50 protein-coding genes and 2 pseudogenes (2 of these 52 only partly in view) are annotated in these 57,671 nt (G+C 64.3%); 30 read left to right on the forward strand and 22 right to left on the reverse strand.

Translation table 11 applies throughout. The features are described 5' to 3' along the window. The 6 genes from VSR82_RS29320 to garD form a co-directional block, all read right to left on the reverse strand. Positions 1-133 carry the 5' portion of a TRAP transporter large permease gene (locus tag VSR82_RS29320; protein WP_368585324.1) on the reverse strand. The gene continues 1,220 nt to the left of window position 1, outside the view, so only the first 133 of its 1,353 coding nucleotides appear in the window; the start codon lies at positions 131-133; the stop codon falls past the left edge of the window. A 13-nt stretch (positions 134-146) separates the two neighbouring features. Continuing rightward, complete coding sequence (locus VSR82_RS29325; protein ID WP_368585323.1) at positions 147-656, reverse strand: TRAP transporter small permease; 510 nt, start codon at positions 654-656, stop codon at positions 147-149. Positions 657-828: 172 nt separating this feature from the next. Next, on the reverse strand, positions 829-1,821 hold the full coding sequence (locus VSR82_RS29330; protein ID WP_176105711.1) for a TRAP transporter substrate-binding protein: 993 nt from the start codon (positions 1,819-1,821) through the stop codon (positions 829-831). A gap of 611 nt (positions 1,822-2,432) precedes the next feature. After that, positions 2,433-3,362 carry an SMP-30/gluconolactonase/LRE family protein gene (locus VSR82_RS29335; protein WP_498858286.1) on the reverse strand — a complete coding sequence of 310 codons (930 nt, stop codon included), beginning with the start codon at positions 3,360-3,362 and terminating at the stop codon, positions 2,433-2,435. Further along, positions 3,362-4,213, reverse strand: coding sequence for an NAD-dependent epimerase/dehydratase family protein (locus VSR82_RS29340; protein ID WP_429457546.1), 852 nt, complete (start codon positions 4,211-4,213; stop codon positions 3,362-3,364). The genes VSR82_RS29335 and VSR82_RS29340 overlap by 1 nt, the downstream gene beginning before the upstream one ends. 99 nt (positions 4,214-4,312) lie before the next feature. Beyond that, positions 4,313-5,902: a galactarate dehydratase gene (gene garD, locus VSR82_RS29345; RefSeq protein ID WP_429457544.1), complete on the reverse strand. Its 1,590-nt coding sequence runs from the start codon at positions 5,900-5,902 to the stop codon at positions 4,313-4,315. A gap of 254 nt (positions 5,903-6,156) precedes the next feature. Here garD and kdgD point away from each other — a divergent pair, with 254 nt between their 5' ends. From kdgD to VSR82_RS29360, 3 genes are all read left to right on the forward strand, one after another. After that, positions 6,157-7,074: a 5-dehydro-4-deoxyglucarate dehydratase gene (gene kdgD, locus VSR82_RS29350; RefSeq protein ID WP_368585319.1), complete on the forward strand. Its 918-nt coding sequence runs from the start codon at positions 6,157-6,159 to the stop codon at positions 7,072-7,074. A 190-nt stretch (positions 7,075-7,264) separates the two neighbouring features. Continuing rightward, positions 7,265-8,623 (forward strand): MFS transporter, encoded by a 1,359-nt coding sequence (locus VSR82_RS29355; RefSeq protein ID WP_429457542.1) that lies wholly within the window; start codon positions 7,265-7,267, stop codon positions 8,621-8,623. Between the two features lie 224 nt (positions 8,624-8,847). Further along, positions 8,848-9,591, forward strand: a complete 744-nt coding sequence (locus VSR82_RS29360) for a FadR/GntR family transcriptional regulator (protein WP_368585317.1) — start codon at positions 8,848-8,850, stop codon at positions 9,589-9,591. A gap of 145 nt (positions 9,592-9,736) precedes the next feature. Here VSR82_RS29360 and VSR82_RS29365 read toward each other — a convergent pair whose 3' ends face one another. Then, the gene (locus VSR82_RS29365; protein WP_410849938.1) at positions 9,737-11,320 is read right to left on the reverse strand and encodes an aldehyde dehydrogenase (NADP(+)); all 1,584 of its coding nucleotides are present in this window, start codon (positions 11,318-11,320) and stop codon (positions 9,737-9,739) included. A 241-nt stretch (positions 11,321-11,561) separates the two neighbouring features. Between VSR82_RS29365 and garL the strand changes: the two genes are divergently transcribed. The 4 genes from garL to VSR82_RS29385 all read left to right on the forward strand — a co-directional run bounded on the left by garL (position 11,562) and on the right by VSR82_RS29385 (position 14,809). Then, positions 11,562-12,362 carry a 2-dehydro-3-deoxyglucarate aldolase gene (garL, locus tag VSR82_RS29370; protein ID WP_429457540.1) on the forward strand — a complete coding sequence of 267 codons (801 nt, stop codon included), beginning with the start codon at positions 11,562-11,564 and terminating at the stop codon, positions 12,360-12,362. Next, a complete protein-coding gene (locus VSR82_RS29375) occupies positions 12,359-13,288 on the forward strand; it encodes a 2-hydroxy-3-oxopropionate reductase (RefSeq protein ID WP_410849939.1) in 930 nt (309 codons plus the stop codon). Before garL ends, VSR82_RS29375 begins: the two co-directional genes overlap by 4 nt. A 387-nt stretch (positions 13,289-13,675) precedes the next feature. Further along, a complete protein-coding gene (locus VSR82_RS29380) occupies positions 13,676-14,509 on the forward strand; it encodes an RNase A-like domain-containing protein (protein WP_368585313.1) in 834 nt (277 codons plus the stop codon). 9 nt (positions 14,510-14,518) lie between these two features. Then, entirely contained in the window at positions 14,519-14,809 is a 291-nt protein-coding gene (locus VSR82_RS29385; RefSeq protein ID WP_368585312.1) for a contact-dependent growth inhibition system immunity protein, read from the forward strand. Between the two features lie 379 nt (positions 14,810-15,188). Here VSR82_RS29385 and VSR82_RS29390 read toward each other — a convergent pair. The 3 genes and pseudogenes from VSR82_RS29390 to VSR82_RS29400 form a co-directional block, all read right to left on the reverse strand. After that, positions 15,189-16,164, reverse strand: a pseudogene (locus VSR82_RS29390) (MFS transporter). Positions 16,165-16,236: 72 nt separating this feature from the next. After that, entirely contained in the window at positions 16,237-17,034 is a 798-nt protein-coding gene (locus VSR82_RS29395) for an NAD-dependent epimerase/dehydratase family protein (RefSeq protein ID WP_498858287.1), read from the reverse strand. Positions 17,035-17,399: 365 nt separating this feature from the next. Beyond that, positions 17,400-18,220, reverse strand: a pseudogene (locus VSR82_RS29400) (alpha/beta fold hydrolase). 529 nt (positions 18,221-18,749) lie between these two features. On the opposite strand from VSR82_RS29400, the gene VSR82_RS29405 reads away from it, so the two are divergent. From VSR82_RS29405 to VSR82_RS29420, 4 genes are all read left to right on the forward strand, one after another. Next, positions 18,750-20,174 carry a cytochrome ubiquinol oxidase subunit I gene (locus tag VSR82_RS29405; protein WP_429457533.1) on the forward strand — a complete coding sequence of 475 codons (1,425 nt, stop codon included), beginning with the start codon at positions 18,750-18,752 and terminating at the stop codon, positions 20,172-20,174. Between the two features lie 22 nt (positions 20,175-20,196). Beyond that, positions 20,197-21,201, forward strand: coding sequence for a cytochrome d ubiquinol oxidase subunit II (cydB, locus tag VSR82_RS29410; protein ID WP_498858288.1), 1,005 nt, complete (start codon positions 20,197-20,199; stop codon positions 21,199-21,201). Further along, positions 21,176-21,379, forward strand: coding sequence for a hypothetical protein (locus VSR82_RS29415; protein ID WP_368585307.1), 204 nt, complete (start codon positions 21,176-21,178; stop codon positions 21,377-21,379). The genes cydB and VSR82_RS29415 overlap by 26 nt, the downstream gene beginning before the upstream one ends. A 389-nt stretch (positions 21,380-21,768) precedes the next feature. Then, positions 21,769-22,512 (forward strand): response regulator transcription factor, encoded by a 744-nt coding sequence (locus VSR82_RS29420; RefSeq protein ID WP_498858289.1) that lies wholly within the window; start codon positions 21,769-21,771, stop codon positions 22,510-22,512. A 38-nt stretch (positions 22,513-22,550) separates the two neighbouring features. Here VSR82_RS29420 and VSR82_RS29425 read toward each other — a convergent pair whose 3' ends face one another. Both VSR82_RS29425 and VSR82_RS29430 read right to left on the reverse strand, forming a co-directional pair. After that, the gene (locus VSR82_RS29425; protein ID WP_429457526.1) at positions 22,551-24,446 is read right to left on the reverse strand and encodes a hybrid sensor histidine kinase/response regulator; all 1,896 of its coding nucleotides are present in this window, start codon (positions 24,444-24,446) and stop codon (positions 22,551-22,553) included. 236 nt (positions 24,447-24,682) lie between these two features. Next, positions 24,683-24,841 carry a hypothetical protein gene (locus VSR82_RS29430; RefSeq protein WP_410849947.1) on the reverse strand — a complete coding sequence of 53 codons (159 nt, stop codon included), beginning with the start codon at positions 24,839-24,841 and terminating at the stop codon, positions 24,683-24,685. Between VSR82_RS29430 and VSR82_RS29435 the strand changes: the two genes are divergently transcribed. Both VSR82_RS29435 and VSR82_RS29440 read left to right on the forward strand, forming a co-directional pair. Next, positions 24,840-25,631, forward strand: a complete 792-nt coding sequence (locus VSR82_RS29435) for a hypothetical protein (RefSeq protein WP_498858290.1) — start codon at positions 24,840-24,842, stop codon at positions 25,629-25,631. The genes VSR82_RS29430 and VSR82_RS29435 overlap by 2 nt on opposite strands. 266 nt (positions 25,632-25,897) lie before the next feature. Beyond that, a complete protein-coding gene (locus VSR82_RS29440; RefSeq protein ID WP_429457522.1) occupies positions 25,898-29,314 on the forward strand; it encodes an alpha/beta fold hydrolase in 3,417 nt (1,138 codons plus the stop codon). A 129-nt stretch (positions 29,315-29,443) separates the two neighbouring features. Here the strand turns inward: VSR82_RS29440 and VSR82_RS29445 are convergent, their stop codons facing one another. Next, entirely contained in the window at positions 29,444-30,880 is a 1,437-nt protein-coding gene (locus VSR82_RS29445; RefSeq protein WP_498858291.1) for an FAD-binding oxidoreductase, read from the reverse strand. An 11-nt stretch (positions 30,881-30,891) separates the two neighbouring features. Further along, positions 30,892-31,866 (reverse strand): isopenicillin N synthase family dioxygenase, encoded by a 975-nt coding sequence (locus VSR82_RS29450; protein WP_429457518.1) that lies wholly within the window; start codon positions 31,864-31,866, stop codon positions 30,892-30,894. Between the two features lie 239 nt (positions 31,867-32,105). Between VSR82_RS29450 and VSR82_RS29455 the strand changes: the two genes are divergently transcribed. From VSR82_RS29455 to hutC (VSR82_RS29475), 5 genes are read left to right on the forward strand one after another with little or no spacing between them, the layout of a single operon-like run. Then, entirely contained in the window at positions 32,106-32,933 is an 828-nt protein-coding gene (locus tag VSR82_RS29455; RefSeq protein ID WP_176105688.1) for a transporter substrate-binding domain-containing protein, read from the forward strand. A gap of 55 nt (positions 32,934-32,988) precedes the next feature. Then, positions 32,989-33,639 carry an amino acid ABC transporter permease gene (locus VSR82_RS29460; RefSeq protein WP_498858292.1) on the forward strand — a complete coding sequence of 217 codons (651 nt, stop codon included), beginning with the start codon at positions 32,989-32,991 and terminating at the stop codon, positions 33,637-33,639. 28 nt (positions 33,640-33,667) lie between these two features. Beyond that, positions 33,668-34,330 carry an amino acid ABC transporter permease gene (locus tag VSR82_RS29465; RefSeq protein WP_368585298.1) on the forward strand — a complete coding sequence of 221 codons (663 nt, stop codon included), beginning with the start codon at positions 33,668-33,670 and terminating at the stop codon, positions 34,328-34,330. 13 nt (positions 34,331-34,343) lie between these two features. Further along, positions 34,344-35,231, forward strand: coding sequence for an amino acid ABC transporter ATP-binding protein (locus VSR82_RS29470; protein WP_429457516.1), 888 nt, complete (start codon positions 34,344-34,346; stop codon positions 35,229-35,231). After that, entirely contained in the window at positions 35,228-36,040 is an 813-nt protein-coding gene (gene hutC, locus VSR82_RS29475; RefSeq protein WP_368585296.1) for a histidine utilization transcriptional repressor HutC, read from the forward strand. The genes VSR82_RS29470 and hutC (VSR82_RS29475) overlap by 4 nt, the downstream gene beginning before the upstream one ends. A gap of 20 nt (positions 36,041-36,060) precedes the next feature. On the opposite strand, the gene hutC (VSR82_RS29480) is transcribed toward hutC (VSR82_RS29475), so the two are convergent. The 4 genes from hutC (VSR82_RS29480) to VSR82_RS29495 form a co-directional block, all read right to left on the reverse strand. Continuing rightward, positions 36,061-36,840, reverse strand: a complete 780-nt coding sequence (gene hutC, locus VSR82_RS29480; protein ID WP_368585295.1) for a histidine utilization transcriptional repressor HutC — start codon at positions 36,838-36,840, stop codon at positions 36,061-36,063. A 112-nt stretch (positions 36,841-36,952) separates the two neighbouring features. Continuing rightward, the gene (locus VSR82_RS29485; protein ID WP_429457513.1) at positions 36,953-37,633 is read right to left on the reverse strand and encodes a methyltransferase family protein; all 681 of its coding nucleotides are present in this window, start codon (positions 37,631-37,633) and stop codon (positions 36,953-36,955) included. 23 nt (positions 37,634-37,656) lie between these two features. Continuing rightward, positions 37,657-38,493 carry an arylamine N-acetyltransferase family protein gene (locus tag VSR82_RS29490; RefSeq protein ID WP_429457511.1) on the reverse strand — a complete coding sequence of 279 codons (837 nt, stop codon included), beginning with the start codon at positions 38,491-38,493 and terminating at the stop codon, positions 37,657-37,659. An 88-nt stretch (positions 38,494-38,581) separates the two neighbouring features. Beyond that, positions 38,582-39,259 (reverse strand): hypothetical protein, encoded by a 678-nt coding sequence (locus tag VSR82_RS29495; RefSeq protein ID WP_429457509.1) that lies wholly within the window; start codon positions 39,257-39,259, stop codon positions 38,582-38,584. A 236-nt stretch (positions 39,260-39,495) separates the two neighbouring features. Here VSR82_RS29495 and VSR82_RS29500 point away from each other — a divergent pair, with 236 nt between their 5' ends. After that, positions 39,496-41,019, forward strand: coding sequence for a carbohydrate porin (locus VSR82_RS29500; protein ID WP_429457507.1), 1,524 nt, complete (start codon positions 39,496-39,498; stop codon positions 41,017-41,019). Between the two features lie 68 nt (positions 41,020-41,087). On the opposite strand, the gene VSR82_RS29505 is transcribed toward VSR82_RS29500, so the two are convergent. Next, positions 41,088-41,945 carry a LysR family transcriptional regulator gene (locus VSR82_RS29505; RefSeq protein ID WP_176368242.1) on the reverse strand — a complete coding sequence of 286 codons (858 nt, stop codon included), beginning with the start codon at positions 41,943-41,945 and terminating at the stop codon, positions 41,088-41,090. 102 nt (positions 41,946-42,047) lie between these two features. Between VSR82_RS29505 and VSR82_RS29510 the strand changes: the two genes are divergently transcribed. Beyond that, positions 42,048-42,980, forward strand: coding sequence for a DMT family transporter (locus VSR82_RS29510; RefSeq protein ID WP_368585290.1), 933 nt, complete (start codon positions 42,048-42,050; stop codon positions 42,978-42,980). 21 nt (positions 42,981-43,001) lie between these two features. On the opposite strand, the gene VSR82_RS29515 is transcribed toward VSR82_RS29510, so the two are convergent. Continuing rightward, positions 43,002-44,300, reverse strand: a complete 1,299-nt coding sequence (locus VSR82_RS29515) for an MFS transporter (RefSeq protein ID WP_410849957.1) — start codon at positions 44,298-44,300, stop codon at positions 43,002-43,004. A 205-nt stretch (positions 44,301-44,505) separates the two neighbouring features. Here VSR82_RS29515 and VSR82_RS29520 point away from each other — a divergent pair, with 205 nt between their 5' ends. From VSR82_RS29520 to VSR82_RS29560, 9 genes are all read left to right on the forward strand, one after another. Further along, on the forward strand, positions 44,506-45,276 hold the full coding sequence (locus tag VSR82_RS29520) for a GntR family transcriptional regulator (protein ID WP_498858293.1): 771 nt from the start codon (positions 44,506-44,508) through the stop codon (positions 45,274-45,276). 20 nt (positions 45,277-45,296) lie between these two features. Further along, a complete protein-coding gene (mdcA, locus tag VSR82_RS29525; RefSeq protein ID WP_498858294.1) occupies positions 45,297-46,967 on the forward strand; it encodes a malonate decarboxylase subunit alpha in 1,671 nt (556 codons plus the stop codon). Positions 46,968-46,969: 2 nt separating this feature from the next. Continuing rightward, positions 46,970-47,938 carry a triphosphoribosyl-dephospho-CoA synthase gene (locus VSR82_RS29530; RefSeq protein WP_429457504.1) on the forward strand — a complete coding sequence of 323 codons (969 nt, stop codon included), beginning with the start codon at positions 46,970-46,972 and terminating at the stop codon, positions 47,936-47,938. 5 nt (positions 47,939-47,943) lie between these two features. After that, positions 47,944-48,264 (forward strand): malonate decarboxylase subunit delta, encoded by a 321-nt coding sequence (locus VSR82_RS29535; protein WP_176123180.1) that lies wholly within the window; start codon positions 47,944-47,946, stop codon positions 48,262-48,264. Next, a complete protein-coding gene (locus VSR82_RS29540) occupies positions 48,261-49,145 on the forward strand; it encodes a biotin-independent malonate decarboxylase subunit beta (RefSeq protein ID WP_410849958.1) in 885 nt (294 codons plus the stop codon). The genes VSR82_RS29535 and VSR82_RS29540 overlap by 4 nt, the downstream gene beginning before the upstream one ends. After that, positions 49,142-49,957: a biotin-independent malonate decarboxylase subunit gamma gene (gene mdcE, locus VSR82_RS29545; RefSeq protein ID WP_429457502.1), complete on the forward strand. Its 816-nt coding sequence runs from the start codon at positions 49,142-49,144 to the stop codon at positions 49,955-49,957. Before VSR82_RS29540 ends, mdcE begins: the two co-directional genes overlap by 4 nt. Next, positions 49,957-50,655 carry a malonate decarboxylase holo-ACP synthase gene (locus tag VSR82_RS29550; protein ID WP_429457500.1) on the forward strand — a complete coding sequence of 233 codons (699 nt, stop codon included), beginning with the start codon at positions 49,957-49,959 and terminating at the stop codon, positions 50,653-50,655. Before mdcE ends, VSR82_RS29550 begins: the two co-directional genes overlap by 1 nt. Then, complete coding sequence (gene mdcH, locus VSR82_RS29555) at positions 50,655-51,587, forward strand: malonate decarboxylase subunit epsilon (protein WP_429457498.1); 933 nt, start codon at positions 50,655-50,657, stop codon at positions 51,585-51,587. The genes VSR82_RS29550 and mdcH overlap by 1 nt, the downstream gene beginning before the upstream one ends. 634 nt (positions 51,588-52,221) lie before the next feature. After that, positions 52,222-53,031: a class I SAM-dependent methyltransferase gene (locus VSR82_RS29560; protein ID WP_429457496.1), complete on the forward strand. Its 810-nt coding sequence runs from the start codon at positions 52,222-52,224 to the stop codon at positions 53,029-53,031. Between the two features lie 20 nt (positions 53,032-53,051). On the opposite strand, the gene VSR82_RS29565 is transcribed toward VSR82_RS29560, so the two are convergent. After that, positions 53,052-55,808, reverse strand: a complete 2,757-nt coding sequence (locus VSR82_RS29565; protein WP_498858295.1) for an HAD-IC family P-type ATPase — start codon at positions 55,806-55,808, stop codon at positions 53,052-53,054. Positions 55,809-55,853: 45 nt separating this feature from the next. Further along, complete coding sequence (locus tag VSR82_RS29570; RefSeq protein ID WP_429457782.1) at positions 55,854-56,801, reverse strand: polyphosphate kinase 2 family protein; 948 nt, start codon at positions 56,799-56,801, stop codon at positions 55,854-55,856. A 296-nt stretch (positions 56,802-57,097) separates the two neighbouring features. On the opposite strand from VSR82_RS29570, the gene VSR82_RS29575 reads away from it, so the two are divergent. Continuing rightward, positions 57,098-57,671 carry the 5' portion of a phosphatase PAP2 family protein gene (locus VSR82_RS29575; protein ID WP_429457493.1) on the forward strand. Its footprint extends 443 nt past the window's final position, so 574 of the gene's 1,017 nt are visible here — the first part of the coding sequence; it begins with the start codon at positions 57,098-57,100; its stop codon lies off the right edge, out of view.

The following is a 57,671-nucleotide window of genomic DNA, read 5'->3' on the forward strand; positions in this document are numbered from 1 at the left end:
CCTGCATCGCGGTCGCGGTCGGCAGACCTTCGAACAGATAGGTCAGGACGCAGGACAGCCCCAGCGCGAATGAAACCGGAACACCTAAAAAAAGGAAAACTAGAAAACTGACGGTGAGGAGGGCAAGTTCCATGATGGCTCTACTTTTATTCCGTGACGGAGAGTTCGAGCGCTGGCTCTTCCCGCTTGCCGGCGAAGAGCTCGAGCAGATGCTCGATCGAGAACAACGCGATGCACACGCTCGCGAAGATCGGAATGCAGTAGCGCACGCCTTCCGGCACGCCGATGATCGGAATGCGGTCGCCCATCGTGGTTTCCGCCATCTCGAAGCAACCGACGAAAACGGCCACCGCGAAAGCAAACAGGCAGAGGTGCTGAATCCCTTTCGCGATCACCTGGCCCTTCTCGGGCAATTTCTTGACGAGCGAGTCGAGTCCGATGTGACCGCCCTCGCGAACCTTCAATGCGGCGCCGAACATCGCGATCAGGATCACCAGCAACAATGCGATGGGCTCCACGTAATCGGGTGCATCGCTAAACACGTAGCGCATCACCACGCTATAAATCACGAGCAGGCAAAGTGCGGCGAGGCTAACCGACGCCACGACCAGCAGCACGCGAAAAAGAAAATCATTTGGGCGTTTCAGGAAACTCATGACCCTGTCCTTGCTTACGTCCGACCTGTGCTTGAAATTCAGCCGTCCCGAAGCGACGCGATCCGCGCGCGCGAAACTGCGCGGCGGAAGGTCTCGCGAGTTTCCTCGCGGACCATTCACGCCGCTGCTGCGACAAACGTTGCTATTGCTGATTGCGTCCGGGACGCGAGACTTACTTGATTGCCTGGATCTCGTCGACGATCTGCTTCATCTGCGGGGTCTTTTCGTACTTCGTCCACACAGGCTGCATCACCTTCACGAAAGCCGCACGGTCGATCTGCGAAGCCGCGACCACCGTTGCGCCGCCCTTCGTGACGGTCTTCTGCGCGTCGGCTTCACGCGCGGTCCACAGCTTCTGGTAGTACGGCACCGAGTCAGCCGCGGCCTTCTTGATGATCTGCTGCTCTTGCGGCGACAGCGTGTCCCACACCTTCTTCGAGAACACCAGCACTTCGGGGGTCATCGAATGCTGGGTTTCCGAGTAGACCTGAGCGACTTCGAAGTGCTTGGTTTCTTCGTACGACGGGATGTTGTTTTCGGCGCCGTCGACGAGGCCGGTCTTCAGGCCCGTATAGACTTCCGAGAACGGCATCGGGGTCGGCGTGCCGCCCATTGCCTTGATTTCGTCGACCATCAGGTCGGACGGCTGCACGCGAACCTTCAGGCCCTTCATGTCAGCCGGCGACTTGATCGCCTTCTTCGCGTACATCGAGCGTGCGCCGCTCTCGTAGAACGTCAGCGCGATCATGCCCTTCGCGGTGAACGCGTCGAGGATCTTCTGGCCTTCCGGACCGTACATGACCTTGCGGAAATGGTCGACGTCGCGGAACAGGAACGGCAGCGACGGGATCATCGATTCCGGCACGATTTCGTTGAACGCAGCACCGTTGGCGCGCGTCATGTCGAGCGCACCGATACGAACCTGGTCGATCGTGTCGTTTTCCGAGCCGAGCGCGCTGTTGCCGAACACCTTCACGGAGTCCTTGCCGTCGGTCGCCTTGCTGATCTGCTCGCCCATGTACTTCACGGCCATGTTGGTCGGGAAGGTGTCGCCGTGCACATCGGCAACGCGGAACACGCGCGCTTCAGCCGACATCGTGCTGAACGCCAGCGCCGCGGCTGCGACGATCATCGAAACACGGGAAGAGGCAAACTTCTTGTTCATCGTGACATTCCTTGAAAAATAGACCATCCCAGCAACAGCGGATGTGACATGGTTTTGACGCGTCTCCGGCTTCGCGCCCGCTACCTTCTCAGGCGCGGGCGCTGGCCGTACTGGCTGTGCAATTTCCCCGGCACAGTTGCCCCAGCACTCCAGTCGACAACTCGACTACTTACTTCAATCACGGCGGCCGGCTTCGGACATGCATGCGGCATCGACCACAGCCGCACCACTCGCCCGAAACCTACCGAATTGCGCTTGTCACACATACATAGAAAGCCGTTTGTTTGGACTTATATGTTGTACGACGACATACGAAGTCTATAAAAGGGGTTTTAACTTGTACAGACGGTATTTACCCGCATCAAGAAAAGCTCCAGCAGCTATCGGCGAAATGGCACGCCACCAAGCCCCACGCCGTCTGGCGCTGAATGAGCGGAAATCGGCCTAGTCTGCGGAACTGTTGTATTTTTGCCGAACAAAGATGCGGGAACGTGGTCTTTACGTCAAATGTTGTATGACGAGTGACGAATAAAGGGCCACACGAATGACCCTGACAAATGAAAACGCCGGGCGAAAAACTTCGTCCCGGCGCATGCCTCATGTAAGCAAGATTACAGTTGTCCTGCAAATTCGGGCTCAGGCAGCCCGCGCACGCCTGGCCGCAGCGCGAACACATGGCCGTCGTGCTCGCTCGCGCCGTTGGCCGGGCGAATCGACGTGACGAACAGCGTATCCAGGTCGCGGCCGCCGAATGCGCACATCGCAGGCTTGATGGCCGGCACTGGAATCTGCCGGTCGAGCTTGCCTTGCGGCGTGAAACGCAGCAGCAGACCGGCGTCGTTCGCGCAAATCCAGTAGCAGCCGTCGGCATCGACCGCCGCGCCGTCCGGACGGCCCGAATAGTGATGCAGATCGGCGAACACGCGACGGTTGCGCGGCTCGCCGGTTTCGACGTCGTAGTCGAACGCCCAGATCAGCCGGCGCAGCGGATGCGAGTCCGACAGATACATCGTCGTCCCGTCCGGCGACCAGCCGAGGCCGTTCTGCGTGATCAGCGAATCGACGACCGGTGCCGACAGCACGCCCTTCTCATCGAAGCGGTACAGCGCGCCGCCCGGGATCGCCGCCGCCATGTCCATCACCATGGTGCCGGCCCAGAAGCGCCCTTGCCTATCGCAACGGCCGTCGTTGAAACGCATGCCGCCGTGCGGGAATTCTGGCGCCGCGAGCTTGCGCAGCGACGCTGTCAGCGGCTCGCCGCCCGGCGCATTCGACGCGTCGGCGAGCGTGACCGCGAAAAAGCCGGTCTCGCAGCCGGCGAGCACGGTGCCGGCGTGATCGAACGCGATGCAGGCAACCTGCTCCGGCAGCAGCCATTCGGTGCGCTTGCCGGTTTCGAGCGAGCCGCGCACGATCTTCTTCGCCGGAATGTCGACCCAGTACAACGCCTGCCCGGCCGCGCGCCAGACCGGGCTTTCACCGGTGGCTGCGGGCAACGGACCGGCCGCTTCGAAGCGTTCCACTTGCGGATTCGCACTCATTATTTAGGCTCCCGCTTCGGCTCCATCGGACCGGCGAGCACGAACGGGCCGCCCTGGTACAGCTGGGTCGGGTCGTCGAAGCGCGTGTCGGGAGCGCTCGGCGGAAACAGGTGCTCGAACTGCGCCGAGCTGTCTTGCGGACGGTAGCCGAGGAACGCGGCGTTGGTGTTGTCGACCCACGAGGTGCGGTTGTTCGACACGCCGTAGACGATCGCGTGGCCGACGCGGTTCGTGAACAGCGAGCAGCGCACGAGCTCGATGAAGTCGCGGTAGCTCAGATACGTGACGAGCATGCGCGCGGTCTTCGGCTGCTCGAACGACGAGCCGATCCGCAGACACACGGTTTCGAGGCCGAAGCGGTCGAAGTAGTAGCGCGACAGCGATTCGCCGAAGCACTTCGACACGCCATACATGCCGTCCGGACGCAGCGGCGCGTCGGTGCCGAGCACCGACGTCACCGGATGGAAACCCACCGCGTGATTCGAGCTCGCGTAGACGATGCGCTTCACGCCGTGCTTCTGCGCCGACGAGTACACGTTGTACAGGCCGCGGATATTCGCTTCGAGGATGTCTTCGAACGGCGCTTCGACGGAAATGCCGCCGAGATGCACCACCGCGTCCACGCCTTCGAGCAGCGCGTGCACGGCCGCTCCATCGGCGAGATCGACGACGGCGGCTTCCTCGTGCGCGGCGACTTCGCCGAGCGGCGCGATATCGGATACGCGCACGATGTCGGCCCATTGCGCGAGCGCGGGACGCAGTTGCTTGCCGAGGTTGCCCGCGGCGCCGGTGAGCAGCAGACGGCGGAAGGGTTTCTTTGCCGCGGAGCGGTCAACGTTCAAATCGGTCATGTCTCTTTGCTGTTGTGATGCGATCGGGTCTTCTGAACGGAAAAGCGAGCGCCGGTTGGACCGGCGCTCGCCTGAGATTGGATGGTGCGGGTTGCCTGATCAGGTCACCGGCGCCGGGTTGAAGAGGGTCAACGCATTGTGCAGCCCGAGCTTCTCCGCGCAGGTTTCCTTGCGGCCGCTCGCGACATCGAGCATCAGGCGGAACAGTTCCCAGCCCACCTCCTCGATGCTGGACTGGCCAGTCGCGATCGTGCCGGCGTTGATGTCCATCAGATCATGCCAGCGACGCGCGAGGTCCGAACGCGTCGCCACCTTGATGACCGGCACTTCGGCGAGGCTGTACGGCGTGCCGCGGCCGGTCGTGAACACGTGCAGCGTGATGCCCGAAGCAACCTGCAGCGTGCCGCAGATGAAGTCGCTGGCCGGCGTCGCCGCGTAGATCAGGCCCTTCTGATTGATCTTCTCGCCGGGCGACAGCACACCGGAGATCGCCGAGTTGCCCGACTTGATGATCGAGCCCATCGCCTTTTCGACGATGTTCGACAGGCCGCCCTTCTTGTTGCCGGGCGTCGTGTTCGCGCTACGGTCCGCGCCGCCGCGCTTCAGATAATCGTCGTACCACTGCATCTCGCGGATGATCGCCGCCGCGACGTCCGCGTTGGCCGCGCGCGCGGTCAGCTGATCGACGCCGTCGCGCACTTCGGTGACTTCCGAGAACATCACGGTCGCGCCGGCGCGCACCAGCAGGTCGGTCGCGAAGCCGACGGCCGGGTTCGCGGTCAGTCCCGAGAACGCGTCGCTGCCGCCGCACTGCACGCCGACCACCAGATCCGACGCCGGACAGGTTTCGCGACGGCGGTTGTTCAGGCGCTTCAGATGCCCTTCGGCCATCCTCATGATCGACGTGATCATCGACTGGAAGCCGACGTGCGATTCGTCCTGCAGCACCACGACGTCGCCGTTCTGATCCAGCGCGACATCGCCGATGTCCGCGACGTCGTCGACCACCGCGGCCGCGGCGATCGGAATCGTGCCCGGCGGCATCAGACGCTCGGGCTGCAGCTTTTCGCAGCCGAGGCTCACCATCATCACTTCGCCGCCGAAGTTCGGGTTCAGCGCGATGTTGCGCACGGTGCGGATCGGCACCATCGCGTCGGGCGCGTCGATCGCGACGCCGCAGCCGTAGGTGTGGCCGAGGCTCACGACGTCGTCGACATTCGGATATTTCGGCAGCAGCTCGGCCTTGATGCGCGTGACCGCGTGTTGCACGACGTCGGCGACGCACTGCACGGTGGTCGTAATCGCGAGGATGTTGCGCGTGCCCACCGAGCCGTCCGAGTTACGGTAGCCCTCGAACGTGTAGCCTTCGAGCGCCGGCATGTCCGGCGCTTTGATCGTGGCGATCGGCAGGTCCTCGAGTCCCGGCGGGCTCGGCATGCGGATCACGTGCTCGTTGATCCAGCTGCCCTTCGGCAGCGGCTTCAGCGCATAACCGATCACGACGTTATAGCGGATGACCTCGTCGCCTTCGGCGAGATCGGCCAGCGCGACTTTGTGGCCCTGCGGCACACGCTCGCGCAGCCTGAGGCCATCGGCAAATACCGCGCCCTCGCCCAAACCGCCGTCGTTGACGACGATCGCGACATTGTCATTGGGATGAACGCGGATGTAGAGCGGGGTTTGTTCCATTGATAAATCCTTAAGGCGCGTAGGCCTGCTTCGCCAGAAATCATACGTCATCCTACAACGCCGGCGTTTGCCCGGGGGTTCCGTATTTACCCTATAGACAGCATTATGCCGTGAAAACACCGTTGAGTTACGGGATTCATTGTTGTACGATGACGTATAAGAAATCTGATTTCAAAGATTTTCTACTAGTACGACGTCCGTCGTACTAGTTGGATCCTACTAACGACCCCATCCGACGCCTGGATATTTAGATCATGACGACACCGCAGGAACTCAAGCAGATCGTTTCGGAAGGCCTCCTGTCCTTCCCCGTCACCGACTTCGACGCTAAAGGCGATTTCCGCGCCAACACTTACGCTGAGCGCCTCGAATGGCTCGCTCCGTACGGCGCTTCGGCGCTGTTCGTCGCCGGCGGCACGGGCGAATTCTTCTCGCTGACGCAAGACGACTACACGCAAGTCGTCAAGACCGCGGTTGAAGTCTGCAAGGGCAAGGTACCGATCCTCGCCGGCGCAGGCGGCCCGACCCGCGTGGCGATCGCCTACGCGAAGGAAGCGCAGCGCCTCGGCGCGCACGGCATCCTGCTGATGCCGCACTACCTGACCGAAGCGAGCCAGGACGGTATCGCCGCGCACGCCGAAGAGGTCTGCAAGGCCGTTCCGGGCATGGGCGTGATCATTTACAACCGCGCGAACTCGAAGCTCAACGCCGACATGCTCGAGCGTCTGGCCGACCGTTGCCCGAACCTGATCGGCTTCAAGGACGGCGTGGGCGAGATCGAAAACATGGTGACGATCCGCCGCCGCCTCGGCGACCGCTTCTCGTACCTCGGCGGCCTGCCGACCGCGGAAGTCTATGCTGCTGCGTACAAGGCGCTGGGCGTGCCGGTGTACTCGTCGGCGGTGTTCAACTTCATCCCGAAGACGGCGATGGAGTTCTACCGCGCGATCGCCGCCGACGACCACGCAACGACCGGCAAGCTGATCGACGAATTCTTCCTGCCGTACCTGAAGATCCGCAACCGCCGCGCAGGCTACGCGGTCAGCATCGTCAAGGCTGGCGCGAAGCTGGTCGGCCACGACGCAGGTCCGGTGCGCGCACCGCTGACCGATCTGACTCCGGAAGAACTCGAACAGCTCGACTCGCTGATCAAGAAGCTCGGACCGCAGTAAGGAACCGGCGTCGGGGCTTCGAGCGAAGAAGCTCGCGAGCCTCATCGACGAGGGCTGCATAGACGGCCCCGTTGCGAACGCCCGGCACGGCAACGTTGCCGGGCGTTCGTGCATTTGCGCGATAGGCAGGCGGTCTGCGGACCGCCCGGCGTAGAGACCACACCTCGCCCAACAATACAGGAGATGACCCATGGACTTGAGCCGCACGGCCAGTTCCACCGACGCCGCCTCTAGCGCGGCACGCACCAAGGTCCGCTACGGGATCCTGGCGCTGATCTTCGTGATCACCACCCTCAACTATGCCGACCGCGCGACGCTGTCCGTCACCGGTTCCGCGATGCGCACCGCGTTCAGCCTCGACGCGATCCGCATGGGCTATATCTTTTCCGCATTCAGCTGGGCCTACGTGCTGTCGCAACTGCCGGCCGGCTGGTTGCTCGACCGTTTCGGCGCGCGCCGCGTGTACGCGGCGAGCATCTTCTCGTGGTCGCTGTTCACGCTGCTGCAAAGCTCGGTCGGCCTGCTCGGCAGCGCCGGCGCGGCGATCACCGCGCTGTTCGCGCTGCGCTTCGTGATGGGCGCTGCCGAGTCGCCGGCGTTTCCGGCGAACGCAAAGGTGGTCGCGAGCTGGTTCCCGACCAACGAGCGCGGCACCGCGTCGGCGATCTTCAACGCCGCGCAATACTTCGCCGCGGTCGTGTTCACGCCGCTAATGGCGTGGCTCACGCATGCGTTCGGCTGGGAGACGGTCTACGTCGTGATGGGCGTGGTCGGGCTGCTGCTCGCGCTGACGTGGCTGAAGGTCATGAAGAATCCCGCCGATCACCCGGGCGTGTCGCGCGCCGAGCTCGAGTACATCGAGCAAGGCGGCGGCCTCGTCAGCGGTGCGCGCAAGACGGGTCCGGACGACGTGTCGAAGAGCGGCGGCTGGACGCTCGTGCGTCAGTTGCTCGGCAACCGCATGCTGCTCGGCGTCTATCTCGCGCAGTACTGCATCAACGTGCTGACCTACTTCTTCCTGACGTGGTTTCCGATCTACCTCGTGCAGGCGCGTGGGATGACGATTCTGAAGGCGGGCCTCGTGGCCTCGCTGCCGGCGATCTGCGGCTTTCTCGGCGGCGTGCTCGGCGGCGTGTTGTCGGACGGGTTGATCCGCCGCGGCTGGTCGCTGACCGTCGCGCGCAAGGTGCCGATCGTCGGCGGCATGCTGCTGTCGACCTGCATCATCGGCTGCAACTACGTGTCGACCGACTGGATCGTCGTCGCGCTGATGTCGCTCGCGTTCTTCGGCAAGGGCATCGGCGCGCTCGGCTGGGCGGTCGTCGCCGATACGGCGCCGAAGGAAGCGCTCGGTCTGTCCGGCGCGATCTTCAACATGTTCGGCAACATCGCCGGCATCGTGACACCGATCGTGATCGGTTATCTGGTCGCGCGTTCGGGCTCGTTCAATGGCGCGCTGGTGTTCGTCGGCGCGAACGCCCTGATGACGGTGATCAGCTATCTGGTGATCGTCAAGGACATCCGGCGAGTCGAGTTGCGCTCAGCGTGAGCCCGCTATAGGCTCAGTTTTCGTTACGGTTATCGTACTTCCGGCCGGCGGACGCCCGGCGCCTTGCGCGAGCCGTGCGCACCGAGGCGCCAAAGTTCAGGCATCCGCCGATACATGTGACAATCGCGCCGAATTCGATCCGGCGCTTATATAATCAGTCGTCAGACGACGATATAATAAAAATGCAGGATTCCCAGCGATCTTCCAAACAAGGAGCGTTTTCGATGGCTACACCACTAGCATCCGCGGCACCGCCACGACGCGCTCGCAATCTTGCCGAGTTCGTCGTCAATTACGTCACCGAGCAGATCGCGGCCAACGTGCTGAAGCCGGGCGACAAACTCCCGACCGAATCGCAGCTGATGAACACGCTCAGCGTGAGCCGCACGGTGATCCGCGAGGCGATCTCCCGCCTGCAGGCAGGCAAAATCATCGAGACGCGGCACGGTATCGGCAGCTTCGTGCTCGAGCCGCAGCGCGAAAAGCTCGGCATCGACATGGTGCCCGCCACCACGCTGCGCGACGTGCTGTCCATTCTGGAGCTGCGCATCAGCCTCGAAACCGAATGCGCCGGTCTTGCCGCGCAACGCGCGAAACCGGACGACCTCGCGCACATGCGTACCGCGCTCGACGCGATCGAAGCCACGCGTCACAACGGGCTCGACAGCGTGGAGGCCGATCTGCAATTCCACATCTCGGTCGCGCGTGCAACCGGCAACCGCTATTTCGTCGACATCCTGTCGCAGATGGGCAGCGCGCTGATTCCGCGCAACCGGCTCGACTCGGCCGGCATTGCGCGCGCCGATCCTGATGCGTATCTGTCGCTCGTGAACCTCGAGCACGAAAGCATCCTCGAAGCGATCAGCCGGCACGACGCCGAAGGCGCGCGGGCGGCGATGCGCATGCATCTGTCGAATAGCCGCGAGCGGCTGCGTCGCGCGAACGAAGCGAACGACTCGAACAGCTGATTTGCGCGAAGAAGCACGCGGGCGAAAAAAATGGCCGGGGAATTCCCGGCCATTTTTTTTGTGATTGCAACCGCCCTTTCCTTCGATGCGCGCCCATGCCCATATCGGCACGACGCGCGCATCCGTTCAGGACGGCGTCACGCGATCAACCGCGCGTGAGTTCGCCATCGCGACGACGCCACAGTTCCAGCGGATTGCCGTCGGCCAGCGTTTGCGGCAGCAGCTCGGCCGGGAAGTCCTGGTAGCAGACCGGGCGCAGGAAGCGGTCGATCGACGTGGTGCCGACCGAGGTCGCGCGGCTGTCCGAGGTTGCCGGGAACGGGCCGCCGTGGACCATCGCGTGACACACTTCGACGCCGGTCGGGAAGCCGTTGACCAGAATGCGGCCGGCCTTGCGCTCGAGAATCGGCACCAGCTTCTTCGCAGCCGCCACGTCGGCGTTGTCCATCTGCAGCGTCGCGGTCAGTTGGCCCGCGAAGTGCTCGGCGACCTTCAGCATTTCCTGCTCGTCCTTGCAGCGGATGATCGTCGACACCGGGCCGAACACTTCGTCTTCCAGCGCCGGGTTCGCGAGGAACGTCTGCGCGTCGGTCACGAACAGCGCCGCGCAGGCCTGGGTCGGGCCGGTCGCGGGGACGCCGCGTGCCACGACTTCGACGCCCTTCGTTGCGGCCAGCTTGCCCTCGCCGTCTTCATACGCGGCGTGGATGCCCGAAGTCAGCATGGTCTGCGCCGGCTTGGCAGCGAGCGCTTCCGATGCCGTCGCGACGAAGCCCTTCAGCGCGTCGCTGTCGATCGCGATCGCGAGGCCCGGGTTCGTGCAGAACTGGCCCGCGCCGAGCACGAGCGAGTCGACGAAACCGCGCGCGATGCTGTCGCCGCGTGCGGTCAGAGCGTTCGGCAGCAGGAACACCGGGTTGATGCTGCTCATTTCGGCGTAGACGGGGATCGGCTCCGGACGTGCCGCCGCGACGCGCATCAGCGACGTGCCGCCCGCGCGCGAACCGGTGAAACCGACCGCCTTGATGGCCGGGTGCGCAACCAGCGCCTCGCCGACCGAGTTGCCCGCGCCGACGATCATCGAAAACACGCCTTCGGGCAGATCCATTTCCTGCGCGACGCGCTGGATCACACGACCGACCAGCTCCGAGGTGCCGAGGTGCGCGCGGTGCGCCTTCACGACGACCGGGCAGCCGGCAGCGAGCGCCGCAGCGGTGTCGCCACCCGCGACCGAAAACGCGAGCGGGAAGTTGCTCGCGCCGAACACGGCGACCGGGCCGAGCGCGATCTTCTGCATGCGCAGATCCGAGCGCGGCAGCGGCTTGCGTTCCGGCAGCGGCGAATCGAGCGTCGCGTTGAGCCACTGGCCCGCGCGCACGGTTTGCGCGAACAGCTTCAGCTGACCGGTGGTGCGGCCGCGCTCGCCTTCCAGACGCGCTTTCGGCAGGCCCGATTCAGCCATCGCGCGTTCGATCAGTTCGTCGCCGAGCGCGGTGATGCCGTCCGCGATACGATCCAGAAACTCGGCGCGCACTGCGAGCGGCAGCTGGCGGTACGCGTCGAACGCCTGTTGCGCGAGCACGCAGGCCTGCTCGACGTTCTCGACGGTGCCGCTGCCGAACACCGGCTCGGCAATCTCGGAACCCGTGGCAGGATTGAACGCGCGCAGCGGTTTTTCTTCGCCGCGCACTGCTTTGCGACCGATCAGCATTTCACCGGTAATAGGCATTTTTGGCTTTCCTTGAATGAAGGCTTCAGATATAGGTCATCCTACAACATTCCGGGGGCTCCATGCAACCCGAAACGCTTGTCGGACGGGGTCATTCGGGTATACACGACCGTTACAACGGAGGGGCTCAGTGCTAACCTGCCGTTAGTCATACGACGACTTATAACCTTGCGTTCTGCGCGGTTTTACTGCGGTCGTCGAAGCGCTATTCCCGATCCATCGTCGTTCGAGGAGACCCCGCATGCCCGCCGTCACGCCTTACGAATCCTTGCCGAACCGCTTCCGGCGCGCGGTGCGCGAGGGAAAAACCCAGATCGGCTGTTGGGCATCGCTTGCCAGTCCGATCGCCACTGAACTGCTGGGCACGGTCGGCTTCGACTGGATGCTGCTCGACGCCGAACACGCGCCCAACGACGTGCTCACGCTGATCCCCCAACTGATGGCGCTCAAGGACAGCGGCAGCGCACCGGTCGTCCGACCACCGGCTAACGACAGCGTCATGATCAAACGATTCCTCGACAGCGGCTTCTCGAACTTCCTCGTGCCGTTCGTCGACAGCGCCGAGGACGCCGCCCGCGCGGTCGCCGCAACGCGCTATCCGCCGCAGGGGATCCGCGGCGTGTCGGTCGGCCATCGCGGCAACCGCTATGGCACCGTGTCCGGCTACTTCGCGCTCGCCAACGACAACATCTGCGTGATCCCGCAGATCGAAAGCCGCAAGGCGGTCGAGGCGATCGACAGCATCCTCGCGGTGGACGGCATCGACGCGGTTTTCATCGGTCCGTCCGACCTCGCGGCATCGTATGGCCACCTCGGCAACGCGAGCCATCCGGACGTGCAGCAGGCGATCGCGCATGTGTTCGAGCGCGCGCAGGCGGCCGGCAAGTCGAGCGGCATTCTCGCGCCGGTGCAGGCCGACGCGGAACGTTATCTGTCGATGGGCGCGCGCGTCCTCGCCGTCTGCGCGGATCTCGGGCTGCTCAAGGGCGCCGCTCAGGCGGCGCAGAAACACTTCATGCAGAAACCGGCGGGCGAAGCTTGAACGCGGCCGCCACGACATCTTCGGAGCATTCCATGAAAAAAGCAGGCTTTATCGGACTCGGCATCATGGGCAAGCCCATGGCCGCCAACCTTCTGAAAAACGGCGTGCCGCTCGCCGCGTTCACGCGTAGCGGCGTGCCCGCCGAACTGACGCAGGCCGGCGCCGTCGCATGCGACAACCCCGCCGCGGTCGCCGCCAACGCGGACGTGATCTTCATCATGGTGCCGGACACGCCGGACGTCGAGCGCGTGCTGTTCGGCGAAAACGGCCTCGCGAGCGCGCTGCGCGCCGGCCATACCGTCGTCGACATGAGCTCGATCTCGCCGATGGCGACCCGCGACTTCGCGGCGCGCGTGCGCGAAACCGGCGCCGACTACCTCGACGCACCGGTGTCGGGCGGCGAAGTCGGCGCGAAGGCCGGCTCGCTGACCATCATGGTCGGCGGCGAACAGGCCACGTTCGACAGCGTCAAGCCCATGTTCGACATGATGGGCAAGAACGTCACGCTGATCGGCGCGGTTGGCGCCGGTCAGGTGTGCAAGGTCGCCAATCAGGTGATCGTCGCGGCGACCATCGAGGCGGTCGGCGAAGCGCTGCTGCTCGCGTCGAAGGCGGGTGTCGATCCGGCGCGCGTGCGTGAGGCGCTGATGGGCGGCTTCGCGTCGTCGCGCATTCTCGAAGTGCACGGCGAGCGTATGACCAAGCGCACGTTCGATCCGGGCTTCCGCATCGAGCTGCACCAGAAGGATCTGAACCTCGCGCTGTCGACCGCGCAGGCGCTCGGCGTGTCGCTGCCGAACACCGCCACCTGCCAGGCGCTGTTCAACGCGTGCGTCGCGCACGGCGGCAAGGCGTGGGACCACTCGGCGATGGTGCGCGCGCTCGAAGTGCTCGCGAATCACGAGATTGGGCAGAAGACTGCGTGATTTGAGGTAGGTTCGAACATAGTTGCGATCGGGTTGTCCGTCGGTGTTCATGTGACCGATGGGCGGCTCGATTGCACTCTGCATTTCTGGGCGTCGTGCGTAGTTCGCGCATGCTGCCCTTTCCCTCTTCCGGCCGTAGAGTTCTTTCGCCGCCTAACGCGACACGTTCGTATCGTGCTTAGCGATGGCGACTCCCCGCCCCGTGTCTCCTCGGATTGCCGTCTGCTCCCGTGCGTTAAGCCGCGTGGCTAGTGCATGACTACGAGCGATATGCAGTCAATGACTCGCAGCCATCGGATTAATGGGACACAAGAATCATCCATCGCCCATTTCCTGTGCCTTTGGTCGACAGCTATCTTGGCGGCCTCAATCACAGAGGGATACCGAATGTCGGGCGAACAAGATGGAGACGGCGTGCGTGTCGTGGTGAGTGCGCCGCAACTAGCGGCGGTGCTGACCCGTCAATCGATCAGCCACAGCGAAATGATTTCCAACCGGTTATGGGGCGGATTGCAACTTGTCGGCGGTTTGCTGGAAATGGTCGGGGCCGGCGCGCTGTGTGTGATGCCTGAACCGACCATGGCGAGCAAGGCTGGATGCGTTGTGTTCGGCGTACATGGCTCGGACACGGCGGCCGCTGGCTTGCGTCAGATCTGGACGGCGCGAGATACGGCGACGCTGACCCAACAGGGCACGACGAAACTCGCGCAAGCGATGAAGGCCAGCCCCGATATGGCGAACAATATCGGTCTGTGGCTCGATATGGTCGTGCCGTTTGGCTTTGCTAGTTCGATCAAGGCTATACGGGCTTCGCGTATCGCGATGGGCCGGATCAGTCTGGACATGCACGAAGCGAAGGCAGGGAGCGGGATTGGCGGACACACGCTCTTGAAGCATGTCGGACGGACCGAAGCGCAGTTGCGAGAAAGACTCAAACTCGAGCCGCGTCGAGAGAAGGTTTCGTCGTTCACGAACCTCGAGCGGGCCGAATCAGCCATCTCAGAAGTCATGCGTGCCAATGCGACCATCATTCGGGAATGGGCGCAGTCTTCGGGCAGAGGCGGCCCTCTCGCTTTGACGCGGCGCGTGGCGGGTAACGTCGGCTATGGCATAACGAGGGAGACAGGGAAACTGACGCCCATGAATGAGGTTGTAGTCGTTCTGAAATATCAAACCTACAACGGAATGCCATACTATATTGTTACTGCTTACATTAAATAGAGAGAATTTATGCTGTCAACTCGCTACCCCAAAATGTATCAGCTGTTTGGCGCATACCTGAATGAGGACTTCGATATATGGGGAGATACGATTCCCGAAATCATCGCTTGCTACAAGAGAGACTGCCCACGCGAGAGCCACCTCGAGATGGTTCACGAAATCAATTCATTCATGAGCGAGCACCGGGAGGATCTGGATTCGGCGTTCAGAAACGACTATGGCCAAGATTTTTCTCCGGAGTTATGGGGCTACACGACTGCCTCATTTCTTGACGAATTAAAAAGGCTTCTCAGCGAGTAATTTGTCGCGATGCTCGCGCCACCGCTCTGCATCCGGTCAACCGCCTCAGATCCCTCAAATGATGAACGAAGAGTCATATCCTCAGTTCCACGCCCTGTTTGGTGGATATCTGAACCAGGGTAGCGATCTGTTAGGCGACAAAAATCTTACGAAGACTATGGATTTAATTTTTATCGGAAATTGTGGGGATACATAACCGCATTGTTCTTTGACGAATTAAAACGTCTGCTGGGCGATTAATCTGTTTGCGCCTGTAACGCTCGGGGCGCAAGACTGCAATCTCGCAATCGGCCGCAAACCTGACGAAAGAAACGGCACCTACTCTTGCGCGCCGCTTCTTTCGCCGGATCGGCCCACACGAGCCGACCGTACTTTCGCCTTACTTCGCCGTCACCGCATCCGGCGCGACCCACATCGGCTCCGGCCTCTTCTCCGAACTCCTGGCCAACAGACACACCACGACCGCGGCAATCAGATCAAACACTGCCAGCACGACGAACAGCGGGCTATACCCGATCTGCGTGACGAGCACACCGAACAGCGCAGTGAACGCGGCAGCGCCCAGATACCCTGCCATGCCGCCCATGCCCGTCGCGGTCGCGACTTCGTGCTTGCCGAACATGTCCGACGTGATCGCGTACAGCGCGCCCGACAGCGTCTGGTGCGCGAAGCCACCGACGCACAGCAGCGCCACCGCCATGTACGGGCTCTCGACGAGACCGACGCAAGCCGGCCCGATCATGAACAACGCACCGACCACGAACACCATCTTGCGCGACGTGAACAGCGACACTTTCGCGTACTTGTGAAACAGCGGGCTCAGATAACCGCCGAGCACGCAGCCGATATCAGCCGCAAGGAACGGCATCCACGCGAACATCGCGACTTCCTTCAGGTTCATGTGACGCTCGGTCATCATGTACAGCGGAATCCACGCATTGAACGTTTGCCAGGCGACGAGCCGATATTGAACCAGCCGATCGCAACCGACCGCTCCTTCGCCGGGAACCACTCGCTCGTCGCCTTCACGCCAGCCGGAATACCCGCCGATTCGGCGAGTCCGAGGAGACCGCAGAACCCGCGAGGCTGCGCCAGCCCGTCGCCCATGCCGCCGCCGCGCAAGCCACCGACCATGCCAGCGCAAAGACCGCGAAGCCGATCTTGGTGCCGATCGTGTCGAGCACGAAACCGGCGACCGGCTGCATGAACACATAGCAGAGCTGCCACGCCACGACCACGTGCGCGTACTGCTCGGTCGTGATGTTGAGCTCCTTCATCATCGTCGGTGCCGCGACCGACAACGTGTTGCGCGCCAGGTAATTGATGATCAGGCCGACCGCGACCAGCGCGACCATCCACCAGCGAATACCCTTGATCTTCGTTACGCGATCTCCTCGTGATGCATTGCCCGTCGAACTGCCCGGGACTTAGTCCTTGCGCGAGTAGTCGATGCCGACGAAGCTGCCGCCCTGAAAGCGCTGGCCCAGTTCATCGAGCGGATTCGGGCGCGAGAGGATGTCTTGAGCGTAGTCCTCGGCGTTCTGCTTCGGCTCGTAGCCCAGACGCGCGGCGCCGACGCTGTTGTCCCACCAACTGCGCGTATTGGCCGACACGCCCCAGATGGTCAGGAAGCCGACCTCTTCCGCTTCGATGCAGCGATCGAGGAAATGCATCAGGTCCTGATGGCCGAACCAGGTGCTCAGGTGACGCTGCTCGGTCGGACGCTCGAGGCAGCTGCCGATGCGCACGCACACGCTTTCGATGCCGTGCTTGTCCCAGTACATGCGCGCGAGCGCTTCGCCCCACACCTTCGACAGACCGTAAAAGCCATCCGGGCGCAGTTCGCAGTCGAGGCTCAGATGCTCGGTGACCCGATACATGCCGATCGCGTGGTTCGAGCTCGCGAACACGATGCGCTTCACGCCGTTGCGGCGCGCGCCTTCGTAGACTTCGACGAGGCCGCGCAGGTTGTTCTCGATGATCTCGGGCAGCGGACGCTCGACGCTCGTGCCGGCGAAATGGATCAGCACGTCCACGCCGTTCAGCAGACGGTCGACAACCGCCGGATCGCGCAGGTCGCCGTTCATCACGTCTTCGCCGTCGACGAGCGGCGTCAGCACTTTCGAGCCAGCGGCCGAGCGCAACGGCACGCCGCGCGCGACGAATTCAGCACGTACCACGGAGCCGAGCTGGCCGCCGGCGCCACTCAGGGCAATCTTCTTCATAGGGGTTCCTTTAACTGCGCCGCGCGCGAGGTCTACAGAGAACAGACAGAGGGATTGAGCAGCCGGCGGATCGCGCTGTGCGCGTCGCATAACACACCCAAGTTGTACGATAACGTACTATCGATGATGAACCGGCGGATTTCAACTCCGCATTTACCCTTAAATTGCATATGAGGCGTTTGGTAGCCTCTTAAAAAACAAAGACATACGGATATCGCCTTCATGCGACATCGTATGACCATGAGGGGTTTTTTGTTCGAGAAGTGAATCGCCTGACGCCCGCGGTCGCCCGGCATTCGGCGCGGGCGGCGTCTGAACGCCGCCCGGGCAGTCAGCAAATCACCTGATCACGCGTTTCTGATCGCTCAAGCGCCGATGAATTCGAGCAGGTCGGCATTGACCTTGTCGGCCTCCACGGTGCACATGCCGTGCTGGCCGCCCGCATAGACCTTCAGCGTCGCGTTCCTGACGATCTCCGCGGTGCGTCGGCCGGCTGCGTCGATCGGCACGATCTGGTCGTCGTCGCCGTGCAGCACCAGGGTCGGTACGTCGATCTTCTTCAGATCTTCGGTGTAGTCGACCTCGGAGAACTGCTTGATGCAGTCGTATAGCCCCTTGATCGAGCCGGCCATGCCCTGGCGCCAGAACGAATCGATCACGCCCTGTGACACCTTCGCGCCCTCGCGGTTATAGCCATAGAACGGCACGGCCAGATCTTTGAAGAACTGCGAGCGATCGTCGAGGACGCCCTTGCGGATGCCGTCGAACACGTCGATCGGCAGGCCGAGCGGATTATCGGCGGTCTTCAGCATCAGCGGCGGCACCGCGCCGATCAGCACGGCCTTCGCGACACGCCCCGTGCCGTGTCGGCCGATGTAATGCGCGACTTCGCCGCCGCCCGTCGAATGGCCGACCAGCGTCGCGTCCTGCAAGTCGAGATGTTCGATCAGTGCGGCAAGGTCGTCGGCGTAGGTGTCCATCTCGTTGCCGTCCCACGGCTGCTCCGAGCGTCCGTGGCCGCGCCGGTCATGCGCGATCACGCGAAAGCCTTGCTGCCGAGAAACAGCATCTGCGCATCCCACGCATCGGCGGTCAGCGGCCAGCCGTGCGAAAACACGACCGGGCGACCCTTGCCCCAGTCCTTATAGAAAATCGAAGTACCGTCTTTCGTCCTGATCGTGCTCATCTGCTAACTCCTTGTCGTTGAAGTTTGCCGTCGCCGGCAGGTGGATGAAGCGGAAGCTGCTCACGAAGCATGCGCGCGACGCATGACAGAACGCCGTGCGAATACGGCAATGAATCACGGAACTACGGAAACGGCCGAATCGTAGAGATAAAAAAATCGGCTGACTAGCGCGCGAACCGACGAAGTCGGTTTGGATGTATCGATTGTCGGCTGACGACGGGCACCGCTCGCGACCTTGCCGCGCAAGGCTGCGCGACAAGCATTGCTGCAGCGCGGTCGATTGACGCAGCACATGCAACGACGCACACGCGGCCCTGCCTCGGCCGCTAAAGGAAACTTGAGACTCATCAACGGCTTGCCTCTTCGATTCGCGCATTTCGCATAAAACAAGGCGGTTTTTTGACGCACACCGCATTGCAACACATTTTGTTTCGATCCCCTACTCTTGCGCCATCTGCCAAGCGCAGTGCGCACCGACATCGGTCGACGCGCGTAATTCACTCACGCGGCAATCACGCACAACAGGATCATGAACTCGGCACTATCGGCATTCGATCTCGCGCGCATTCAATTCGCGTTCACGGTTTCTTTTCACATCGTTTTCCCCGCGCTCAGCATCGGTCTCGCCAGCTTCATTGCCGTTCTCGAATGGCGTTGGCTGAGAACCGGCAAGGCCTACTACAAAGATCTTTGTCTGTTCTGGTCGAAGATCTTCGCAGTGGCCTTCGGGATGGGCGTCGTCTCCGGTGTCGTGATGGCCTATCAGTTCGGCACCAACTGGTCCGGCTTCTCGAGTTTCGCCGGGCCCATCACCGGTCCGTTGCTGATGTACGAGGTGATGACCGCATTCTTTCTCGAAGCGGGCTTCCTCGGCATCATGCTGTTCGGCTGGCAGCGCGTGAGTCCGCGCGCGCACTTCGGCGCGACGCTGATGGTCGCGATCGGCACGCTGATCTCGACCTTCTGGATCCTCGCGTCCAATAGCTGGATGCAGACGCCGCAGGGTTTCGAGGTCGTCGACGGCCATGTCGTGCCGCTCGACTGGTTCAAGATCATCTTCAATCCGTCGTTCCCGTACCGGCTCGCGCATATGGCGCTGGCGGCGTTCATCGTCGCGGGGCTGGTGGTCGCGGCGGTCGGCGCGTGGCATCTGCTGCGCGGCCGACGCGATCCCGCCGTCAAGAAGATGTTCTCGATGGCGCTGTGGCTGCTGCTGATTCTGACGCCGATCCAGGCATTCATCGGCGATCAGCACGGCCTGAACACGCGCGAATATCAGCCGGCGAAGATCGCGGCGATCGAAGGCATCTGGGACACCGAAAAAGGCGGCACCGCGCTGAATCTGTTCGGCATCCCCGACATGAAGGCCGAAACCACGCACTACGCGGTGTCGATCCCGCACCTGGGCAGCCTGATCCTCACGCATAGCTGGGACGGCGAAATCCGCGGGCTGAAGGAATTCCCGCCAGAGGACCGGCCGGATTCGGCCGTGGTGTTCTGGAGCTTCCGCATCATGGCCGGCCTCGGCGTGCTGATGATCGCAATGTCGATCGCGGCCTGGGTGCTGCATCGCCGTGGACGTCTGTTCGAAGCGAAGTGGTTCCAGCGGCTGTGCGTCGCAATGGGCCCGAGCGGCTTCATCACGCTGCTGGCCGGCTGGGTCACCACCGAAGCGGGCCGTCAGCCGTGGGTCGTCTATGGCGTGATGCGCACGTCGCAGGCCGTGTCGCCGCTGACCACGCAGCAGGTCGGTCTGTCGCTGATGACCTTCGTGGTCGTCTACTTCCTCGTGTTCGGCACCGGCATCTACTACATGCTGAAGCTGATGCGCTCGGGTCCCGCGCTGCCTGGCGGCAAGCCGCACGACACGCCGCACGACACACCGCAGCCGACGCCCGCGCAGACCGCGCGCCGCCCGCTGTCCGCCGCCGATCAGATGATCGACGTCGTCTAACCCACGCTACGAGAGAAAGAATATGGACGTAACCGTCGTTTGGGCCGCGATCATCGCGTTGGGCCTTTTCATGTACGTCGTGCTGGACGGCTTCGACCTCGGCATCGGCATCGTCTTTCCGTTCTTCCCCGACGAGAAAGAGCGCGACCTGATGATGAACACGGTCGCGCCAGTGTGGGACGGCAACGAGACCTGGCTCGTGCTCGGCGGCGCCGCGCTGTTCGCGGTGTTTCCGGTGGTCTACTCGACCGTGCTGTCGGCGCTCTATCTGCCGCTCGTGTTCATGCTCGTATGCCTGATCTTTCGCGGCGTGTCGTTCGAGATCCGCGCGAAGTCGCGTCGCACGAGGCACCTGTGGGACCTCGCGTTCATCGGCGGCTCGGCGGGCGCGACGTTTTTCCAGGGCATCGTGCTCGGCGCTTTCCTGCAAGGCATTCCGGTCGTCGATGGCGCGTATGCCGGCGACGCGTTCGGCTGGCTCACGCCGTTCAGCCTGCTGACGGGCCTCGGGCTCGTCGCGACTTACGCGCTGCTCGGCTGCTGCTGGCTGGTCGCGAAGACCGAAGGCGACCTGCAGCGCCGGCTGCATCGCGTGGTCTGGCCGCTGACGCTGGTGCTGCTCGGCTTCATCGCGATCGTGAGCCTGTGGACGCCGCTGATGGATGCGGGCATCGCGCAACGCTGGTTCCATGACGGGATCTTCTATCGTCTGCTGCCGGTGCCGTTCCTCGTCGCGATCTGCGCGTTCTTCATGCATCGCGCGGTGCGCGCGCGCCACCACAACACGCCGTTCGTGCTCGCGCTGACGCTCGTGCTGCTTGGCTATCTCGGGCTGCTGTTGAGCCTGTGGCCGTACGCGATTCCGTCGAGCATCACGCTATGGGAAGCCGCCGCGCCACGCACGAGCCAGACGTTCACGCTGGCCGGCGCGGCGGTGATCCTGCCGATCATCGTCGCCTATACGACGATGGGTTACTGGGTCTTTCGAGGCAAGGTGCGTCATGGCGACCAACATCACTATCACTGAAAAGCGGGGTGTCCGCGCGTCGACTCCCGCTGCCAATGCCAATGCGGCAGCGCCCGGCCGCAAGCTGCCGGGCTGGCTCTGGTTCATCGCGCTCTGGTGCTTCGGCGTGGCCGCGGCGATGTCGCTCGGTTTCGCCTTCAAGCTTCTGATGAAAGCGACGCTATTCGCGGTCGGATAGCGGCGCGCGAACCCGTGTCGATCCGGCGGGCATAACCTGCCGGATCGCGCGCCAGCGCTTCAAAAAAGCTTCGCACGGCTCGTCTACGTAGCAAGCCGGAACCTATGCGCGGGAGACCTGCCTTAACATCACGAAGCGCATCGAACGATGCCGGCAGCCGGCCACGCGCGTCGCAGCCCAGCCGAGCGGCGCGCGGCACGGCAAGGGAGCGGGACCCCGGCGAGTTGGAACGTGCCGGGGTCCGTGGGATCGACCAAGAAGCGCGGAAAACCGGCCATGATGTGTGTCATGAGTACCGCAGTTAATTGCGCTGCAAGTGCGCAGCCCGCCAGGGCGGAATGTGCATCGGCGGCAGCCCTCAACGGACCGGCTCGACTCGCGGAGACATCATGAAGTTTCTTGTAGCCGACGACCATGAACTGATCCGGCAAGGCGTCAAAGGCATGCTGCGCGGCTTCGATCCCGACGCCCAGTTCGACGAAGCCGACAGCTGGGAAACCCTTGCGACCGCCGCGCGCCCCGACGCCAATCACGATATGGCGATCGTCGATCTGCATATGCCGGGCATGAGCGGCGCGACGTCGCTCGAATCGCTGCTGAAGGCGAATCCGGCGCTGCCGGTGGTGGTGCTGTCCGCAGAGGAATCGCCCGACGAGATGCGTGCGGTGCTCGCGGCCGGCGCGCTCGGTTTCGTGCCGAAGCGCCAGCCCGCCAGCGTGATGCTGAAGGCCATCGAACTGGTGCTGTCCGGCGGCGCTTATGTGCCGATGGAAGCGCTGAGTCTGCTCGGCACACGCGAAACCCAGGCGGCCGGCTGCGCGGGGGCCGAAGCGGATGCATCGGCAGGTATGCCGCCCCCGAGCGTCGCCGCGCAGACCGAACCGCTCAGGTCGGCGCCGTCGCTGCAGCCGCACCAGCAGCATCTGCTGGAGAACCTGTCACCGCGTCAGCAGGACATCATGCGGCTCGTGCATCGCGGCTGGACCAACAAGATGATCGCGCGCGATCTCGGCGTCGCCGAGGGGACCGTGAAGGTGCATCTGTCGGTAATTTTTCGCGCTCTCGGCGTGCATAACCGCTCGACGGCGATCGCGGTAATCAATGGATGGCTGGAGGCGGGGAAAACGCTATAGCGCTGCGCCGCAGCGTCAACCGTCTCTGCTTCCCGTTGCTAAGGCTGCGTTTCGCTTTGCGCCCCGGAGCCCGCTTCGGTTTGCGGCGAGCCGCCCCCTGCCGGCGACTGCGCTGAACCAACCTCTCCCGCCGCATCTCCCAACACGACTGCGCCCGCCGGCCGACCCTTGTCGAGTTCGGCCTGCTGCCACAGCATTTCCAGCGTGCGCCGCAGCCGCGCCGGTGTGACCGGCTTGTGCAGCACGGGAATCCCCTGCAACGCGAGCGCCGCCAGCTCCGCCGACGCCATATCGCCGGTGATCAGCAGCGTAACCACATTGCCGTGCCCCTCGCGCGCGAGCGCGCCGCGCATCGCGCTGAGCGCCTGCGCGCCGGTGCGGTGATTGGCGAGCTGGTAGTCGCACAGCACCGCGTCGGGCACGAAGCCGTCCGCGAGCGCGGCGAGCGCACCGGCTTCGTCGCGCGCGCCGCGCACCTCGCAGCCCCAGCGCTCGAGCAGGCTCGCGAGGCCCTCTAGTATCGACGGCTCGTCGTCGATGCACAGCACACGCCGCCCCAGCGAAGCCGGGCCGCCCGCGACCGGATCGTTCAGACTCGCGACGATGCCGCTCCCGTCGCCCGCCTGCACCGCGAAGCGGAACACCGAGCCGCGCCCGGGCGCCGAGCGCAGCTGCAACTCGCCGCCGAGCAGGCCGACGAGCCGCCTGACGGTCGGCAGGCCAAGCCCGTGCCCCTGACGCGCGTCGCGCTGCGGATTCTCGACCTGGTAAAACTCCTCGAAAATACGCCCGTGCTCCTCCGGCGCGATGCCGACGCCCGAATCGCGCACCTCGATATAGCCGCCCTTTTGTCGCCCCGCGCGCCGGAAGCCGAGCCAGATCGCGCCTTGCTCGGTATAACGCACGGCGTTCGACAGCAGATTGCTCAACACCCGTTCGAGCAGCACAGGATCGTCGTAGACGACCATCGAAGTCGGCGCGATGCGCAGCGCGAGCCCCTTCGCCGCGGCCTGCGGACGATATTGGCTGCCGACCCGCTCGAACAGCTCGGAGAGCCGGAAGTGCAACCGGATCACCTGGGTCACGCCACTTTCGAGCCGCGCGAGATCGAGCACCTGGTTGAACAGCTGATTGAGCGCCTCGACGTTATAGACGATGTGCCCGGCCGTCTTCGCGTGCTGCGCGGGCGTCGCCGCAGGGTCGTTCAGCGACGCCGCGAGCAGGCCGATCGCATGCAGCGGCTGGCGCAGATCGTGGCTTGCGGCCGCGAAAAAGCGCGTCTTCGCGAGGCTCGCTTCTTCGGCGACGCGCTTTTGCGCGGCCAGCGATTCCGCGAGGTACTGCTGATCGACACGCGCCTGCACGACCTGGCGAAACAGCTTGCGATAGCTCATCGCGTAGACGTTGATCGCGCAGAAGAAGAACGCGAGCACGATCGCAAGAATCGTGCGATCGAACGTATGCGAACCGAAATGCAGCACGATCGATGGCAGCAGCAGAAACGGAATCGACGTCGAAAAATTGAGGAGATCGAACCCATTCGACATGAACACGCCGGCCGCGAGCGTCACCAGCAGCACGGTATGCAATAGCGGCAGATCGGTTTGCGGACTCTGGAACGCGAACCACACCGCGAAGCCCGGCCCGCTGTACAGGAGCACGCCACGCAGCGCGTGCAAATAAATCCAGTCGCGCGGCGACACCAACTGCGGATAGCGACGATTGCAGATCCACAGCGCGAGGCCCGCGCAATTGGCGAGCGCATAAAAAACGAAACACGCGATAAACAACGGCGGCGCCGGCACATGCGGCCAGTAGATGGCCACCAGCACCGCGATCGAAAACCAGTGCGAAAAGAACGCGATCGGGTCCTGCGCGTAGAGCACGCGCACGAGGTCTTCGTCGATGGCACGCTGGATCGGGTCGGCCCGCATCGGGCGGTCTCCTCTGTCGGCGTTAGCGCGATAGCGCCTGATCCGATCCCGCGCAGCTTGATCGCGGGGGCATGGCAACTTCGTTGAGACGAAGCACTGGCCAGGCGGCGGTGCTCCGGGAAACCCGCGGGTCGGAACCGGGCGACCAGACGCGCCGCCCGAGCGGTTCATTCTACGGCGAATGCGCACGCTTCTGACGAATCGTCAGCATTCCGTCAGAAGGTTTACCCGGCGGTTTACCCATCGGCTAACACTTCTTCCATATAGGCGAAGGCCTTGCCGCGAACCATACTGCATTCACGTTTCAGCGCGGCATTACAGGCAACTTCCCTCGCTTCGCGGCCCACGCGCCGCGGCTCACCGCGCTCCCTGTCAACCGTGACGGAGGTTTCCATGGGCGCAGTCCCGAGCTACGAGTTCGCCCGCCAACTCGACGACGCGATCCTGCCCGACCTGTGGCGCAGACGCACCCGCCTCTCCGCGGACGAAATGGTGTCGATGGTCGAACTGGTCAAGCGCGCGTTGCGGACCTATCACCCGCTCGAATTGCAGGCGCTCGGCGAGGACAAGGAAGAACTGGTCGCGCAGTTCATCTACGCGAAGGTGTTGCGCCTCGCGCCCGGCCACACCGAAACGAACGCCTGCGCCGACAGCGCGCCGTCCAACAGCTACGCGGTGTGCGCGTATTTCCGCCGCTATCTGATCGACTGCCTGCGCAGCGCGTGCCATCAGCGCAACGTGTCGATGGAGACCGAGGGCGTCGCGCAGGAAATCGATCTGCACGCGCACGCGCTCGAAGACCCGGTGGAAAGCGTGCTGCTGCAATACGGCCTCGACGAACAAAGCGTGCGGCGCGCGGCGCGCGAGTTCATCGAAGGGCTCGACGAACCCGAGCGGATCGTGCTGGCCGGCAGTCTCGGCTGGTGCTCGGAAGGCAAAGGCGGGCTTTCGGCGGTCGCGGCGCAGCATCGGGTGCCCTCTTATCACTATCGCGCCGTCAAACTCGGCGTCACGATGAAAAAGACGGCCGGCGCCGCGGAATTTTCCAACACCAAGATCGGCCGCTGGCTCACCGACGCGCTCGGCATCGAGATCGACGTCGACAATCGCGCGGCGATTCTGGTTGCGCTGAATCTGCTCGCGGCGGAATCGAGCGATAGCGAATGCAATGAAGTGGCCGCGTAACAATTCGGAGAACCAACAGGCCACATAAGAAGCGAAGTAAGAGCGCATGCCCGTACGGGCGGGTACACCCGGCAACGGCCGGCGGGCATGCCGCTCTGAACGTCGCACGCTACGACTTCGGCGCGCCCCTCCATGGCGCGCTTTTTTTGCATCCGCTTTTTTTGCAGCGATATTCCGCCTACGATAAAAAAGCTGCCGCAGCACGCCGTCTTTGTTCCGAAGCCGCGCTTCCTTTCCCGCATCCGATTCCAGACGAGGTGGTCCTGATGAACCGCTTATCGAGCGCGCCGACGGCGCTGCAACGGCATTACGAGGTGGTGGTGATTGGCTCGGGCTACGGCGGCGCGATCGCCGCGAGCCGCATGGCGCGCGCGGGCCGTCGCGTGTGCGTGCTCGAGCGCGGCCGCGAATTCATGGCCGGCGAGTATCCGCGCACGCCCGTGCAGGGCGTCGAGAATATCCAGTACAACACCGCCGAGGCGCAGATCGGTTCACCGCTCGCGCTGCTCGAAGTGCACGTGAACGAGGACGTCAACGCGGTGGTGGGCTGCGGGCTCGGCGGCACCTCGCTGATCAATGCGAACGTCGCGCTCGAGGCCGATCCGCGCCTGTGGGACGACCCGCGCTGGCCGGCCGCGCTGCGCGCCGACAAAGCCGGACGCGACGACGGCTATGCGCTCGCCCGGACAATGCTGTCGCCGTCGCCGGTGCCGGACGACTTTCCGCCGCTGCCGAAGCTGCAGGCGCTCGAAAAATCGGCGCAGGCGCTCGGCATGGCCGACCGCTTCAGCCGTCCGCCGATCACGGTCACGTTCAGGAGCGGCCCGAACGCGGCGGGCGTCGAGCAGCAGCGCTGCGTCGGTTGCGGCGATTGCAACTCCGGTTGCAACTACGACGCGAAGAACTCGACTCACATGAACTATCTGCCCGACGCGGTCGCCCACGGCGCGCAGATTTTCACCGGCACGGCCGTGCATTCGGTGCTGCGCGATCCCGACACGCAGCAATGGAAGGTCAACTTCCAGCTCGTGAAGCTCGGCCGCGAAAGCTACGACGCGCCCGATCTGTTCGTGCTGGCCGATATCGTCATCGTCGCGGCGGGCACGATCGGCTCGACCGCGCTGCTGCTGCGCTCGCGCGACGCGGGCCTGAGCACGTCGGACATGCTCGGCCAGCACTTCACCGGCAACGGCGACGTGCTCGCCTTCGCGTACAACACGAAGGACCCGATCAACGGCGTCGGCTGGGGCGAGCACAAGCCCGGGCAGATTCCGCCTGTCGGGCCGACCATCACCGGCCTGATCGACAATCGCGCCGCCGAGAAAAACGTCAGGGATGGCTTTGTGATCGAGGAAGGCTCGCTGGCCGGCGCGGTCGGCGAAGCGCTCGTAGGCATGCTCGGCGCGGTCGCGCCGCTCGAAGGCGTGGATGCGGCGGGCGCCCCGTCGCTGCTCGAGCGCGCGGCCTACGACGCGCGCGCGATCGAGAGCCTGATCCGCGGCCCGTACCACGGTGCGCTCAATCACACGCAAAGCTACCTCGTGATGGCGCACGACGACGAAAGCGGCCGCATCAAGATCGGCGATAAAGGCCGTGCGCGCATCGAATGGGAAAAGGCGGGTCGCCAGCCGATCTTCCAGACCGTCGAGGACGTGCTGATCGACGCGACCAGGCCCCTCGGCGGCAAATATCTGCGCAACCCGATTTCGACGAAGATCGCCGGCCGGCACACCGTGACCGTGCATCCGCTCGGCGGCTGCGGCATGGGCGAGGACGCCGCGCATGGCGTGGTCGATCATCTGGGCCGCGTGTTCAGCGGCACGGACGGCGCCGCGGTGCATGACGGCCTCTACGTGATGGACGGCGCGGTGATGCCGATGTCGCTCGGCGTCAATCCGCTTCTGACCATCTCCGCGCTCGCCGAACGCAATTGCGCGCTGCTGGCCAAAGCGCACGACTGGTCGATCGATTACGCGTCGAAGGGCACCGCCGCCGCGCCGCCCGCCCAGAAGATCGGGCTGCGCTTCACCGAGACGATGGTCGGCACCTACACGCCCAAGGTGGCGGGCGAAGCCGACAAGAGCCCGATCGAATTCACGCTGACGGTCGAGTCCGACGATCTCGCCGACATGCTGAGCAACCCGAATCACCTCGCGCGCACCGCCGGCACGCTGAGCTGCCCCGCCCTCTCCGCGCAACCGCTGACGATCAGCGACGGCACGTTCAACCTGTTCGTCGTCGACGAGTCCGACGTCGACGAGCGCAACATGAACTACCGGATGACGCTCGACGCGGCCGAAGGCAACACCTGGTATCTGACCGGCAAGAAGATCATCACGCGCACGTCGCCGATCAACCTGTGGGAGCAGACCAACACGCTGTATGCGGAGATACGCGCGTCGGATAAGGACGATGCGCCCGTCGTCGGCACCGCCACGCTCGTCATCACGCCGGAAAACTTCCTGAAGCAGCAGCGCACGCTCGAAGTCACCCACGCGCCCGACCTGAAGACGCGCCTCGAATGGACGCTGAAGTTCGGCAAATTCTTCGCGGGCGTGCTGTTCACCGAATACGGTGGCGTGGCCGCGCCGCTGCAGTTCTACGATCCCTACACGCCGCCGCGCGCCAAGCGCACGCTGCGCGCGCCGGCGCCGCAGGTCACCTACTTCGATACACCGGACCGCACGCGGCTCAAGCTCACACGCTACTTCGATCCTGCCGCGGACAAAGAGTCGAAGCCGATCCTGCTGATCCACGGCTCGGGCGTCTCGAGCCGCATCTTCTCGACCGATCTGATCTCGACCAACCTCGTCGAATATCTGTACGCGTCGGGCTACGACGTATGGCTCGTCGATCTGCGCGTCAGCATCGAACTGCCGAGCGTGCTCGTGCCGGCCAACGTCGACATGGTCGCGCGCGAGGATATTCCCGCCGCGGTCGCGAAGATTCGCGAGGTGACCGGCGCGCCGAACATCCAGGTACTCGGCCACTGCCTGGGCGGACTCGCGCTCAGCATGTCGCTGCTATATGGACTCGAAGGCGTGCGCTCGGCGGTGATCTCGCAGGTGTCCGTACATCCGGTGCCGGGCACGCTGCAACGGATCAAGGCCGGCTTGCATATTCCCGACCTGATGCAGCATCTGCGCATCCGCGACCTCACTGCCTATACGCAGGAAGACTCGTGGCCCGCGAACCTGTTCGACGAAGCGCTGCGTCTCTATCCGGTCGATCACGACGAGGGCTGCGGCAATCCGATCTGTCATCGCGCGACGTTCCTGTATGGCCTGCTCTATGAGCACGACAAGCTGAACGAGACGCTGCATGCGAACCTGCAGGAACTGTTCGGCATTCACGACATGGCCGTCTTCCAGCATCTGGCCACGATGGTGCGCGCGGGCCATGTCGTCGATGCGCGCGGCGACGACGTCTATCTGAGCGGCGCAAACGGCATGAAAGGACTCGAGGGGATGCGTCTGCCGATCGGCTTCATTCACGGCGAGAAGAACGAAACGTATCTGCCGGTCAGCACCGCGCACACTTACGACCTGCTGCGCGGGCGCTTCCCCGAGCAGCCGTACGAGCGGCATCTGATTCCGGGCTATGGGCATATCGACTGCATTTTCGGCAAGAACGCGGCGGTCGATGTTTATCCGCTGATCGTCGGCTATCTGAACGCGCACTGACGGCGCGGCGTCGACCGTGCGCCGTGCGAAGTCGATCGCCTACTCGGACAGCGCGAGCGGCGTCTATATTCAGCGCGATGTTCAAGCGGCTCGACCAATCAGGCGGCACACGCGCCGCCTGCGTCAGCATCAGAACAGCTTGCCGGGATTCAGGATGCCGTGCGGATCGAGCGCATGCTTGATCGCGACCATCGCGGCGAGCTCGGCTGGCGAGCGTGAAATCGGCAGGAACTCGCGCTTGAGCGAACCGATGCCATGCTCGGCCGACACCGACCCGCGCAACGGCCCCAGCATCTCGTAGACGAACGCATAGACCGCGTGATGATCGACGCCGGGGATCGAATGGCCATCGACGGTCAGATGCAGATTCGAGTCGCCGATATGCCCGAAGAAATACGCTTGGTTGCCGGGCCAGCGCTGATCGAGCGCCGCGCGGCAACCGTCGACGAACGTGCCGATCTCGCCGATCGGCAGACTCACGTCGAAGTTGATCGGATCGAGCTTGAGCGGAAACTCCGCGGTGCACTCGCGGATCGCCCATAGCGCGCGCGCATCGGCAACCGATTGCGCGATCACCGCGTCGCGCAGCGCGCCCGCCTGTAGCGCGTCGGTCAGCGCTTGCGCAAAACGTTCGCCAGCGTCGTCGGCATTGAAACCCGCGTGCTCGATCAATGCATAGAGCGGATGTGCGGCGTCGAACGGCGAGCGCGCGCCGGTCAGCTTCACGCCGAAATCGTAGAAGTCCGGCCACATGATCTCGAACGCGCCGATGTCGTTGCCGAAGCGCGTCGCGAGACGGCGCAGCAGGCTCACCGCGGCATCGTAGTCGTTCAACGCGACGAGCGCCGTATGACGCGCCGCGCGTCGCGGATGCAGCCGCAACACCGCGCGGGTGATCACGCCGAGCGTGCCCTCCGAACCGATGAACCAGTGCTTCAGGTCATAGCCGGTGTTGTTCTTGACCATCTTGCCGAGCGAACTGAGGACGTCGCCATTCGCGAGCACCACTTCGAGACCGAGCACCTGATCGCGCGCGGTGCCGGACTGGATCACGCGATTGCCGCCCGCGTTGGTCGCCAGATTGCCGCCGATCTGGCATGAGCCGCGCGCGCCGAGATCGAGCGCGAGTTCGAAGCCCGCTTGCTCGGCGGCTTCCTGTGCGGCCTGCAACGTGGTGCCGGCACGCACGGTCAAGGTAGCCGACGCCGCGTCGAGTTCTTCGACGCCGCTCAAACGTTCCAGCGACAACGCGACATCGTTGGCGCGCGCGATCGCGCCGCCCGCGAGTCCAGTCATGCCGCCTTGTGGCACCACCGGCTGATGCGCGGCGTGGCAGATCGCAAGTGCGCGCGATACCTCGTCGGTCGTGCGCGGCAGCAGCAGCGCCGCCGGACGCGTCGGCTGGTGGCGCGTCCAGTCGGTCATCGCGTGTTCGCCGATCTGTTCGCCGACGCGCACCGCGTCGGCGCCGAGCGCGGCGCGCAACGCTTCGAGTGTCGACGCGAGCGGCGCGGTCGCGCTTGCGATCGGGGTCTTCTTCTCTTCGGTGATGCTCTGCTCTGTCATGCAGGATTTCCTTACTGTGCCGTAGCGGCGAGTTTCTTGCGATAGCCCATCGAATCGTTGATGCGGCCGAGGATATAGTCGCCCGCGGCGACCGGCTGATATTTGCTTTGTGCGTCGCTCGCGCCGAGCTCACGGGGATCGACGAGCGCGCCATAGGTCGGATCGTAGAACGTCGCGATCGAATAGCGCTCGCGCCCCGATGCATTGATCACGCGATGCAGCGTCGAGCGAAAGCGATCGTTGGTCCAGCGTGCGAGCAGATCGCCGACGTTCACGACGAAGCTGCCTTCGACGGGCGGCGCCTCGACCCACGTATCGTTGGCGATTTCGCGCACCTGCAGGCCGCCGACCTGATCCTGCCACAGCAAGGTGATGCAGCCGTAGTCGGTATGCGGCGCGACGCCGAACTGATCTTCATCCGATTGCGGCGGCTGTGGCGGGTAGTAGACCATTTGCGTGCGCTGCATGCGCTTCGTGTAGCGCGGCACGAAGAAATTTTCTTCGATACCGAGACTCACCGCGACCGCGCGCAGCAGATCGGCGCCGCACGCGCCGACCGCCTTGTAATAGTCATACAGCACCGGCCGCAACCCGGGCATGAAATCCGGCCAGTTGTTCGGCCCACGTAATGCCTGCCCCGCCAGCACGTCGGGATCGTCTTCCGGCAGTTCGAGGCCGATGCTGAAGAATTCCTTGTAGTCGGGGCGCTTGGCCTGGTACATCGTCGCGTCGCCGAGCGCATTGAAACCGCGATGCCGATGATTGACCGCCGCGCGTCGTTTCGTGTCGACCGGAAACGCGAAGAAGGTGCGCGCGGCTTGCGCGGCGGCATCGATCGTCGCTTGCGGCACGCCGTGATTGACGATGTAGAAAAAACCGATCGTCGTACACGCTTCATGAATTTCCTTCGCGACGCGTCGCAGCGCCTGCTGATCGCCCGCGCGCACGCCGGCGACATCGATGATCGGAATGCGGGTCGCGGGCATCGCGCTGCTCCTTCGAGGGATCGGTATTGCAGTGGTATATACCGCCAAAAGCAGTGCTGCAAGTTGCTTCGCGCACCTCAATATCAGGGCTTTTCTCTACTCGCGCGAGCATTTATTTTTCGCCGGAAACGCAGTATATACTGCCCAGCAGGGCCCGCACCTGGCGTCGGCGCGGCGGGTCCACAACGAAGACTTCGACACGCCGGCCACCCAACACCAATTCGCCCCCGGAGAACCCCATGCGTATCCTTGCAGGCTGGAAATGTGGTCTGGTCGTGCTGGCGCTGTGCGCGGCAAGCGTCGCAGCGCACGCCGAAGACCAGCTCGCCAAAGTGAAGAAAGCCGGCGAACTGGTGGTTGGCACCGAAATGCAGTTCGCGCCGTTCGACTTCCTCGAGAACGGTCAGCAGGCCGGCTTCAACAAAGACCTGTTCGCGGAGATCGGCAAGGAAATCGGCGTCAAGGTGCGCTTCATCGATCTGCCGTGGCCGAGCGTGCTGCCCGGTCTCGAAGCGGGCAAGTTCGATATGGTCGGCGGCCCGTTGACGGTCACGAAGGCGCGCATGGAACGCTACACGTACACGCTGCCCGTCGCCGATGCGACCGACGCGCTGCTCAAGCGCGCGAACGATGCGTCGATCAAGCAATCGGCGGATAGCGCGGGCAAAACGATCGGCGCGGGCAAGGGCTCCGCGCAGCTCGATCAGCTGAAGAGCTACGCGGCCACGCTGCCGAAGCCGCCGGAAATCCGCGAGTACGTCGACAACAATCAGGCTTACGCGGACCTCGCGGCAGGCCGCATCGCCGCGGTCGCGAACTCGATGACCAACATCGCGTATGTCGCCAAGCAGCGCCCCGAGATGTTCGCGGTCGTGCAGCCGCCGTTCGGCGCGAAGGTGTACTTCGCATACGCATTGCGTAAGGACGCCGACAGCAAGCCGCTCGCCGACGCGTTCAATGCCGCGCTCGTGAAGATGCAGAAGGATGGCCGCCTCGCCGCGTTGCAGAAGAAGTGGTTCGGTGTCGCGATGGAGATGCCTTCCACGATGCCCACGCCGAACTACTGAGCGTCCTTAGCGTCGGCGCCACGCATCGCCCTTCCCGTTCCACCGGCCGCGATCCATGTTCAACACGACCGTCTTCGTTCAGGGCCTGCCGCTGCTGCTGCACGCGGCGCTCGCCACCGTCGGCATTTCGCTGACGGGGCTCGTGATCGGCTTCTTCGTCGGTATCGGCGTATGCACCGCGCGGCTGTCGCAGCATCGCGCCGCGCGGCTCGCGGGCGGCGCCTATGTATTCTTCTTTCGCGGCGTGCCGATGCTCGTGCAGTTGCTGCTCGTGTACTACCTATTGCCGTTCGCCGGCATCAACGTGTCGCCGATCGTCGCTGCGATCAGCGCGGTGTCGTTGTGCTCGGCCTCGTATATTGCCGAGATTCTGCGCGGCGGCTTTCTGAGCATTCCGCCCGGACATCTCGAAGCCGCGCGCATGCTAGGGCTCTCCCGGCTCGATACGCTACGGCGCATTCTGGTGCCGCAAGCATTCCGTTTGACGCTGCCGTCGCTCGTCAACGAAATGGTGCTGCTGATCAAGGCTTCTTCGCTGATCTCGGTGGTCGGCGTCGCCGAGTTGACGCGCACCGCGCAGAACATCGCCGCGAGCACTTACCGGCCGCTCGAAGCGTATGTCGCGGCCGGGCTCATCTACTTCGTGATCTGCGGTTCGCTCGCGCTCGTCGCGCATGCGGCCGAGCACCGTTTGCAGCCCACCTGAATCGACTCACGTTTAAGCCAACCTCGCCATGCAAACGTTCGATCCGACCGTCATCACGCACAACCTGCAGCCGATCGCCGCGGGCCTCGCGACGACGCTCGGCAGCTGGGCCGCGGGCGTCGCGATCGGTCTCGTGATCGGCTTCCTGATCGCGGTGCTGCAACTGTTCTGCGGACGCTGGCTGCGCGCCGCGCTGCGCGTCTATATCGAACTGTTGCGCGGCACGCCGTTTCTGGTGCAGCTGTTTCTGCTGTACTACGGCGGCCCGTCGATCGGCCTCACGCTCGAACCGATGACGGCCGGCATCGTCGGGCTGGGTCTTTACGGCAGTGCGTATTTCGCCGAGGCGTTCCGTTCCGGCTTCCAGTCGGTGCCCAAAGGCCATCTCGAAGCGGCGTCGTGTCTCGGCCTCACGCGCTGGCAGGCGATCGTACGCATCCAGGCGCCGCAAATGCTGGTGCTGATCGTGCCCGCGCTGACCAATCTGATCATCGTGCTGAGCAAGGAAACGGCCGTGCTGTCGATCGTCACCGTCCCCGAACTGACGTTCGTGCTGACCGGCATCGGCTCGGCCACTTTCGCTTTCGTCGAAACGCTGCTGGTGCTGTGCGTGTGCTATCTCGCGCTGGTCGAGCTGACCTCGCGCGCGGGCATGTGGGCCGAAGCCCGCCTCGCACGCTTCATGGCATGATTCCGGGACCCCTATGAACGCCATCGCCGACATGCACTCCCCCGCGCAATCTTCCGCGCCGTCCGCCAGCGCCACGGCGAACGCATCGAATGCCGCGCCGCTGATCGAAGTGCGCGATCTGCGCAAACGCTTCGGCGATGTCGAGGTGCTGCGCGGCATCGATCTCGAGATCGCGCGCTCGGAAGTGGTCTGCATCATCGGGCCGTCGGGCTCGGGCAAGAGCACGCTGCTGCGCTGCCTCGCCGCGCTCGAAACCTACGATCACGGCGACGTGCGCATCGAAGGCGAACTGCTCGGCTATACCGAGCGCAACGGCAAACGCGTGCGCGCGTCGCATGGCGAGATCAACCGCGTGCGCCGCAACGTCGGCATGGTGTTCCAGCAGTTCAACCTGTGGCCGCACATGAGCGCGCTCGGCAACGTGATGGAAGCGCTGCTGCGCGTGCGGCACCTGTCGAACGACGAAGCGCGCCGCCGCGCGAACGCGATGCTCGAGACGGTCGGCCTCGCGCACAAGGGCGATGCGTATCCGGCGAAGCTGTCGGGCGGTCAGCAGCAGCGCGTCGCGATTGCGCGCGCGCTCGCGATGGAGCCGCACATCATGCTGTTCGACGAACCGACTTCGGCGCTCGATCCGGAGCTCGTCGGCGAAGTGCTGCAGGTGATGAAGCAGCTCGCGCGCGACGGCATGACGATGGCGGTGGTCACGCACGAAATGGGCTTCGCCGCACAGGTCGCCGACAAGGTCATGTTCATCGACGAGGGCCGCATTGCCGTGCAGGGCAAGCCGCGCGACGTGTTTCACGATGCCGCGCAGCCGCGTCTGCGGCAGTTTCTGCAAAACTATTTCGACCGCAATGCGTTCTGGACGCGCGGCCCCGACGACAGCCAGCCGCTATGAGCACCACCGCTCGCAACAAACCTCACGGCAAATTCTCCGCCAGCGCGGCCCGCGCCGCGGCCAGAACCGCGCGCGGCAGTGAGGAGGCGCCCGCTGCGCGCTACGAGCAGGTCAAGCAGCACATCCGCCAGATCATCGTCTCGGGCGAACGCCAGGCGGGCGATCGTCTGCCTTCTGAACTCGATCTCGTCGGGACGCTCGGCGTATCGCGGATGACGGTCAACCGCGCGTTGCGCGAGCTCGCCGACGCGGGGCTCGTCACGCGCGTATCGGGCGTCGGTACTTTCGTCGCGCCGAACAAGCCGCAATCCACGCTATTGATGATCGCCCATATCGGCGACGAGATCCGCTCGCGCGGCCACGCATATCGTTGCGACATGGTGCTATTGCAGCGCGAGACCGCGTCGGTCACGGTGTCGAACGCATTGGGACTGGCGCCGGGCGCTTCGGTGTTTCATGTGATCTGCGTGCATCGCGAGAACGGCCTGCCGGTGCAGCTCGAAGATCGCTATGTGAATCCGGCCGTCGCACCGGATTTTCTGCAGCACGATTTTTCGGCGCTGAAGCCGTCCGAGTATCTGCTGACGGCTGTGCCGATGCACGATCTCGAACACGTGGTGGACGCCGCGCTGCCGACGCCCGCGGAAGCCGAGCTGCTCGAAATTCACGCGGAGGAACCGTGCCTGACGCTGACGCGCCGCACGTGGACGAGCGGCGTCGCGGTGACGTTCGCGCGTTTCGTGCATCCGGGTTCGCGCTACCGGCTCGGCTGCCGCTTTTCGCCGAATACGTCGCAGCGCCAGGGATGAAGCGCGCTTCGGAAACCGGGCTACACGGTCCCCGCCAGATGAAACCGCGACGCCGGATGCCATAGCCGCACCGACGTCGCGACGTTTTCGCCGACCCACGTGCGCCGCCACAGCAGCAGACACGGCTCGCCGATATCCATCATCAGATGACGCCGCACATAGGCGTCTGGCTTCTGCGCATAGATGCGGAACTCGGCGCGCTGCACCGGCGCGAGCCGCACCATGTAGTGATTCGGCGTTTCGACCGAGAAGTCCTGCTGCAGATACTCGGGGAACACCTTCGGATTGACGTAACGGTCCTCGTACTGGATCGGCTCGCCCTCCTCGCTGTGCACGATGCACGAATGAAACGCGGGACCGCTCGCGAGACCGAGCGCTTCGAGCGCATCGGCGTCGTCGCTCGGTTCGAGCGTGAGCACGCGCGCCGAATGACGATGACCGCGTGCGGCGATTTCATCGGCGATATTGCGGATCTCCAGCACCGTCGATTCATACCGCTGCGGCGCGACGAAGGTGCCCGAGCCTTGCACGCGCGTGAGCACGCGCTCGGCGGTCAGCTCGCGCAGCGCGCGCGACACCGTCATGCGCGCGACGCCGAACTCCTTGACCAGCTCCGTTTCGGAAGGAATCAGTCCGCCCGGCTTCCATGCGCCCTCGCTGATGCGCTTGAGCACGTAGCGTTTGATCTGCTCGTAGGCGGGCATCGCCTTGACCGGCGTGTCGCGGTTGCGATCGGCGGCGTCCTGGTTCTGCTCGGTCTGTGCGGCGGGCGCGATGCGCGCCTGTGTAGTTGTTTTCACTCCAAACCTCGTCGGTGGTTCGCCGGTGTTACATCAGGTACACCGTGGCCGGTTCTCCGGCGGCCGGGAGCCATCTTACCCGCTTCGACGGCGGCGAGACCACCCGGACGCGCTACCAGATGAACGGCACTAAACGGTAACGCACGCGTTGCAGGTACGCCGTATAGCCGTCGAGCTGCTCGGTGAGCAGCCGCTCCTCGCGCACCGCGCGCCAGCCCATGCCGTACGCCATCACGGGCAGCGCCACGAGCCCCCACCAGGAGCCGAGCATCAGCGGCGTGCCGATGAAGAACACCAGCGCGGCCGCGTACATCGGATGACGGACGTACGCGTAAGGCCCGCTGTCGGCGACCTTGTGCCCGCGGCTCGCCTGAACCTTGACCACCGGCGCGGCGTAGCTGTTCGCGCGAAACACGAAGCGGCACATGAAGATGCACAGGAACACGCATAGCGCGCCGAAGCCCATCAGCCACAAAGGCGGCGGCGCGGACCAGCGAAACCGCATCGCGTCGAAGCCCATCAGGATCAGCCAGCCGCACCACGCGGCTCCGATCGCGACCATGAACACACGATCCCAGCGGCTCTGCTGCGCCTGCACGAGCGGCGCGAGCCGCTCCGCGAGCAGCGCGGGATCATGACGCGCGAGCCACGAGCCGAGCCACAGGCTCAACACCGCGAGCTCCAGCAGATACCACCACGCGGCCGGCCACGCGAGCGTGCCGGCCGCGCCGAACAGCAGCACGCCCATGAACGCCAGCCAGGCCAGCGATTGCAGGATCATACGTGCGACCATCGCGGCTCCTTCATCGGCTCGGCTTATGCGGCCGCATCACGCGTGCGCACGCGCTCGAACACGGCGGCGATATCGATGTCCTCCAGGTTCAAGCCGAAGCGCTCGCGCAGGCAGTCGGCGAGTTCGGCGGCACTCGCGAGGCGCCGTTCGCTAACGATCTGCCCTTGCGCGTCACGCTCGTTCAACTGATCGTTGAATAGCGCGAGGCGCAGTTCGGGTAGCACGCGGCACGCCAGCAGGTTATTCACGAACTTCGAATCGGGCGACGTCGACGTGTACCAGTTCGAGAGTTCATAGTCGACCCACTCGACCGCGCGCAGATCGACGTGATAGACGCGCGACCAGCTCTCGTTCGGCGCCAGCACCTCGAGATACACGGTGTCGTGCCCCGCGTCGGCGAGACGGAACGTGCCGAGCGGAATTGGTTGCGCAAGGCCGGCGGTCAGGCGCAGCGGCGCGGTCAGCGTCACGCCGCCGAAGCCGACGTCGGCGATCCATTCGTCGCCGTCGATCTCGACGCGCAGCACCATGTGCGTGCGCGGCGAGATCGTGCCGGGCTCGCGGCCCCATACGACGCGCGCAAGCATCGGCGTGACCTTGAAGCCGAGTTGCACCAGCACGTTCGCGAGCAGAATGTTCTGCTCGAAGCAGTAGCCACCGCGCTTTTGGGTCACGAGCTTGCGTTCGATCGCTTCGAGCTCGAGCCTGACCGGCTGGCGTGTCAGCGGGTTCAGGTTCTCGAACGGAATCGCGGCGGGATGGAGCCGGTGAATCGACCGCAGCACGTCGAGCGTGGCGGCGCGCGGGCCCTGATAGCCGATGCGGGCGAAGTAGTTTTCCAGATTGACGGCGTGGGACATCGGCGGAATTCCAGTTGAGTTGCGGGTTCGACGCGATCATAGCGGCTTTCGGCGCTGAATCGACCGCGCTGGGCGAAGCGAAACGCGCCTACATTCCCTTCAACGCCGACGTCGCGATCGACGGCACCGTAATGCCGTGGCTCGACGCGAACTGCACGGCCGAGCTCAGCGTCGACATCAGCGACTGCAACTGCCCCGGCGCCGACTGCGCGATATACGAAGCGCTTTGCGCGGTCTGCGGATTGAGGCCCGATTGCAGCAGCGACGACGGACTCATCTGACCCAGGCTGCCAAGCCCCGACTGCAAGCTCGCATACTGGCTCACTCCCTTGCCGAGCGACGACAGCCCCTGGGTGAACGCTTCCTTGTTGACCGGCGTCGCCGAGGCTCCGCCACTTGCATGATTTGCAAACGCATCGGTGAGCTTCTGCGACAGCGACTGCTGCGTGCTGCCGACCTGCGTCAACTGGCTGACCGACGGCGTGCCGCCGGTGAGGAGCCCCGCCGCCTGCTGCGCCTGGCCGGCCGCACTCGTCATGCCCATCGCCGACGCGAGGCTCGACTGCCCGCTCAGCACCTGCTGGTTCGCGCCCACATAGCTCTGCAGCAGCTGCGACACACCGCCCGACGCCGCCCCGGCACCCGCCGAGCTGTCACCGCCCCCGCCGATACCGAACTGCTTCAGATTCAACTGCGCGTGCGCGGCGCCGCCCAGCAACAGACCGCCACTCGCCAGCAACGAAACCAGAAGAATGCGCTTGCTCATTTCGACTCCTTACATTGACTTTCAGGGTTACTTCGTGCGCTTCGACAACTTGCCCTTTGTCGCGTTCGGTCTGGCTACGTCAATTCGGTTTCGTTACGTTTTCGTTAACACCGAATGACGCGCCAGCGATATTGATGCGAATCGTTCTCATTTGTTTGACTCTCGCAAGTCGCCTGCGTACGATCAGGCCATTTCCTGCTTCGGCATCGGACGAAACAACACCAATAAGGATTTCGATGAAGTTCGCCCAACTCAAGGGACTGCGCGCCGGCGCGCGTCCGGTTTGCGACCCTTCAGCACGTACCGCTGCAATTCATCGTACGCTTTTGCCTTCTATGCGGCGCGTTGCACTGTGTACGGTCTTCGCGTCTGCCTCGTTGACCGGCCACGCGGCGCTGGCCGAAGCCAATCCCGATGCGAACCCGGAAGCGCCCGAAGCCGACCTGAACACTGAGGCGACGCAGACCAAAGAGTCGACCGGCTTCTGGGATCGTCAGCAAATGCTCGGCGACATGGGCGGCCTGCGTCCGTGGCTTGGCAAGTACGGCATGATCTTCACGCTGACCGAGACCAGCGAAGTGCTGGCCAATCTGCGCGGCGGTCTCGCGCGCGGCGCCGACTACGATGGCCTCACCACCGCCACGTTGCAGATGGATACGCAAAAGGCGTTCGGCCTGCAAGGCGGCCTCTTCAACGTCAGCGCGCTGCAGATTCACGGCGCCAACCTGAGCGCGAACAAGCTCGGCACGTTGAATACGGCGAGCGGCATCGAGGCCGACAACGCGACGCGGCTGTGGGAGCTCTGGTATCAGCAGTCGTTCCTGAACAAACGCGTCGACGTGAAGATCGGTCAGCAGAGTCTCGACCAGGAATTCATCACCAGCGCGTATGCGGCGCTTTTCCTCAACACGATGTTCGGCTGGCCCGCGCTGCCCTCATACGATCTGCCGTCGGGCGGTCCCGCCTATCCGCTCGCGGGTCTCGGCGTGCGCGTGCGCGGCCAGATCACCCCTTCGTTGACCGCGCTGGCCGGTGTGTATTCGGGGGACCCGCTCGGCAACAATCCGAACAACATGAGCGGCACGAACTTCAACCTGCATAACGGCGCCTTGTGGATCGGCGAGCTGCAGTACGCGATCAACCAGCCGTCCGAAGGCGAAAGGGTCGACACCGGCGGTGGCGGTCTACCTGGCACCTACAAGCTCGGCGTCTGGTACAACACCAACAAATTCGCCGATCAGCGTTTCGACAATATGGGACTGTCGCTCGCGAATCCTGCGTCGACCGGCATCGCCGCGAATCACAGCGGCAACTACAGCTTCTATGCGGTCGCCGACCAGATGGTGTGGCGCCCCGACCCCGACGAACCACGCAGCCTCGGCGTGTTCGCGCGCGTGATGGGCGCGCCGGGCGATCGCAATCTCGTGCAGGTGGCGGCCAACCTCGGCGTCGTGCTGAAGGCGCCGTTCAAGGGCCGTGACAACGACAGCGCCGGCCTCGCGCTGACCTACATCAAGGTCGGCGGTCACGTGAACGGACTCGACAGGGACTTCCTCGCATTCAACGGCAGCCCGTACGGCGTGCGCACCAGCGAAACCACGCTCGAGGCGACCTACCAATACCAGATCAATCCGTGGTGGCAGGTGCAGGCCGACGCGCAATACACGTTCAACGCCGGCGCGGGCCAGAACCCGAACGACCCGACGCAGCCGCTGCGCAATACGTTCGTCGTCGGCGTGCGGACCAATATCAACTTCTGATGCCGCCCGCCGCGTGCTGAGCGGATCGTCGTCCTTGGTGATGAAGTTGCCGACCGCGTCACGCTCGGCTACCGCAACGACAGATCCTGCACCATCTGCTGCGCCAGATAATCGCAGGTCGGCCGATCCGATTTCGCGCTGCGCGCGACCACGATTTCGAGCGGCGCGATTTTCGGCAGGCCTTGCGCGTCGCCGAGAATCGCGAGCCGCGGCGGCACGCTGCAACGCGTGAGCGCGATCACCGACAAACCGGCATCCACGGTCGCGACGAGTCCCATCAGGCTCGCGCTGCTGAATGCCGCGCGGTAGCGGATGCGCGCGCCATCCAGTGCGGCGAGCGTATGCTGGCGCGCGACGCAGCCTGGCTCGTACAACCCCACCGGCAACGGCGACGCCTTCAACACCGGCGTATCGACCGACGCTCCCACCCACACCATCGGCTCGCTGCGCACGAATTCGCCGCGCAGCTTGCGGTCGCGCGTGACGAATGCGAGGTCGATCTTGTTGTCGGCGAGCATCGGCGCAAGCGCCGTGCTTTGCGCGCAGACGATCTCTATCTCGACACGCGGGTACAGCGTCGCAAATCGCCGCAACACCGGAGACAGCAGCGACGACACGTAGTCGTCCGGCGCGCCGAGCACCACCCGCCCGGTCACCTCGGGCCGCACGATCGCCGACCACGCCTCCTCCTGCAACGCGAGCGCGCGCCGCGCGTATTCGAGCAGCGTATTGCCGGGCCGCGTCAGCGACAGATTGCGCGTGTTGCGCGCGAACAGCGTCGTGCCGAGCATTGTTTCGAGCCGCTTGATCTGCATGCTCACCGCCGCCTGCGAGCGATGCACGCTCGCCGCCGCCTTCGTGAAGCTGCCCGCCTCCACGACCGCGACGAAGCTGCGCAACAGATCGACGTCGAATTCAGGGTTCACGATTTATCAACTGAGCTTATGGAATTGCTCAATTTAATTCGTTTGTGATAAGCCCGCAAGCGGCGCAATACTCGCAGGCATGATCTAACGGAGCCGTTGCGCATGTCCCTCACCTCACGTCAACAAGGCGCGATCACGCTGGCGAGCGGCGGGCTGCTGATGGGCACGATCGGCGTTTTCGTCGAGGAGGCGCGGCTCGATGCGCTGACGCTCGTGTTCTTCCGCTGTCTGTTCGGCTTTCTGTCGCTGGCCGCCTATTGCGCGTGGAAGGGCTTTTTCACGCGCGCGCAGTTCACACGCCGCACGGTCGTGCTCGCGCTGATTTCCGGCGTACTAATGGTCACGCAATGGGTCGGCTTTTTTGACGCGATTCATCGCACCAGCATCGCGGTTGCCACCGTCGTGTTTCATGTGCAGCCGTTCTGGGTCGTGCTGATCGGCGCGGCGCTCTTTAACGAACGGCTAGGCGCGGATCGGCTCGGCTGGATCGCGACCGCGTTCGTCGGGCTCGTGCTCGCGTCGGGGGTCATCGCGGCCGGCAATCTGCAGGGCCACACCAGCTATCTGATCGGTTTGGGCGAAGCGCTGTTCGGCTCGCTGCTCTATGCCAGCGTCACGCTGATCGCGAAAAGCCTCGGCGAAATGCGCCCGCACCTTCTGACGCTCATGCAATGCGCGGTCGGCGTGATCTGCCTGCCGCTGATCGCGCCGCTCATCGCGCCTTTGACGCTCACGCATATCGGGCCGATGCAGTGGTTCTGGCTGATCGGCATGGGCGTGCTGCACACGGGATTGTCGTACGTGCTGATTTACGGCGCGCTGCCGAAGCTCAGCACGCCGGTGATCGCGGTGCTGCTGTTCGTTTATCCGCTGACCGCGATCGTCGTGGATGCGCTCGTGTATGGCCGTGCGCTGTCGCTGTCGCAACTGGCCGGCATGGCGCTGATCGTCGCCGCGAGTCTCGGCGTCAATCTCGGCTGGCCGTTGCTGACGCTGCTGCATCCGGCCGGGCGGGCGCGCAGTCACGCGAAGTAACGCGCGCCGCCCGCCTGGTTCTCACTGCGGCAGCGTCTCGCCCTTCGTCTCCGGCGCGAACGGAATCACGAACAGGCCGAGCACGAACGCCAGTGCGGTCAACGCAATCGGTACGCCGAGGGTCTGCATGTGCAGCACCGCCGCGCCGAGCAGAAAGTTGACGCCCGCGCCGACGAAGCGCCCGAACGACGTGCAGAACGCAAACGCGGTTGCGCGTACGCGGGTTTCGAACTGCTCGGGCAGCCACAGGCTGAACAACGCGAAGTTGCCGCCGAAAAAGCCCAGCACGAACAGCCACGCGATGAACGGCGCGAGCCCGTTCGGCAGATAGAACGCCCAGCCGAAGCTCGCCGCGATCGACACCGCCATCCCCGCGAAGTACACCGCCAACGTCATCTTGCGGCCGATTCGCTCGGCCAGCGGCGGCAACGCAAGACACCCGAGGATCGTGCCGATCGACAGCAGGCCGGTAGCCAGCGACGCCGTGCGCATCGAATCGCCCTTCGACATGCCCGCGCGCGTCGCGAGCTGGATCACCGCGGACGGCTCGTACACGGCGCCTGCCCACAAGCCAATGATGGCGATCGTCAGCAGAATGCACGCGACCCATGTGCGACGCCGGTAAGCCGGCCCCATGATCTCGCGCAGCGGCTTCACGCGCACCGTCTTTGCGTCGGCCTTCTGCCACTTCTCCGGCTCCTTCACGCGCAGCAGAATCAGAATCGCGACGACGACCGGCACCGCGCCGGTCAGGAACATCGCGCGCCAGCCGAAGTGCACGCCGATCGTGTAATTGAGTGCGGCCGCGAGAAAGAAGCCCGCGTAGTAGCCGGTCTGCAGATAACCGGCGCCCATCTTGCGACGATCTTCGGGCCAGGCCTCGGCGACGTAGGTGCCCGCGAGCGCCCATTCCCCGCCGATCCCGACGCCCGCGATGAAGCGAAAAATCCCCAGCTCCCAAACGTTGCTCGCGGTAGCGGACAGTCCGGTGAAAATCGCGAACGTGAAGATCGTCGCGGCGAGCACCTTGGTCCGGCCGAAGCGATCGGCAAGCGGTCCCCAGATGAACGACAGCCCCCAACCGACCAGAAACAGCGCAAACAGGATCGATCCCGCGAGGCCGACATTCGACGGCGTCGCCGCAAAGCCCGAACGCGGCAGCAGCTCGGTCAGCGCGGGCGTGAGCACCAGCGCGTAAATGAACGAGTCCATGCCGTCGAGCGTCCAGCCAGCCCACGCGCCCCAAAACCCTGCGATCTGCGAACGATTGAGTGGTGTGCGCTGACGCGCGACCGCTCGTCGGTCGGTCAATGTATTCATCTTGCTCCTCCAGCCTACGATGGTTGAACGTAACGAAAAACGACGGGCGCGCTTGGGGTTGGATCGACGACGTTGATTGATCGGCGATGTCCTCGTACAACTAATTCAGAGGACGACGCGGGGAAATTGCCGGATTGTGGTTGCGGCCCCGTCCGGGTTTGCCCGCGCTGAAATACGCGTCTTTTCATATATAATATTTGATACTATGACCGACGCAACTGAAGGTTTTCCCCTGGACGCGCCCGTGACCGGCTCGTTTCTTCCGGCCGCGGCACCTCGCGAAAGCACTTCGCACATGATTGCGGAGGCGCTGCGCGCGGCGATCGTCGACGGCACCCTCGCGCCCGGCGCACCATTGCGCCAGGACGCGATCGCCCGGCATTTCTCCGTCAGCGCGATTCCCGTGCGCGAGGCGCTGCGCCAGCTCGAAAGCGAGGGCTGGGCGCGCGCGGCGGTCCACAAAGGCGCGACCGTCGCGCCGCTGTCCGCCAACGAAGCGCGCGAAATCTACGAGATCCGCTCGGCGCTCGAAAGCCTCGCGCTCGGCCTCGCGATTCCGAATCACACCGCCGCGACGCTGCGCGAAGCCGCGCAGTTGTGCAGCGCCGCCGAGCGCGAGGAGGACCCGTCGCTGTACGTGACGCGCAATGCCGCGTTCCATATGTGTCTCTACGCGCCCGCCGGCCGGCCGCAGCTGGAGGACATGATCGGCTTGCTGCACCGGCGCGGCGAACGCTATCTGCGGCTGAAGTTCGGCTTGCCGTCGTACAAGGGCGAGTCCGACAGTGAGCACGCCGCGCTGCTCGAAGCCGTCGAGCGCCGCGATATCGCGACCGCGCAGTCGCTGGTGGTCGCGCATCTGCTCGGCACCGGCGAGCTTCTGCATCGTTTCCTGACCGAGCGCGCGCGCGAAGAAGCGCTCGCGCATCAACCGAAGCCGCGCGGCCGACGCCCGCGCGTCCACAGCGGGAGCTGACCGCACCGATGACCGAGCCGATGAACCACCTCGCCGAAGCCGCCTCATCGCGGTCCACTGCCCGCTCATGGACGACTCGACGCGACGAAAAGAACCGCCGCCTCGCGGCCATCGCGCCGTGGCTCGAAGACGGCGTGCTGCCTACGCACCGCATCGTCGATGCGCTCGAAACGCTGATCCAGCCCGGCGAGCGCGTCGCGCTCGAAGGCGACAACCAGAAACAGGCCGACTTCCTGTCGCGCTCGCTCGCGAAGGTCGATCCGCAGAAGCTGCACGACGTGCATCTGCTGATTTCGAGCATCAGTCGTCCTGAGCACCTGACGCTGTTCGAGCGCGGCATCGCGCACAAGGTCGATTTCTCGTTCGCGGGGCCGCAGAGTCTGCGCGTCGCGCAACTGCTCGAAGACGGCCAGCTGGAAATCGGCGCGATTTATACGTATGTCGAGCTGTACGCGCGCATGTTCGTCGACCTGACGCCGCACGTCGCGCTGCTGTGCGCGGACAAGGCCGACCGTCACGGCAATCTGTACACCGGCCCGAACACCGAGGACACGCCGACCATCGCCGAGGCCGCCGCATTCCGTCACGGCATCGTGATCGTGCAGGTCAACGAGATCGTCGACGAGTTGCCGCGCGTCGACATTCCGGGTTCGTGGGTCGACGTGGTCGTGCGGGCGGACCGGCCGTTCGCGGTCGAGCCGCTGTTCACGCGCGATCCTCGTCATATCGGCGACTTGCAGGTGCTGACCGCGATGATGGTGATACGCGGCATCTACGAACCGTACGGCGTCACGTCGCTCAATCACGGCATCGGTTTCGATACTGCGGCGATCGAATTGCTGCTGCCCACCTACGGCGAATCGCTCGGCCTCAAAGGCAAGATCTGCCGCAACTGGACACTCAATCCACACCCGACGATGATCCCCGCGATCGAATCGGGCTGGGTCGACAGCATCCATTGCTTCGGCAGCGAGGTCGGCATGGAGGCGTATATCGAGGCGCGCCCCGATGTGTTCTTCACCGGCAACGACGGCAGCCTGCGCTCGAACCGCGTGCTGTGTCAGTTGGCCGGCCAATACGGCGTCGATCTGTTCATCGGCTCGACGCTGCAGATCGACGCGGACGCGAATTCGTCGACGGTCACGCGCGGACGGCTCGCCGGTTTCGGCGGGGCGCCGAACATGGGCCACGATCCGCGCGGCCGGCGTCATGCGAGCGAGGCGTGGCTGAAGCTGTTGAAGGGCGACGGCGCGATATCGCGCGGCCAGAAGCTCGTCGTGCAACTCGCGGAAACGTACAAGAAAGGCGGGGAGCCGACCTTCGTCGATGAACTCGACGCAGTCGCCGTCGGCGCGAAAAACGGCATGCCGATCGCACCGGTGATGATCTACGGCGACGACGTGAGCCATGTGGTCACCGAGGAGGGCATCGCGCATCTGCATAAGGCCGAAGGCATCGACGAGCGGCGCGCGGCGATCGCGGCGGTGGCCGGCGTCACGCCGATCGGCCTGCGCGCGAAGCCCGAGAAAACCGCCGAGTTGCGCCGGCGCGGCATCGTCGCGTATCCGGAAGATCTCGGCATCCGGCGCGGCGAAGCGAAGCGTTCGCTGCTCGCGGCGCGCAGCATCGACGATCTGGTCACGTGGTCGGGCGGACTGTACGCGCCGCCCGCGCGCTTCCGGAGCTGGTGACGATGGCGTCCGCTGCTGCTGTTCTCGAACGGTTGGACGCGCCACTTGCTCCAGTCCTGCGCAATGATGCGCGTGACACTTCACCGATCGCGCCGTTTTCCGACGCGCAACTCGCGCGCGACGCGATCACCGCGCTGATCGACGAGGCCGAACTCACGCCGAAACCCGCGCTCGTCGACCGGCGCGGCAGCGGCGCGCATCGTGACCTCGATCTCGCGATCATGCGGCGCTCCGCGCACGCGCTCGAACCTACTTTCGCCGCGCTCGCGCGCACCGCGCGCCGCCGCGGCGAACCGTCTGCGCTGCTGCGCGCCGAACTCGCGCAGATCGGCCGCGCGGGCGAACAGGACATGCTGCAGGCGACCGGCGGCAGCAATGCGCATCGCGGCGCAATCTGGATCATCGGACTGCTCGTTGCGGGCGTCGCGCTCGAAACGTCTTCGAGTGCCTCGATGCGTACACACGGAGCCGGCGCGCCGAGCCCTCTGGATACCTCGCGCGTCTGCACTTTGGCCGCGCAGATCGCCTGCTTCCCGGACCGCTTCGCCGCTTCGTCCGATAGCCACGGCGAACGCGCGCGTCGACGCTATCAGGTCGGCGGCGCGCGGCGCGAAGCGCAGGACGGCTTCCCCCACGCGCTCGACGTCGGCCTGCCCGCGTTACGCGCGGCGCGCGCACGCGGCCTCGACGAAAACACCGCTCGGATCGACGCCTTGCTCGCGATCATGAGCACGCTCGACGACACCTGCCTGCTGCATCGCGCGGGCCTCGCCGGCTTGCATGCGGGGCAGCGCGGCGCACGACGCGTGCTCGGCGCGGGCGGCAGTTCGACAGCCGCGGGCCGCGTCGCACTCGACGCGCTCGAACGCGAACTGCTGGCGTTGAACGCATCGCCTGGCGGCGCGGCCGATCTGCTCGCCGCCACCCTCTTTCTCGACATGCTGGCGCATCGCGACGCCAGCCGGAGCTGAGCCTCATGGAACATCTGACCTTCGACTATCCGGCGCAACGCGCCGTCACGACCCGCGCGCACGTCGGCGTGGTCGGCTCGGGCGATCTGGAAGTGCTGCTGTCGCCCGCCGCCGATGCAGGCGGCTCGGCGCTTGCTGCGCACGTGGTCGTGCGCACCAGCGTCGACGGCTACAGCCACATCTGGAAGAGCGTGCTCGACCGCTTCTTTACGCGCTACGACGGCGCCGCGAACATCGAGATCAACGACTTCGGCGCGACGCCGGGCGTGGTCGCGCTGCGCCTCGCGGAGGCGGTCGAAGCGGCCGAGGAAGGAGACAGCGTATGAGCACGAGCGCTAGCATTCACCGTGCCCCGCTGCTGCACGAGAGCTTCATCGAACTGCCCGCGCGCGAGCGCGCCCGTTCGCTGCTCGACGCGGGCAGCTTCCGCGAACTGCTCGGACCGTTCGACCGCATCGCGTCGCCATGGCTGCCCATGCAGGGCATCGTCTGCCAGGCCGACGACGGCTGTGTGATCGCGCGCGGCACGATCGACGGCGAACCGGCCGTGGTCGCGGCGATCGAATCGGCGTTCCAGGGCGGCAGCATCGGCGAAGTGTCGGGCAGCAAGATCGCCGCGGCGCTGGAGATGGCGCGGCGCGACTGCGCGCGCGGCAAGCTCGTGCGCCCGGTCGTACTGTTCGAGACCGGCGGCGTGCGGTTGCAGGAAGCGAACCTCGGGCTCGCAGTCATCGCCGAGATTCAGGCGGCGATCGTCGCGCTGCGCCGGCACGTGCCGGTGGTCGGCGTGATCGCGGGGATGGTCGGCTGCTTCGGCGGCATGTCGCTCGCGGCCGCGCTGTGCTCGTATCTGATCGTGACGAAGCAGGGACGGCTCGGCATGAACGGACCCGAAGTGATCGAGCAGGAAGCCGGTATCGAAGAACTTGATGCGAGCGATCGCCGCCGCGTGTGGCAACTGATCGGCGGCGAGCAGCGCGTCGCGAGCGCGCTCGCCGATACCCTCGTCGACGACGATGCCGACGCGGTGCGCGCCGCCGTGCTCGCCGCGTTCGCGCAGGGCGTGCCGGCCGCGCATCGCAGCGAGCAGGTCGACACCTTCCTGCAGCGGCTCGCGCGGATCGATCCGGCGAGCGTCACGCCCGAGACAATGCGTGATGCGTACAACCCGCAGGCGGGCGATATATCGAACAAGGAGCAGCCATGAGCGACACGACACTCACGCGCGGCGCGCGCTGGTTCAACGCACTGGCCGGCGAATCGTCGAGTGCGGCGCCCGTCTGGAGCGGCGATGCGCCGCTCGGCGGCGACACTGCGCGCTTCATCGCGGTCGTGCCCGATGCCGCGAACCGCTTTCCGCGCGCGACCAGCAACGTGGTCGGGCTCGAACAAGGCTGGCAACTCGCGCGCGCGGTGCGCGAAGTCATGGACGCCGATCGAGGCGCCGGCACGCGCCGCCCGATCGTCGCGATCGTCGACGTGAAAAGCCAGGCGTATGGCTATCGCGAGGAAATGCTCGGCATCCACCTCGCCTGCGCGGCCGCCGTCGACGCCTACGCGAGCGCACGCGACGCCGGGCATCCGGTGATCGCGCTGATCGTCGGTCCGGCGATGTCGGGCGCGTTCCTCGCGCACGGCTATCAGGCGAACCGCATCGTCGCGCTCGATGTGCCCGGCACGATGGTCCATGCGATGGGCAAGGAAGCGGCCGCGCGCGTCACGCGCCGCACTGTCGAAGAACTCGACGAACTCGGCGAGACGATCGTGCCGATGTCGTATTCGATGGCGTCGTTCGGGAAGCTGGGGCTGCTCGATCAGCTGATCGACGGCGTCGACGCCGATGCGCCCGACGCGGCGCAGATCGAGCGCGTGCGCACTGTGCTGGTCGAACAGATCCGCAGCGCGCGCGACGGCGATCGGACGCTCGCGCGTCGGCTGGAATCGGCGGCGGCGCGGCAGACTCGCGCGGCGTCGATCGAGGTGCGGCGGCGCCTTGCCGAACAGTGGGACGCCGTCTGATGCGCGTGTGCGCGGCTGCGCCCTTCCCGACCGCTTGCGCGGCGTCGTGCGACCCGCGCTGGCGGCCGCATGATCTGCTGCGCTTGCGACGGCTCGATGCGCTCGATGACGAACCGGCGTGGCTTCGCGAAGCATTCGAACGCGCACCGTACGCGGTCGTCCGACGCGCGCGCGCCGCCGAAGGTTTCGTCGCGATCGGCGTGCGCGGCGCGGAGCGAGCGCAGCGTTACGGCACGTGGGCGCATGCGGACGATATCGTCGGCGCCGTATCGCCGGAGTCCCTGGCGCAGGCGCGACCTGATCCCGGACGTGATGCATTGCCTTCTTTCGTTGCGCTGAATTCGTTGCAACGTGACCGGAGCGGTCCGCTTTCTGGATTCGTTTGGGGTCCTTCTGGCAGCACGGGATTCGAACTCGCGACGCACGTTCCCGCCGTTAGCGAAGCCAGCGATCTCGATCTGTTGATCCGTGTGCCCGAACCATTGGCGATGAATGTCGCGGGTGCTTTGCTGGAGCAACTGCAAACGCTCTCAGCGCGTCTTGGTGTACGCATCGATGCACAACTCGAAACGCCCGCCGGCGGCGTCGCGCTCGCGGAGTGGGCTGCGGGCAAGGCGCGCGTGCTGGTCCGCCATGCGAGCGGTCCCCGCTTGATCGCCAATCCGTGGGCCGATGTTGCGCAGGATGGCGCCATCTGATGCTCGCGCTTATCTTCCCCGGGCAGGGTGCGCAAAGCGAAGGCTTTCTGAATCGACTGCCGCGGCCTCGCGCGGTACAGGACACGTTCGCTGAAGCATCGGACACGCTCGGCATCGACGTACTGACGCTCGACTCACTCGACGCTCTGGATTCGACCGTCGCCGTGCAACTGGGCCTGACGATCGCGGGCGTCGCGATCACACGCGCGCTCGCCGATGAAGGATTGGTGGCGCAAATCAGCGCGGGGCTGTCGGTCGGCGCTTATCCGGCAGCGGTCAGTAGCGGCGCGGTGCCGTTTCGCGATGCCTTGATGATGGTGCGGCGGCGCGCCGAACTGATGGAAACCGCTTACCCGTCGGGCTATGGTCTGGCGGCCGTATCCGGCTTGAACGAGCAGCAGGTGGAAACGCTCGTCGCGCAGCAGGCGCAAGAGCTGCGGCAACGCGTGTATATCGGCAACGTCAATGCGCCGCGCCAGATCGTGATGGCCGGCGCAAACGATGCGCTCGATATGTTCATCGAACGCGCACTTGCGGCCGGCGCGCGCAAGGCCACCCGGCTCGCGGTCAGCGTGCCCTCGCATTGCGACTTGCTCGCGCATGCGAGCGACGAACTGCTCGCGTACTCGCGCGAGCTGCGTTTTGAAAGACCGCGCGGCATCTATATCGGCAATCGCGGTGGACGGCCGTTGTATACGGCCGACGCGATCCGCGAAGACCTTGCGACGAACATGCGCTACACCGTGCGCTGGTTCGATGCGCTCACCGTGATGCAGGAAATGGGCGCGCACGTGCTGGTCGAGGCGCCGCCAGGGCAAGTGTTGACGGATATCGTGAGCGAGCATTTTTCGGAGACCAGCGCGCTGGCTGCCAGTGCATTGCCGTTCGACAGACTGGTCGGGACCGTGCGCAGGCGCCTCGAGCGTGGCTAAGGCGGCTGCTCATCAACCTTCCGGTCGACTCGTGAATGTGTCGGCCGCTGAACAACACAAGATTCGCCCCGCTGTCTGCCCGAACGCAACGCCGCCGCGCGTGAATCCATATTTCCGCCCGGATATTTCATTTGCATACGTTGCAGAGCCCATTTAGACCCGGCGGGACGGGTCTGGACCGCATCAACGGGCGCAGAGGGCGCAAAACCATCACAATAAGGCGCGAAACGTGGAGATTCCTGGCCAATTGCGGAGGGACCAACTGCTATCCTTGAAAGAAGTCGACCCGTTCTCGAGCGCACTCCCATGCGCGCGCACTCGGAAAGAGGGATCCATGAGTTGTCCCGCACTATCGCGGCATTTTTTTCTCCGTGGTTCCCTTGCCGGTTTGCCTGCGACACATGTCGCGTGCACCGCCCTCGAACGATAGTTCGGCTACACAAAGCTTTACACAAAATCTGAACCGCAACGCGGTTGGAGCAGCAGGTCTCAGCAAACGCGGTCCATCGGGATTCAAATTCAGACTGATCAACTTCCCGCGAATTTTTCGAGCTGATGTCACACATGTAGCAACAGCCGGCAGTCTGGAAACGAGTTGCGCAGAACTCCGCTTTCGCACCGATATGAGGGAGATATGCATAGACCCATCGACACTGAAACGATTCCGAGCAATGAATTGCAGCAGGTCAGGATGACTTATGCCAAGCTTTGCCAGGACTACCTTGCACATCGCGCCGATGGTGAATACCGGGACTATGTGCAATCGGTTATTGCCAACGACGCCAGTCTCGATCGCCATGTGCGCGCGTTCGAAATTTATGCACCGTATGTCAAGCGTGGAATGAAAGTGCTCGACTGGGGATGCCGTCACGCCCCAGATTCGTGCATGCTTCGTACGCTTTACCGGGACATCGAGATATATGGCTGCGACCTATGCAACGATGGACAATTCGCGGAATTCCATCAGTACGCCGGATTATCTTTCGCAGCGCTCGATCATGAATTTCTGCTGCCGTACGAAGACAATCAATTCGATGTAGTGATTGGAAGCGGTGTACTCGAGCACGTGGCTCGCGAACAAAAGAGCATCGATGAGCTATGGCGCGTGCTGAAAGACAACGGTTTGCTGATAATCACATTTTTGCCTAACCGTTTATCGGCAACTGAAAACGCCTGCAGAGTGATGAAGAAGTACACGGGCCATAACCGGCTGTACAGTCTCAGCGACGCGAAGCGCCTGTTCCTCAGGTCGGGATTCGTACTGGAAGAATGCGGCTATCATCAGGTCTTTCCAACGTTCGCAAAAGGCATAAAGGGCGGCGGAGCGCTCAATGCACTGGCCAATATCGGCATGAAGCTGAACCGGCCTTTCGAGCGCATACCAATCGTGAATGCAGTCTCAGCGAATCTGTTTTTCATTCTCCGCCGCGTTCATGAGATGTAGCGGTAGGCCGCCAAGGCGGCCTACCCCGCCGGATCATTGCGCAAGGCCGCGCCGCCCTCCTGTTGCGAAGTCACGAATCCTCTCAATGCGGGGGTGAGTCGGAAGACGAGCTTCTCCAGTTCCACCACGAGGAAGAACAGGACGCCACCAGCAAAGAGCCACCCCCACGCCGACAACGGCAAAGCCTCGGTGTGGAAAACGGCCTGGAACGGGAACGTATAGGTGAACAGAAGCTGCAACACCACGACCCCGGCTATCCCGTACCACAGATGGCGATTGCCCATATGCGCGCGCACGGTCAGTGACGAATCGAGCAGATAGCGGATGTTGAGCAGATAGAACACCTGGCCCAGCGTAATCGCGTTGACCGCGGCCGTGCGCGCCAGATCATCCGACGCGCCGTGCGACTTCATCCAGAAGAAGGTCGATAGCGTATAGAGCACGAGCGCAGCGCCGACGAACAGGATGCGCCAGATGCCGAAACGCGTGACGATCGGCCGGTCGATTGCGCGCGGCGAGCGGCGCATCACGTCGGCCTCGTGCGGCTCGAACGAGATGGTTAGGCCGAGCGCGACCGAAGTCACCATGTTGACCCACAGGATCTGCGGCGCCGTGATCGGCAGCGTGAAGGCAAACAGGATTGCCACCGCGATCACCGCGCCTTGCGCGATGTTGGTCGGCAGCATGAACAGCATCGCCTTCTCGATGTTGTTGTAGACCGTGCGCCCCTCCTTCACCGCCGCGGAAATCGACGCGAAATTGTCGTCGGCGAGGATCATCCCCGCCGCCTCTTTCGTCACCTCGGTACCCTTGATCCCCATCGCGACGCCGATGTCTGCCTTCTTCAGCGCGGGCGCGTCGTTGACGCCGTCGCCCGTCATCGCGACGATCTGCCGATTCGCCTGGATCGCCTTGACGAGCCGCAGCTTGTGCTCGGGACTCGCGCGCGCGAACACGTCGACGCTGCGCACGCATTCCTGCAGCGCCGCGTCGTTCATCGCCTCGATCTCGGTGCCCGACACCGCAGTCTTGCCGTCGCCGATGCCCAGCATTCTTGCGATTGCCGCCGCCGTGATCTTGTGGTCGCCCGTGATCATCGTCACGCGGATGCCCCCGCCTTGGCATTCGCGCACGGCCTCGATCGCCTCTTTGCGCGGCGGGTCCATCAGGCCCACGAGGCCGAGCAATACGAGGGTGCGCGGCAGGTCCTGCGGCCCGAGCGTCCCTGTGCGCAGGCCCGGGTCCGGCAGCCACGCGAGCCCGAGCACGCGCTCGCCTTGCGCGGCGAGCCGGTCGCCCTCTCTTGCGAAATGCTCGCGATCGAGCGGCATCGGCCCTTGCGCCGTCTGCTGCCGGTCGCAATGATCGATGATCACCTCCGGCGCGCCTTTGACCAGCAGCATCTCGCCGTCGGCCGAGCGGTTCAGCGTCGCCATGAACTTGTGCTCGGACTCGAAGGGAATCACGTTGACCCTCGGCGCGGCCGCGGTCTCGGCCGCACGGTCCATCCCCAGCTTGGAGGCGAACGGATAGAGCGCGCCCTCGGTCGGGTCACCCTCCACTTTCCATTTCCCTTCTTCCTCGAAAAGCTCCGCGTCGTTGCACAACAGCGACACGCGGCCCATCAGCTTCAGCACGTCCGGCGCGGCGCCGAGCGGCTTGCCATCGGCGCTGACCTGTCCTTCGCTGGCGTAGCCGTCGCCGGTGACGGAATAGCCCGCTTCCGCCGTCACGGCGGAGGTCACCATCATCTCCATCAGGGTCAGCGTGCCCGTCTTGTCCGAGCAGATGCGCGACACGGCGCCCAGTGTTTCGACCGCCGGCAGGCGGCGAATAATGGCGTTGCGCTGCGCCATCCGCTGCACGCCGATGGCGAGCGTGATGGTGATCAGCGCCGGCAGGCCTTCCGGGATCACCGACACCGCAATCCCCACGATGGCCTGGAACAGCTCGACGAACGTCATGTGTCCGAGCCAATGCCCATAGGAGAACAGCAGCACGCTGACAACGGCGATCACTGCCGTGATCACATAGCCGAATTTCTTGATCTGGCGCAGCAGCGGCGTCTCGAGCGCGCTGACTTCGGCGAGCATCTGGTTGATCCGGCCGAGCTCCGTCTGGCTGCCGGTCGTCACCACGACGCCGGTTGCCCGGCCCGACAGGACCATCGTGCCGCAGAACGCCATGTTCTCGCGGTCGCCGACCGTCGCTTTGGCCGGCACCGGCGCGGTGCTCTTCTCGGCCGGGAGGGATTCGCCCGTGAGAGCCGCTTCTTCCGTGTGCAGATTCCTCGCGTCGACGAGACGCATGTCCGCCGGGATTTTGTCGCCCGATTCCAGTAGCACGATGTCGCCAGGAACAAGTTCATCGGCGGGGATCAAGCGAACCGCTCCACCACGCATCACACGCGCCTCGGCGGACAGCATGTTGCGAATCGAATCGAGCGCCTTCTCGGCGCGTCCTTCCTGAATGAAGCCGAGCAGCGAGTTGAGAATCACGACGGCCAGAATGACCGTGCCATCGAGCCACAGGCCCATCATGAACTTGATGAAACCGGCCACCAGCAGCACGTAGATCAGGATATTGTGGAACTGCATCAGGAAGCGTACGACCGGCCCTCTCTTCTTGCCCTGCGGCAGGCGGTTCGGCCCATAGGTGGCGAGCCGCCCGGCCGCTTCCGCGGCATCCAGGCCCTGCGCGGGATCGACGTTGAACTGCCGTTCGATGTCACCGGCCGGCATCGCATGCCACGGCGTCGCACTCTCAACTGAGCTCATCCTCGTGTCTCCCGGTTCCAGTGATTTCGGGTCAGGGGGCCGCTCTCAATGATCTGAATCGTCCCCGGGTTGATCGGGTCTCGTCTCGTCCACCACTTCAGCGCCGAGTTCCTCCCTCGCGGCGGCGAGATCCTTCATCTGCTCTGGCGTCGCTTTCGGATAGGCGAGGTCGAGCTTCTCGACGGCCTCGACGATCGCGGCCGCGACGATGAGGCGCGTGAAAGGCTTGTTGTCGGCGGGCACGACGTACCACGGAGCCGCTTCGGAGGCCGTCGCGCGGATGGCCTCTTCATAGGCGCGCATATAGTCGTTCCAGTAGCGACGCTCGCGAACGTCGGATGCGGAAAACTTCCAGTTCTTGTCGGGATTGTCGAGGCGTTCCATGAATCGCTTCTTCTGCTCCCCGTACGACAGGTTCAGATAGAACTTGACTATGACCACGCCCTGGCGCGTCAGATAGTCTTCGAAGCGCGCGATGTCGGCGAGCCGCTCGTCCCATATGTCGTTGCCGACCCGTACCGGCGGAATCTTCTGCGCACGCAGCAGATGCTGATGCACGCGCACCACCAGCGCCTCTTCATAGTACGAGCGGTTGAAAATACCGATGTGCCCGCGCTCGGGCACTTTCCTCGAATAGCGCCAAAGGAAGTCGTGCGAGAGTTCCTCATCCGACGGCTGCTTGAACGAGATGACATCGCACCCTTGCGGATTGACGCGCGACATCACGTGCTTGATCGTCCCATCCTTTCCGGCGGCGTCCATGGCCTGGAATACCAGCAGCACGGCCCAGGAATCCTGCGCGTAGAGGATCTCCTGCTCCATCGCGAGCCATTTCGATCCGCGCTGGAGCAGTTGCTGCGCCTCTTCCTTATGCATTTTGAGTCCCAGCGTCTCGCCGGGATCGAAATTCTTCAGGAAGAAATCTTTGCCGCTCGTGACGCGAAACGGATCGGTGTATGCCCGCAGCGCGTTGAGTATTTCCGTGCGAACCATCGCTTGTTTCCCCACGACACCTGCAATCAGTTGCATCGCAACCGCGGTCGTACTGGTCACAACTCTTTCTGATAATAGGTCACACAAGCGGAAAACGTGCTCATCCGCAACGACGCTGCGCATTTGCATCGCGACGGAAAACGCGCGTCTTAATGCTGCAACATTCCGGACATCCGGGCCGGTCGATCACCCCCTGCCGATCCCGTCGGCCCCAGTCACGACAAGGCCGGCAGACGATAGGCATTACCTGTGCTTGTCCTTTACCGGACCGGACCCACAAAAAATGGACGAGCACGATGTCGAGCCACGAACACGAACACGGGGAACAGCGCGGTAGCGAGCGTTACCTGATCCGATACCTGAGCGGCTGGGCCCTCGTGGCTCTCGTCACCGCGCTCGACGGGTTCTGGGTCGCCGGCAACGGCTACACCGTGCCGGGCGACGGCGTCGCCAATCTCGCGCAAGCCGCCGCAATCTCGATGTTCATCGTGATCGGACTGCTCGCGTTCGCACAACTGCGCCGCTACGCGCCATTGACCCGAACGCTGCGCTGCCGTGAAATGGCAGTCACACTCGCCTGGCTCACCCTGCTGCTGACCTTCGTCGCCGCTTTCGACCTGCTGCAGTACCTGTGCGCAACCGTCGACGCGCCGCTCATCGACGAGCGTCTTCTGGCATTCGACAGCGCCTTCGGCTTTCACTGGCTGCGCGTTTATTCATGGGTGCGCTCGCATCCGGCGCTTCAACACATTCTTGAGATCGCCTACGCAAGCATGCTCGCGCAAGGGCTTGCGATTCCCATCATTCTCGGGCTTGCAGGCCGACGCGACGAACTGTCGGAGTTCGTGCTGCTCTTCATGCTGTCGGGCC

The sequence above is a fragment of the Burkholderia sp. JPY481 genome (assembly GCF_038900515.1).
GTDB classification, from domain to species: Bacteria; Pseudomonadota; Gammaproteobacteria; order Burkholderiales; family Burkholderiaceae; genus Paraburkholderia; species Paraburkholderia youngii.

Coding starts and splice junctions, on each gene's coding strand:
- VSR82_RS29325 (WP_368585323.1), bottom strand. CDS start 656: ATGAGTTTCCTGAAACGCCCAAATGATTTTCTTTTTCGCGTGCTGCTG.
- VSR82_RS29330 (WP_176105711.1), bottom strand. CDS start 1,821: ATGAACAAGAAGTTTGCCTCTTCCCGTGTTTCGATGATCGTCGCAGCC.
- VSR82_RS29335 (WP_498858286.1), bottom strand. CDS start 3,362: ATGAGTGCGAATCCGCAAGTGGAACGCTTCGAAGCGGCCGGTCCGTTG.
- VSR82_RS29340 (WP_429457546.1), bottom strand. CDS start 4,213: ATGACCGATTTGAACGTTGACCGCTCCGCGGCAAAGAAACCCTTCCGC.
- garD (WP_429457544.1), bottom strand. CDS start 5,902: ATGGAACAAACCCCGCTCTACATCCGCGTTCATCCCAATGACAATGTC.
- kdgD (WP_368585319.1), top strand. CDS start 6,157: ATGACGACACCGCAGGAACTCAAGCAGATCGTTTCGGAAGGCCTCCTG.
- VSR82_RS29355 (WP_429457542.1), top strand. CDS start 7,265: ATGGACTTGAGCCGCACGGCCAGTTCCACCGACGCCGCCTCTAGCGCG.
- VSR82_RS29360 (WP_368585317.1), top strand. CDS start 8,848: ATGGCTACACCACTAGCATCCGCGGCACCGCCACGACGCGCTCGCAAT.
- VSR82_RS29365 (WP_410849938.1), bottom strand. CDS start 11,320: ATGCCTATTACCGGTGAAATGCTGATCGGTCGCAAAGCAGTGCGCGGC.
- garL (WP_429457540.1), top strand. CDS start 11,562: ATGCCCGCCGTCACGCCTTACGAATCCTTGCCGAACCGCTTCCGGCGC.
- VSR82_RS29380 (WP_368585313.1), top strand. CDS start 13,676: ATGTCGGGCGAACAAGATGGAGACGGCGTGCGTGTCGTGGTGAGTGCG.
- VSR82_RS29385 (WP_368585312.1), top strand. CDS start 14,519: ATGCTGTCAACTCGCTACCCCAAAATGTATCAGCTGTTTGGCGCATAC.
- VSR82_RS29395 (WP_498858287.1), bottom strand. CDS start 17,034: ATGAAGAAGATTGCCCTGAGTGGCGCCGGCGGCCAGCTCGGCTCCGTG.
- VSR82_RS29405 (WP_429457533.1), top strand. CDS start 18,750: ATGAACTCGGCACTATCGGCATTCGATCTCGCGCGCATTCAATTCGCG.
- cydB (WP_498858288.1), top strand. CDS start 20,197: ATGGACGTAACCGTCGTTTGGGCCGCGATCATCGCGTTGGGCCTTTTC.
- VSR82_RS29415 (WP_368585307.1), top strand. CDS start 21,176: ATGGCGACCAACATCACTATCACTGAAAAGCGGGGTGTCCGCGCGTCG.
- VSR82_RS29420 (WP_498858289.1), top strand. CDS start 21,769: ATGAAGTTTCTTGTAGCCGACGACCATGAACTGATCCGGCAAGGCGTC.
- VSR82_RS29425 (WP_429457526.1), bottom strand. CDS start 24,446: ATGCGGGCCGACCCGATCCAGCGTGCCATCGACGAAGACCTCGTGCGC.
- VSR82_RS29435 (WP_498858290.1), top strand. CDS start 24,840: ATGGGCGCAGTCCCGAGCTACGAGTTCGCCCGCCAACTCGACGACGCG.
- VSR82_RS29430 (WP_410849947.1), bottom strand. CDS start 24,841: ATGGAAACCTCCGTCACGGTTGACAGGGAGCGCGGTGAGCCGCGGCGC.
- VSR82_RS29440 (WP_429457522.1), top strand. CDS start 25,898: ATGAACCGCTTATCGAGCGCGCCGACGGCGCTGCAACGGCATTACGAG.
- VSR82_RS29445 (WP_498858291.1), bottom strand. CDS start 30,880: ATGACAGAGCAGAGCATCACCGAAGAGAAGAAGACCCCGATCGCAAGC.
- VSR82_RS29450 (WP_429457518.1), bottom strand. CDS start 31,866: ATGCCCGCGACCCGCATTCCGATCATCGATGTCGCCGGCGTGCGCGCG.
- VSR82_RS29455 (WP_176105688.1), top strand. CDS start 32,106: ATGCGTATCCTTGCAGGCTGGAAATGTGGTCTGGTCGTGCTGGCGCTG.
- VSR82_RS29460 (WP_498858292.1), top strand. CDS start 32,989: ATGTTCAACACGACCGTCTTCGTTCAGGGCCTGCCGCTGCTGCTGCAC.
- VSR82_RS29465 (WP_368585298.1), top strand. CDS start 33,668: ATGCAAACGTTCGATCCGACCGTCATCACGCACAACCTGCAGCCGATC.
- VSR82_RS29470 (WP_429457516.1), top strand. CDS start 34,344: ATGAACGCCATCGCCGACATGCACTCCCCCGCGCAATCTTCCGCGCCG.
- hutC (WP_368585296.1), top strand. CDS start 35,228: ATGAGCACCACCGCTCGCAACAAACCTCACGGCAAATTCTCCGCCAGC.
- VSR82_RS29485 (WP_429457513.1), bottom strand. CDS start 37,633: ATGGTCGCACGTATGATCCTGCAATCGCTGGCCTGGCTGGCGTTCATG.
- VSR82_RS29490 (WP_429457511.1), bottom strand. CDS start 38,493: ATGTCCCACGCCGTCAATCTGGAAAACTACTTCGCCCGCATCGGCTAT.
- VSR82_RS29495 (WP_429457509.1), bottom strand. CDS start 39,259: ATGAGCAAGCGCATTCTTCTGGTTTCGTTGCTGGCGAGTGGCGGTCTG.
- VSR82_RS29500 (WP_429457507.1), top strand. CDS start 39,496: ATGAAGTTCGCCCAACTCAAGGGACTGCGCGCCGGCGCGCGTCCGGTT.
- VSR82_RS29510 (WP_368585290.1), top strand. CDS start 42,048: ATGTCCCTCACCTCACGTCAACAAGGCGCGATCACGCTGGCGAGCGGC.
- VSR82_RS29515 (WP_410849957.1), bottom strand. CDS start 44,300: ATGAATACATTGACCGACCGACGAGCGGTCGCGCGTCAGCGCACACCA.
- VSR82_RS29520 (WP_498858293.1), top strand. CDS start 44,506: ATGACCGACGCAACTGAAGGTTTTCCCCTGGACGCGCCCGTGACCGGC.
- mdcA (WP_498858294.1), top strand. CDS start 45,297: ATGAACCACCTCGCCGAAGCCGCCTCATCGCGGTCCACTGCCCGCTCA.
- VSR82_RS29530 (WP_429457504.1), top strand. CDS start 46,970: ATGGCGTCCGCTGCTGCTGTTCTCGAACGGTTGGACGCGCCACTTGCT.
- VSR82_RS29535 (WP_176123180.1), top strand. CDS start 47,944: ATGGAACATCTGACCTTCGACTATCCGGCGCAACGCGCCGTCACGACC.
- VSR82_RS29540 (WP_410849958.1), top strand. CDS start 48,261: ATGAGCACGAGCGCTAGCATTCACCGTGCCCCGCTGCTGCACGAGAGC.
- mdcE (WP_429457502.1), top strand. CDS start 49,142: ATGAGCGACACGACACTCACGCGCGGCGCGCGCTGGTTCAACGCACTG.
- VSR82_RS29550 (WP_429457500.1), top strand. CDS start 49,957: ATGCGCGTGTGCGCGGCTGCGCCCTTCCCGACCGCTTGCGCGGCGTCG.
- mdcH (WP_429457498.1), top strand. CDS start 50,655: ATGCTCGCGCTTATCTTCCCCGGGCAGGGTGCGCAAAGCGAAGGCTTT.
- VSR82_RS29560 (WP_429457496.1), top strand. CDS start 52,222: ATGCATAGACCCATCGACACTGAAACGATTCCGAGCAATGAATTGCAG.
- VSR82_RS29565 (WP_498858295.1), bottom strand. CDS start 55,808: ATGAGCTCAGTTGAGAGTGCGACGCCGTGGCATGCGATGCCGGCCGGT.
- VSR82_RS29570 (WP_429457782.1), bottom strand. CDS start 56,801: ATGGTTCGCACGGAAATACTCAACGCGCTGCGGGCATACACCGATCCG.